Below are 57,671 nucleotides of genomic sequence, written 5' to 3'. Positions count from 1 at the left end.
AAATGAAAGAAGCGTTTCTGCTGCTGAAATGGACCAATATCTCCATCAACTTATTAATCGGGATATTTTTCAGTTTGAAGAGGCATAAGACTACACCTTTTCAATTATGCAATCAAATTGACCACAAAATAGGAATATGATATATTTTCGGTAGAATGCTATATAAGTATGACATCAAATAAAATGGCATATAATAAAAGAAGAGATGCGATAACATCTCTTCCCTAACTGCTACCGTATGAGTGGTAGTTATTATAAGCTATTTCTTTTTACGAAACCCACCCTTCTGCTTCCTACGGCGCGGAGTGGGTTTTTTGTTGTCCTTATCTAGAAGTTGCTTCCGCAAAAAATACGCTGAAACTTCGCGCACAGTCGCTTTGACAAACTCTTTTACAAGTTCAAACAAAACCTCCATATTATCACCTCCTTTCCTTCCAAATAGAAAGAAGGGATAACCACCCACCCTCACAATACGCAATTGAGTTTATTTTATCAAATAATTGTAAAGATATTATGTAAACAAAACAAATGAAATTTTACATAGAAAAAAAGCCCTTCTAAACTGGGCTTTTTTTATACATACTATTACTTCCCAATTATGCGGAAAAGAAAAAACCGTCGATAAATTTACGTTTTAAATATTCAGAATTAATATTAAAATATAAAATGGGGATAGGGGTATGGAATTATAAAATTTATACATAACGAGGGAATAGAAATGAAACTACAATTAAAAGCAGATTTAGGGCTACTACTAGTTACATTCTTTTGGGGTGCATCTATCTTACTTACAAAAGTTGGACTCGAAGGCATAGAAGAATACAATTTAATCGCATTACGATTTATTATTGCCTTTCTTTTATCAGGTTTAATATTTTACAAACATGTATTCAAAATCAATTTTAAAACGGTAAAATATGCATTTATACTCGCTTCTGTTTTATTTATCGTTTACATTTTCGCAACTTTCGGTACAAAGTATACAAGCGTTTCTAATGCCGGTTTTTTACTATGTCTCACAGTCATTTTTATTCCAATATTATCAGCTATATTTTTAAAACACATTCCTGAAAAGAAAGTTATAGTAGGAATTATTTTAACGATAATAGGAATCGGCTTATTAACATTAACGAGCGAATTCAAAATTGGTAACGGCGATATATTTTGTATACTGTCTGCCTTATTTTATGCCATTCACGTCATCATTACTGGCAGCGTAACAAAACATGTGAACTCCATTGCACTTGGAGTCATACAACTCGGTTTCGTCGGTCTATTTAGTCTTATATTTTCATTCATTATAGAAACGCCAAAACTGCCTAGCACAACCAACTCATGGCTAATCATCTTAGCCTTAAGCATATTCTGCACAGCAGTCGCATTCATCGTGCAAGTGATCGCCCAGCAATACACGACGCCTACACATACAGGCCTTATCTTTTCATTAGAACCTGTTTTTTCAGCAGGCTTTGCTTTCGTTTTCACAGGTGAAACACTTACCGGAAAAGGATACTTAGGAGCGACGCTTATATTAGTAAGTGTGTTGATTGCTGAGATGGATTTTAAGAGTTTGCTGAAGGTAAATTACAAGAAAAATATGGAATAAATATTTTACCAAAATAAATAACTACACATCCACATTAAGAGGATTCGTTTGTATTATTCTCTTAATCTAAGTGTACTTCTAAGTGAATATCTGTCCCTCAGAAGAATATTCAGGTGACTGAAGCGTACTGTGCTATGCCTTTTATTCAGCGACAGGAATTTTATTTCCTGTTGCTGATATTAGTTTAGAATAAAGTTTGATTAATAATAATGCCCCCCCTATTTTTTAGAAAACAATTCTAATTCATCAAAAGCTGATAATTAATAATAATTTATAGTCCAATACATCCCACTTACGTAAACAAAAAAACGTCAGATCTACAGGAGAAATTTTCAAAGATTATCACCCTTAGTTTAACAGTAACTTTTATCAACAAACGGATGCATTAGTAAATAGGATATGTGGCTGAAATGCTTTATACAATTGATGGACATGGTATGTGAATATTTTCTTACTATTGGAGGGATTTCCTAATGGTTGATGAAATACAACAACTTATTCAAGAACATAGACAATTTTTCCATCATGATCATACAAGAAGTCTTCAATTTCGGCTTAAACAGTTAGAAAAGCTAAAAAATTCTATTCAAAAATATGAAAGTCAAGTGCTGAGCGCATTATATCAAGATTTACACAAAAGCGAGTTTGAAGCATACGCTGCAGAAGTTGGTTTCGCATTTAACAGTATCAATTTTATAATGAAATATCTAAAACAGTGGATGAAACCTCAAAAAGTAAAAACCCCTATTCATTTTGCACCATCCAAAAGCTACATAATAAAAGAGCCATATGGTACCGTGCTAATTATTGGGCCTTTTAATTATCCATTTCAATCATTAATTGAACCTCTCATTGGGGCAATTGCAGCAGGAAATTGTGTAGTTCTCAAGCCTTCAGAAAATGCACCAAATGTTTCAGCTGTAATGAACAAAATAATAAGTGAAACGTTTGATAAGCAATACATTCGTGTAATTGAAGGAGGCAGTGAAATAACTTCTTTATTGATTCATGCACCTTTTGACCACATCTTTTTTACTGGTAGCGTTCAAGTTGGAAAAATTGTCATGGAGGCTGCGGCGAAAAATCTTGTACCAGTAACATTAGAACTTGGTGGAAAAGGCCCCGCTATTGTCGATGAAACCGCTAACCTCGATATAGCAGCCAAGCGCATTATCTGGGGAAAATTCATAAATGCTGGCCAATCCTGTATTGCACCTGATTATGTTATTGCACACAAATCTATCAAAGTAAAACTGATTTCGAAAATGAAAGAAATCATTACAAACTTTTATGGATCAGATGTATTAAAAAGCAATGATTATGGTCGAATTGTTAATGAGAGACAATTCGATAGACTTCTTTCTATATTAGAGCAAGACAAAAATTATATAGTATTTGGTGGAAATTCATCTAGAAGCCATTTATATATTGAACCAACACTTCTTGAAGTAAAATCATGGGATGATGCAGCTATGAAAGAAGAAATTTTCGGGCCAATTTTACCAATTATGGATTACAATGATTTAGATGAAGTCATTCATACGATTAACACCCAACCCAAACCGTTAGCTTTGTATGTGTTTACTGAAAACAAAAATGTTGAAAAGCAGGTATTAGGACGAATTTCTTTTGGAGGAGGATGCGTCAACGATACAATGTCACATATGGCTAATCTCCACTTACCTTTTGGCGGAGTAGGAACTGCAGGATTTGGCTCCTATCATGGGAAACATAGTTTTGATGCTTTTACACATCGTAAAAGCATTTTAAAGAAAAGCTCAAGGATAGATTTAGGGTTTTTATTTCCACCGTATAGGAACAAAATTAATATTTTGCGAAAGATTTTTAAGTAATACGATTTGTTAAACATTCATGTTGATATTAAAGAAGGAATAATAAAGGGAATTCAGTAGAATGGACTCCCTTTACCTTGTAATAACCTAATCTATTTTTAGCGATGGTTCTCCCTGCTTTAAACAGGATAGGGATAGGGATACGAGTTAACAATGTTCTAGCTTATACAAATATGAATGAAGTGCTTTATTTTATCTTTGCACCAGAACCGCTAAAGAAAATGAAAATAATATACAAATTTTCCGTCTTAAGATCTGTATTTCCTCCAATTATTAAACGAACAATCTTCCCTTTCTCTTTTCCTTTCATAATTGAAGCCGCTTCTACTCCGTTCTTCAAAACACAAGCTTCTCCCTCCCACTAATTCACCCTCTCCACAAACCGCCCAAACTCCTTCAAAAATCTCAGCTTAAAACTCCCCACAGGTCCATTCCGATGCTTCGCCACATGAATCTCCGTCATCTCTTTCTGCATCGTTTCCTTATCGTAATAATCTTCGCGATACATAAGCATAATAACATCCGCATCTTGCTCAATTTGTCCCGTCTCTCTTAAATCGGATAAAAGCGGGCGCTTATCTTGACGCGACTCTACAGAACGAGATAATTGCGACAACGCCATTACACAAACATTTAAATCACGCGCTAACAACTTGAGCTTACGTGAAATTTCACTGATCTCCTGAAATCGATTGCCCTTATGCTTTGGATCTCCCGTAATAAGCTGCAAATAATCTACAATTACTAAAAGCTTCTTATCACCATGCTTCCGCTTTAACTTACGAGTTTGCATCCAAATATCTTGCACCGTAACACCTGCATGATCATAAATCTCAAGTGGTAACTCACCAATCTCCGCAAACGCCTTACTCACCTTTTCCCAGTCTTCCATCGCAAAACGGTGCTTCGGATTTTTCAGCCTACCACCTGACACTTCACCTACGCAAGAAGCCATTCTTTTTAACAATTGCTTACTACTCATCTCTAACGAAAACAATCCAACCGCCGCTCCAGACTTCGCCGCATGCAGTCCAACATTTAACGCAAACGCAGTCTTTCCCATAGAAGGGCGCGCACCAAGGACAATGAAATCACCTTCCTGCAATCCGCACGTCATTTTATTTAGCGATATATAACCAGTCTCAATACCAGTATTCTCTTTCGTATCTTGATGAAGCTCTTCATACAAACCAACTAACGCATCCTTCAAATCAAACTCACATACGCAGTCCTTTTCCTCTAACTCACAAAGTGCCGTAATCGTCTCACCAATAATTTTCTCATTCTTCTCCGCAATAAGACGCTCTCCCATCTTGTGCCCGAGAACACCCGCCTGATACATTTTCCAGGCACTTCGAACAAGCCCCTCATAATAAGAGAAGTTACTAGTCGCAGGCACACCATCCATTAATCCTATAAAATACTCCATTCCCCCGATCCCCTTCAAAAAATTCGGATCTACTCTAGAAATGAACGTCACAAGATCAATCGGTTGCCCCTCCTCTTCCATTTTTCGCATTAACTGAAATATAGACTTGTGCACGGGCATAGAAAAATAGTGCTCCGTCAAACGGCACTCCTTCATAAGCTCTCCATCAAGTAATAGAGAACCTAGCACCGTCTTTTCCGCCTCTACATTTTGAATACTCATGGCCGCCACCCGCGTTCCGCTAAAAAGCGCTGCAACTCTTCCTCTGACGGCGTATTCTTCTCCCACTCCTCACACTTCGCCAAAAAATTCTCCGTCTCTCCGCTACTAACAGACGACTCCTTCTTCCTAAACTTAGCCGTATCCGCCTCAACCTCAGACACTTTCGTAAATCCTTTCCCGTGCCATCCCCTCAAAATCCCCTTCACATAAGCCATCTTCCGATTTTTATTCTCATACGAAATTTGAAGAGCCTTCAGCACAAGCTCCTCTGACAAATCATTCATCCACGCATTCAATTCCTCTACCGTATACGGAGACAAACTACCAAAATGTTGTTCATAAAACGTGAACACCTTACTTCCCGTTTCTTCCTCTATATCCTCTTCTTTCTCTTCTTTCTCTGCCTCCTCGCAAACTGGATCAACATCATCCATAGTCATATCACTAGGCATACCGAAATGCGCTAATAGCATCGGAACATTCAGCTCCTCCTCTACGCACTTCTGCAAAAACATATGTACAAACTCCGTATTCTTCACACCCTTCAGCTCACGGAGCACACACTTCTCCACATTTGTATTCGTCACAGGATTATAACGAAGCCAATTTAAAATGAATAACTCCCGCGTCTCCGCATCATAAAGGATCTTTCCATAATCAATGAAGCGCTGCAAGAGCTTATCAACAGTCTCCCGGTTATAACCCGTCTCCATCTCAGCTAACCGCTTCGGAAAAGGAAAAATCCCACACTGCGTCGTCTTCGAACAAGTTAACAAATAAATATAAAAATACCGCTCCTCCGGCGTCAAATCCAAAACAAAATCATCCTGCCAAAAATTCACCTGCACATTACGATACACCGCCATCCTAATTCCTCCTGTCTCCATTCAAAAATGAAAAATCCCTCTTTGTACTATATATAGGAAGGAGGGCCAGGTTTTTGGCGTGTTATTTCAAATTTTTTTTGACTCCTACTACGGTGTTTGTTGGTGTTTTTGTTTTTGTTGTGTTTTTTCTTAGTGATTTATTACTTGGTAGGGGCTTGTAAGGGGGTTTTGAGGGGTTAGTTATCGGTTACTTTGATTAGGAAGACTCGATCTGAGAAGCCACCTCTTTCTTTTGCTTTCTTTTTGCGGATGTTGTTGATTTCTTCTAGTGTTGTGCCTTCGTGTTTGGCTAGGGGGTTTATTAGTTTTAGGAGGTTGGATGGTTCTTCTAGTTTATGTTCTTTTGTGTCTGCTTCTAGGTATTCGGTTAATTCTTCTTGTGTTTTCTTGCAGATTTCTTTTATGTATTCATCTTGGGGTAGGATTCTTGTTGTGGGTGTTTTTCTGTTGTTTTTTATTATTTGGGGGATTTTGTTTCTGATTAGTTTGTTGTAGGTTGGCATGGAGGTTTCCTCCGTTTGGTTTTTCTTCTATATATTCTTTTTTATCTAGTATTCTAGTTGTAAATGTCTTTCCGTTATTCTCGATAATTTCGGGGATACGGTCTCTTACTAATTTGTTGTAGATTGGCATTTGAATTCCTCCATAGTTAATATTGTAATTCTTTGATTATATTATACAAGATTTAGTACTTTTCTTTCTATTTGCATACAATAACTATTTAAACAATACATTATACTCCAATAAATAAGGCCATACCAAAAGCATTCTCCAATGCCATTTTGATATAGCCTTATCTTATCCACTAATACTACTATCCTGTTAATCATTTTTGGACTATACAAACATTAAAAATTTATTCTACCTACAAAACATTACCATCCTTTATATAATCATAAAGCTTATTATCCACCGATTTCTCCATAATCATATTCATCGTAACAACAGGTAGTTCTTTCCCATTTTTATCTTGCATTTCAGTTTGTTCTACACTCGTTTTATCGGGTCTCGCTTTTCCTAAATAGTAAAAGTCGCTTCCCTCATCATCATCTTTCTTCACAAAAATATGAACATCAATATTATTTTCTTTAGCATCAATAATTGTCTGAACTTCCTTTGACTTTAATGTTCTATTACTTCTTGTATACCATTTAAGAACATCTTGATTTAGGAATTCATCACCATAGTTCACACTCGATTCTACCTCATCGTTTTTATGATATGTGACAAATATTGGGCAAGTAGAGTATTTAGTTTTATAGCCATACATAGTTGAAGTCTCATCAATGTGCCAATTTAAAAGTTTACATGCATCTTTTCTTGAGTATTTTTTATATATAGTAAGGTTACTATCACACTCATAGTTTTTGTTCTTTTCTTTCGCACTTTTAATGATGTCCATTACCATGTACTTGAAGTATTCATTCTGTTCTAAACTTTCTCGGATTAGATCATTAAACATGTACGTATTATCTTCTTGCAATGCGAGAATTGGCTTTTCACCATATTTTTTCTGGTTATTCTGTGTGAAAAACGATAATTCAAAAACCCGCTGCACAGAAGTAATCGTATCATCATCTGTTAAGCAATTAGATTTTTCAAGTTGTTTTACATACTCATCTTTATCAACTTTTTCTTGCTTTAGTAATAAGTTTAACAAGACAATTTCATTTTTACGTTTTCCATTTAATACTTCCAATGAGAACATTGTTAAAACTTTATTTTCGTACTCTGTTAATGCAGGGACATCTTCTTTCATTTTCAATAGAAACTGATAGTAGTTTGAATATCCTTCTACAAGTACAACTGGATCAATAGAATGGTTTACGATAAAGTCATATAGATATGGAATTCTGCCTATTCTATTTTTTAACTCAGCAAAAGCTTCCTTTAATACTTTCATTGCTGTTAAATTACTGTTATTAATCGCTTTAAAGATCTGCTTTTTTGCAATCTCTTCAAAGTTAACCGTTGAAATACCTTTAATATAACTTGTGTCGTTTGTATATCTACGTATATTATCTTTATTTTGCGATCTATCTCCTGAAAGAGCAATCGGAATTAAATAGTTATTTTTATAGTTTCCAATAAAATCAATAATCGTAACAAAATCTTTTGAATCATGTTTTCGAAGTCCACGCCCCAGTTGCTGTATAAAGATAATGCTTGATTGAGTTTGTCTTAACATGACAACTTGATTGACACTTGGAATATCAATTCCTTCATTAAAAATATCCACTGTTAAAATATAATCAAGTATGCCATTTTCTAATTGGTTCACACGCAGTTCTCTTTCCTGTTGGGAATGATCACCGGTTAATGCAAATGTGCGAAAACCTTTGTTATTTAGAGCATGTGATAATTGTTCTGCCTCATCTTTTCGACTGCAAAACATTAGTCCAGTTATTTTCTCACCAGAAAAACCATAATATTTTATTTTTTCAACTATATGATTTATACGTTCTTCCGTAACAAGTTTAGATAAAACCGTAGTGTCATCTATCTTTTCACCATTATATTCAAAATCAGTTACTCCAAAATAATGGAAGGGGCAAAGCATATCTTCTTCAAGCGCTTCTTGCAAACGAATTTCATAAGCAATATTGTAATCAAATAGCTCATAAATATTAAAATTGTCTGTACGTTCAGGTGTAGCGGTCATTCCCATTAAAAATTTTGGTTTAAAATAATCAATAACTCTATGATAAGAACTAGCACCAGCTTTATGAACCTCATCTATTAAAATATAATCGAATAGCCCAGGATCAAATTGCTGTAAATTTTCCTCTTTTGAAATGGTTTGGATCGTCGCAAATAAATATTTAGCATTCATTTGCTTATTTGATCCTGATAAAATCCCAAAATCCTCATCTACTCCACCAAGAACTTTTTGAAAATCTGATTTCGCTTTATTTAATATTTGCTCTCGATGAACAATAAATAGCATCCGTTTAGGTGCAAAATTTCTGACATCAAATGCTGAAAGATATGTCTTCCCCGTTCCTGTTGCAGAGATAACTAATCCTTTTTCTTTTCCAGCTTCTCTAATAGCTTGTATTTCTTTTAACGCAGCTTGTTGCATTTTATTTGGAGTAATTTTCAAAGCTTCTTCAATTGAATTATGATATTGACCAGGTAATTCTATAACTCGATCTAGTAACTTATTTTCTGCAACTTGTTCATATATTGTTTCGTAATTTTCAATCAACTCTTCAGTTAATACTTGAGAATGCTCCCAAACTTCTTCAAATTGATTCTTAAAATGCTGTACTATCTCTCCATCTTCATGCGATGTTAACTTAACGTTCCATTCATAGTTTACCTTCAAAGCATGTGCAGTCAGATTTGAACTACCAACAATTAATGAACAATGCGTTTTGTTATCAAATATGTATCCCTTTGAATGAAAACCAGATAATTTTGTTAATCTTACTTCTACATTTTCAAGTTTCATTAACTCTCTAAACACTTTTGGTGTATTAAAATTTAAGAATGTAGATGTTAATATACGTCCTTTAACCCCTTTTTGTTTAAGATCAAGGAAATGTGATTTTAAAGTCGCCAGTCCACTTTCTGTAATAAAAGCCACTGAGAAAATAAAGGCTGTACTATTTTCAAGCTCCTCTAACAATGAGCTTAAAACATTTTCATTTTTTTTCGTATTGTTTACTAATAATTTCGGCTTATATATTCCGGGATGATTATGTTTTTGATCAATAAACCCTTTATATAAAGACCCCTCTAATTTTTGAATAAAGTTCTCCATATGATCACCATTTATGACAAATTTTTATATTAATTGTATTACTCACTGATTTAAAGTGCAAATTTATTACAATATAAAAAACTATCCGCATAAAACGAATAGTTTTTTCAAATTACTTTACAATCGATTCTTTTGATAATTTCTCAATAGTTGGGATATCCGCAGGTGCCCACTCTAAAGCTGATAGTTCATTTGGATATAACCATTTAATTGCTACGTGTTCAGTTAAAACCGGACTTCCTTTAACAAGTTTACAATAAAAAGTTTTCAAATGAACAATACCAAAATCATACTCATAGGCTGTATAATCAATTTGTTCACCAATCTGCACGCTACAATGCATTTCTTCATCAATTTCACGCTTTAACGCCTCTTGAGGTGTTTCTCCCTCTTCTATTTTCCCACCTGGAAATTCCCACATAAGAGGTAACGATTTAGATGGTCCTCTTTGCGCACATAAAATTTTCCCATCTTGGACAATTACTGCTCCAACAACATAAATATTTTTCTTCATTATGTCCTCCTTAAATCTCACAGAAACTCTATAATTTACGTTTCCACACCTTATAGACTGAAAAATGCCTTTTATATCTTTTAACGACTAATATATTTTTAAACAGTAAGACAGATTTTATCTATTCCTATCTAGTGCCTTTAATGTAATTAGCCTAACACTCTCATCTCTTTTATATTATATAGAAGTAACAACAAAAATAAAGCATGATTGAACACTTCCTTTTTAAGCCTCTTTTTTCATCATCTCTTCATACCTAAAATTACTCTCCTCCAAAAACTCCCTCGTCTCCACACTATCCCTATAATAAGAATTCCACCCCCGCTCCCTCAAAATCTCCTTCCAACTCTCACTCTCAACCATCTTCTTAATAACACCATCCCAATAAGCAACCTCTTCCTCCGTCATATCTTTTGGTCCCATAATTCCTTTCCAGTGCTGGAATATGACGTCGATTCCTTGTTCTTTCCAAGTTGGGATTTCTGGTAGTCGGTCTAGGCGTTTTGGTGCGGATACGGCTAGTATTTTTATTTTGCCGGCTTTGTATTGTTTTTCGGCTTCGGATAGGGTCATGGTTGCGCCGCCTATTTGTTTGTTCGTTAGGGCGTTTATGATTTTTTCTTTGTTTTCGTAGACGAAGAATTGTAGTTCGGCTGGGTTTATGCCGAAGGCTTTGCTTACTTGTACGAATGATAGGTGATCGTCGTTTCCTAAGCCTGGGGCAACGCCGAGTTTGAAGTTTTTCTTGTCTTGTTTTAGTTGTTCCATTAGTTCGTTTGCGTTATCTATGGTGCTGTCTTTTGATACAACAACGACTTCCCAGTCCGATGCGAGTGTTGCGAGTGGTGTGAAGTCTTTATATGTTAGTTTACTGTGGCCTAGTAGGTTGTTCGTTATGAGTAAGCTTGAGTTAATCGCCAGTACGTGACCACCTTTTTGTTTCGTATATTTCCATCCGACGTCACCGCTGCCACCTACTTTGTTTGTGACAGTGATTGGTTTTGTGAAGATTTTTTCTTCCGTCAGTGTTTTTTGCATCGCTCGCGCTGTTAAGTCCCATCCTGCTCCTTGAACGTTCGGCGCAACGATTTCTACTTTGTCTATGTTCACTTTATTTGTGTGCGCTTTTTCTACGGAACAACCAGCTATTACTCCTGTCATGATCCATATACATAGTAATAATCGTTTTTTCATAGTCCTCTTCCTATTCGATATTTTCGTTCTGGTCGCCCGATAATGCCGTATGTGTACTCTACTGTGCATTCGTTTGTCGCTACTAAGTATTCTAAATATCTTCTTGCGGTTGTTCTGGAAGCCCCCATTTGTTCTCCCATTTCTTCTATTGTAATGCCCTCTTCAAATCCTTTTATAATTCCTTTCACTTTTTGCAGTGTTAACGGATCCACACCTGTCGGTAAGTTTTTTATGTCTTGTGTTTGCGAAATGCCGAAGAAATTATCGATGAGTGCTTGATTTACTTCACTGTTACTATGTAATAGTTGCTTCTTTCTTTTATAGTCTTCAATTGTGCGAACAAATTTTTCTAACGTGACTGGTTTAATAAGATAGTTACTTACACCATTTCGAATTGCTTTTTCTAACATATAGTTTTCATTCGCCGCTGTTACCATAATGACGTCAACGTTTGGAAAGTCAGCATGAATTTGTGGTAATAAGTCAGTTCCAATTCCATCTGGTAAGTAATTATCTAATAGAAGTAAATCGATTTCTTCCCTTTGTAGTAGTTCTATCGTTTCTTTCGCGTTCAATGCTTTTCCAATCACTTTTACGTCTTTTATTTTTGATAAAAACTCTTCTTGAATTTGCGCGACGCGGAAATCATCTTCTGCAATTGCAACCTTCAACATATGCCCATCCCCCTGTTTGTCATATACTTTCTCTCAATGTTTTCGGAAGGTAAATTGTAAAAATAGCTCCTCCATTTTTCTCGTTTTGAATTTCAATTGTTCCCTCTAGTAGATCTACCATTTCTTTCACGTTTGCTAATCCGTAACCACGATCGTTTCCTTTCGTTGAAAATCCTTTTTGAAAAATGGTACTTATTTTTTCTACTGGTACTCCTATTCCACTATCTATCACTTCAAACACAATATCGTGCCCAATATCTGTAACAAAGAAGGACACATTCTTTTCCTCTTGTGTACTCACCGCATCAAATGCATTGTCGATTATGTTTCCAAGAATCGTAATAAGGTGCGAAACTTTTATATGGTCTGGTAACGGATGAAGCGCACTATCTCCTTCAATATGAAAATCAATTTTCTTCTCAGATGCTGTTCCGATTTTTCCTAATAAAATAGCTTGTACTTTTGCATCATGAATTTGATGGAATAAAATATGGTTTTGGCTTTGATGAATATTAGATTCTTGCTGAATAAATTCAATGGCTTCTTTGTAATGTCCTAACTGAAGTAATCCTGACAAAACGAAAAGTTTATTTGTAAATTCATGTGTTTGAGCACGTAAGTCCTCAGAATACTTTCTTACCTCAGATATCGTATTCACTAAGTTTTGCAGTTCTGTTTTATCTCTAAAACTACATACAACGCCTACCGTACTATTATTTTCGAGTATCGGCGTCATGTTTAAAATAAACACTTTATCTTGAAACGCGATTTCTTGATCGTTTTCTAGCACTCTTTCCATATTAAAATTCGGTAAAACTTTTGAAATGTGCTGCTGCATATAATCACCATTTACATGTAGCATTTCTTCTGCCGATGTGTTCATCATAGTGATAAAGCCGTTTTGATCAATAGCGATGATCCCTTCTTTTATAGATAGTAGTATCGCGCTTCGTTCCCGGTATAGCGCTGCAATTTCATTCGGCTCTAAACCGAGTGTATCTTTCCGAATGCTACGTGCTAAAAGAATACCACCAACAATTCCAGCTAATAATACAGCTAAGGAAAAGAGTATAATTTCTTTCGTTCTGCTCAGTATGTTAGATTCAATACCTTTTATTAAAAACTCTACTGTCACAACACCTACAACTTGATCGTAGTCTCCGTTATGAACAATAATGGGCGCCTTCGCCATTAAAGCAGGACCACTTTCCCCATTTCCTTCGAGCGTATAATAGCCACCAAAAGTGAGTGCTTCATAGTTATATGGATTGTTACTCTTTGTACCAATTAACTCCGAATTAGAATGGGAATACATCACCCCAAAGCGATCTTCTATAATGACATAATCTGCACCAGCTTGCTCACGAACTTGTTCCGCAATGGATTGAATGGTACTTTTATGCTCGTTATATTGAAAAGCATCTTTTATAGCAGGCATAAAAGAAAGAGATTTAGCCGTTTGCAGTGCTAACTGCTCCACTTGGCGCTTCGTATCAACGGACTGAATGTAAACAAATATTCCTGCTAATAGGAGAACAACAAATAAAATTAACGCGATAATTAAGCTTACTATTTTCGTTTGTAATGACACTTTGTGTGATTTCTTCATGCTTCATATCCTTTGATAAAATATTCAAAACTATCAATCTCCTTTTTCTATTATTATGACAAAACTAATAATGAAGCAACTATAAAAACTCTCCATGTACATAAAGTACAAAAAGAATAAAATTGTCATAATATTGAGATTTTATTCTGTAGACAGTACAATTCAACTACAATGAACGCGCTTTCATATATACCTTTTATTTCTAAGCAAGAGGAGGAATGATTATGGCTCAAGCAAAATCTAATCGAGTCGCCGGCAATATTTTCAAAGGTTCTGTCGGCAATTTAATTGAATGGTACGACTGGTACGTTTACTCTGCTTTCGCTGTTTACTTCTCAGCAGAGTTCTTTCCTAAAGGCGATCCAACGAGTCAATTATTGAACACAGCAGCTATTTTCGCAGTTGGATTTTTAATGCGCCCTATCGGCAGTTTACTAATGGGACGATATGCAGATCGGCACGGACGCCGGGCAGCATTAACTCTTTCCATTACGGTTATGGCCGGTGGTTCTTTAATTATCGCCTGTACACCGAGTTACGAAAGCATCGGTATTATGGCGCCGATCATCTTAGTTCTTGCTCGTTTACTACAAGGATTATCACTCGGCGGAGAGTATGGGACTTCCGCAACGTATTTATCTGAAATGGCTAGTAGTGGCCGCCGCGGTTTTTATTCAAGTTTTCAATATGTAACGCTCGTTGCTGGACAAATGGTTGCGTTAGGCGTTCAAATTGTTCTTCAACAATTACTAAGCGAACCAGATATGAAAGCTTGGGGATGGCGCATTCCGTTCATTATTGGAGCGATGGGTGCAGTAGCTGTATTATGGCTTCGCCGCACGATGGATGAGTCGGAGCAATTCTCAAACATAAAATCGCAAAAACGCGAAAGCGCAGGAACCGTTCGCGCTCTTATGAAACATCCGAAAGCAGTATTAACAGTAGTCGGCCTAACACTAGGAGGCACTGTTGCATTTTATACGTACACAACATATTTACAAAAGTTCATGGTAAACACAGTCGGCCTTCCGAAAGAAGTTGTAAGCTGGATTAACTTTGTCGCACTACTTATATTCGTCGTACTTCAACCGATTGCAGGACTACTATCCGATAAAATCGGACGCCGTCCACTATTAATGGCATTCGGTATTCTCGGAACATTACTAACAGCGCCGATCTTCTTCTTTATGGAAAAAACGACAGAACCAATCGTAGCATTCTTACTTATGATGGTCGGCCTCATTATCGTTACTGGTTACACTTCCATTAACGCAATTGTAAAAGCCGAACTCTTCCCAACTGAAATTCGCGCACTAGGCGTAGGTTTACCGTATGCACTAACAGTTGCCATATTCGGCGGAACAGCCGAGTTCATCGCATTATGGCTAAAGAGTATCGGAATGGAATCACTATTCTACTTCTACGTAGCTGGATGTATCGCAATCAGCTTTATTACGTATTGGCGTATGGATGAGTCATCGAAGACTTCGCAGATTGAGGCGGAGCTTGGTGGCGGGGATAAATTAGTTAATAATAAGTCTAGTTAAAATTATGTATTCTATGTTCTTCGTTTATCTGAACTCGATTTGCTTTATTTAAAAAAGCATAATTCATTCATATATAATTTAAAAACCTCTACTTATATGTAGAGGTTTTTGTATGACGAAAAAACACGTAGTTCCATTGTTATTTTACAAATCCAAAATTCTCCCTCCTCTTAAAGTGGAACAAATTTATTAATTAGAGTGTCTAATAAGTGTATTTCTAATATGAGTTGTCCCGATTGGATACAACATATCCCGTTTGACATCTATTTTTATGTATTACAAAAAAATGAAAGGACTTATTATCCCAAAAAGTGAAAAATATGCATCGTAATACTACAGTTATGTATTATAAGTTTAATACTTTCACAGGTGAACCATTACAAGTGGAAACAAAAAAGAAACAACTCAAACCGTGACTTATCAATCATATAAAGTGAAACTTTAATCAGCCCTCACCAATCGGGCTGCCCGTTAATGCGGGATAAACGTTTTGGATGTTATTTAACCTGTGAGATTTTAGCTGCAGTAGTATTGTTCCCCTATGCCATCTTTAATTGCATTGGTATTTAGAATACCTAGACAAAATCCATATATTCTTGAAAGAGGTTGAAAATTTATGTTCATTTTAAACAAGTTCTTAAACATTTTACATTACAAAAAGATTGTACCTGTAGTATTACTTTCATGTGTATCACTTATAGGCTGTTCCAATAGTAACACTCAATCTGAATCACCTAAACAAACGAATCAAGCTAATCAAATTAAACAAGAAAATACAGGTAATCAATCTTTTGCTAAACTTGAAAAAGAATATGATGCTAAGCTTGGTATTTATGCACTGGACACAGGTACGAATCAAACTGTTGCTTATCATTCAGATAATCGTTTTGCATTTGCATCTACATCTAAATCATTAGCTGTGGGCGCTCTTTTACGCAAGAACTCATTAGAAGCTCTTGATCAAAGGATTACGTATACTCATGAAGATCTTTCTAATTATAATCCAATTACTGAAAAGCATGTTGATACAGGCATGACGTTAAAAGAACTTGCAGATGCTTCAGTTCGATATAGTGACAGCACAGCACATAATTTGATTCTTAAACAGTTAGGAGGGCCCTCTGCATTTGAAAAAATCTTGAGAGAAATGGGAGATACTGTTACTACCTCAGAACGATTTGAACCTGAATTAAATGAAGTGCATCCAGGAGAAACACATGATACCAGTACACCAGAAGCGATAGCTAAGACACTTCAATCATTTACATTAGGAACTGCACTTCCAATAGAAAAACGTGAACTATTAGTAGATTGGATGAAGAGAAATACAACTGGAGATAAATTGATTCGTGCGGGCGTACCAAAAGGATGGGAAGTAGCTGATAAAACAGGCGCAGGATCTTACGGAACAAGAAATGATATCGCAATTATTTGGCCACCAAATAAAAAACCGATTGTTCTTGCTATACTTTCTAATCATGATAAAGAGGATGCTAAATACGATGATAAACTTATTGCAGACGCAACCAAAGTCGTATTAAATACCTTAAAAGCTACGGAATAAAGGATAATAGGTTAAAAGTTTTCTATTTTAGGCGGGCGTTTTTATCAACTAAAAATTTAATAGTATCCCAAAAACGAAATGTAGTGCTAACTTGTAATAAAAAGCTCATTTTTACGTTCTGGGGTGGTTCTATTTTCTTAAGGTGATGGCGATTTGGTGCTATCCCTAAAACATCTGGACTTTAATAGCCAACTAAAAAATGCAAACAAAAAGACCTTTAATCAGTCGTTTTGTTTGCATTTCCTTTTTCTAAAACCACAGAAAAGATAAGTGCTATAGTTAACACCATAATAAATCTTACTTCACTTCCATCACTTACAAAAAATGAATACAAAGTATACATTAAAATTAATATTCCATAAATAATTTTGTGCAATGTACTCCCTCCTTTTTGCCGTATATATTTTAGTATAAAAGTTTGATTCAAGTCCTATATCCAAATGAAAATCACCTGTTATATACACAAAATACTTTTCTCTTGTTAATTTATCTATTTTCACTATATTTATCTATTTTCTTTTTATAACTCAAACTTCTTCGAATCGTACTTTTCTAGAGTTTGCTGCAATTCATTTTGTTCATATGGAATATGTTGATCTGTCTGTACATCTTCAACATTTTCTCCACCTGTTAATAATTTCCTGTACTTAAAAGAGTGCCCTGTTAATACTGTTGTAATCATTTTTTGCCCTCCTTTTGTTTGCTTACTTGTATCATAAAACAAGTATCTGAAGTTGATATGTAGTTTACCTAGAGTGTATGTAAATTTAAAAAATCTCTAATAAAATGTTTATGTTGTAACGTTACTACCAAAATTAGTGCTTCCAACACCATGATTTGAAGAGACAGTAACCCATATTCTAGCTTGAATTCCCGCTACAGTTCTATATTGAGTAAAACCAGTTGATTCCTATAATATAAAAAGAGCATCACTTTTTGGATGCTCTTCGTTATAACTATATATTATTTAATTTCCTTCTTTTGCTGGTACCATTTTTCCTTCTTGAGAGTCTGTACCCTCTGTTCTTTCAACAGTTTTTGCATGTTCTAGTTTTTCAGGGGCTCCCATTTCAAATCCAGGTTGAGAATCTGTACCTTCTTTTGTTGGTACCATTTTTCCTTCTTGAGAACCTGTACCTTCTGTTCTTTCAACAGTTTTTGCGTCTCCTTTAGGAGTTGCTGGCACTGCATCTTTAGGTAAATCAAAGTTTTGTGAGAAAGACGTTGTTCCATCTGCACTCTGTGTAATTACTTGATTTGAACTATTTTCATTTGACTTTAAATTGTCCATTTTCGCATCATCTGCACCTACTGCACCTCCCGCTACCAATCCTGTACTTAAAAGTGCTCCTGCTAATAATGTTTTAATCATTTTTCATTACCTCCTGTTTATTTGTAATATTCATCAAAAAAGTATCTAGAGTTAATGTTTTAGTCATTATCTTTATCTACTTGCTTTTTGATTACATTTAGCATAAGACAAGAATCTATAGTTGATATGGAACGTATCTGGAGATTATGTAAAGAAAAATAGATGATCAATTGTATATTCTAATGGATGCTTAGACAAGATTGAAACTTTATATGATTTTGAACAATTGAGTTCCCCTTTGTTTTTGGGTGTGAGGTTTTTAGCTGGAGTGGAGTGAGGGACTAATCTTTTCTAATTTGAAAGCAAACTTTTTATTATTAGTTTACTTTCATATTTTCAACTCTTTATTTTTCTATAATAAAAATAAAAGAGTAATCGCAAAGACTACTCTTGTTTCTTTTCCTTCTCTTCTTTCTCAATTTCAGATACTGATTTTTCAGGATTTTTTATAAGTTTTCCTAATTTCCCAGAACGCGTAAATTTGTCTTCAAAGTTTTCAGTTGTACTTATACTAGCTATAAAATCTAATTCTTTATTATGATTTATATAGCCTTTTATATGAGGAACTCCCATTGGACTTATCTTATTTTCTGTAAATGTAATAGATTTTACATCTTTAATATTATAGTGAATATACTTTTCTACTCGGTCTTTTTGTTAATTCCAAAATTTACCTTCTTTTTCTTTTTGTTTTAAGTATTCAATAGTAAAATACCCTCCTGCTATGAGCATCACAGCAGATACAACTAAAATCATTACTTTCTTCATTGGAAATTCTCCTTATAAAAAACACTTACCAATGCATTTTTCTTAGAATGGGATACAAAAAAAGAGTAGTTCAAAGACTACTCTTGTCTTTTTTCTTTCTCTTCTTTTTCAATTTTGGATACAGACTTTGCTGGTTTTTTTTATTAGTTTTCCAAGTTCTCCAGAACGTGTGAAATCATCTTCGAAATTTTCTGTAGTACTTATACTAGCTATAAAATCTAATTCTTCATTATGATTTATATGGCCTTCTAAATAAGGAACGCCCATTGGACTTACATCTTTTTTTGTAAACGTAATAGATTTTACATCTTCAATATTATAACGAATATACTTTTCTACTCGTGCTTCCTGTACTTTCCAAAATTGTTCTTCTTTTTCTTTTTGTTTTAAGTATTCCATTGTAAAATACCCTCCTGCTATGAGCACCACAACAGATACAACCAAAATCATTACTTTCTTCATTAGAAATTCCCCTTATAAAAAACTTACCATTGCATTCTTCTTAAAATGGGATAGAGAAGAGAAGAAAAGAGTAGTGCAAAGACTACTCTTGTTTCTTTTCCTTCTCTTCTTTTTCAATTTCAGATACCGACTTTTCAGGGTCTTTTATAAGTTTTCCAAGTTCTCCAGAACGTGTGAAATCATCTTCAAAATTTTCTGTAGTACTAATATAAGCTATAAAATCCAATTCTTCATTATTATTTATATAACCTTTTAATCTGGGAACACCCATTGGACTTACACTGTGTTCTTTAAATGTAATCGATTTTACATCTTGAATATTGTAATGAATATACTTTTCTACTCGTGCCTCTTGTGCCTTCCAAAACTTTTCTTCTTTTTCTTTTTGTTTTAAGTATTCCATAGTAAAATATCCTCCTGCTATAATACAAATAATGGATAAAATAATTACCAATTTCTTTTTCATTTAAAATCCCCTTGTATTTGAATATAGTTAAAATATACCATTAATCTCATAAGCTATTTTAAATTGAGAAGGTCTTATACTATCATCCGAATATATAGGCTCTATTCTTACTTTCACCGTTTTTCCATCCGCTAAAGCTTGCGACCACTTTTGTTCAAGACTATACCATTTACCTCCAGAACGATTTATTTGTGAATTCATTGCCACCAAATTATCAATATCACCAGATCCCTCAAACATACTTGCGATTAAATGACCTCCATCATCATCTTTTAATCTATCATTTCTTCCATTCGGTCCATTTTGTCCAGCTTTTCGTTGTGCATAAGGATTTCTTTTAGCATCTCCTATTTTTAATTCTCCTTCTACACTAGTAATTCGCCTCTCACTATCAGTTTTATAAGTATGACCTGATGGTGATTTATACTCTACATCTGGTGCAAGTACTTTTCTGCGTTTAACTCTTTCATAATGAGCTCCATATTCTACTTTAGCGGATAAAAGCGTATCCTTTGCTTGATTAAACTCAGGTATATTAAACCTGGATTGTCCACCACTTCCACCAGCAAAAGCAAATTGGTCTTTCAATGATATTTGATTCGAAACGGAAGAGATACCTTCTAGACTTTTGCTAGATTCGCGCCTTCACCGAGTGTAGTTATTTTCCCTACTCAGCCTATCCCTTTATCCCCAATCCATCCTATCCCAACTTCCATAAAAATACTTGTTCCCCATTTTGCACGACTTTCTGCATCACCATGCCAAAAATCATTCACAAATGAATCAGAAAAAGTATTACACGTAGTAGATGCTGTCTCTAGGGGATGGCCTATAGCATACTTAATATTTTTTTTTGTTACTGTATCATCTAGTGAATTGAATCCTTCTACAATCCCTCCGATAACTTGCCCAGAACCAACGTATATACCGTCCCAAACTTTTCGAAGCATAGATTTTTCAGGGGGGTATCATACATTGTACCTTCTTAGATATTATCATCTGATAAATTGCTATTTACAAAATTGTCCGCTTCGTGTGCCTTAGCTTCTGTCATTTTTTGAATGGAAGTCGTCCAGTCCATATTCAACCCCTGTGTACTAAATGTACCACTTACGGGACTAAACCCTTTCCCACTTTGAACTTCCGCAAGACCTGCAGCAATACTAGTTGCTAATTGAAGTGCTGTACTATAGTTATTACTAGAGGTCTGATTGAATTGATACAAATGATCCAGCTTTTCTTGCAGTTTTTGCCTCATAACAATAAAAAGATTTACCATGGCATCCATACCTGGCATTGGCATAGCTTGATTAACAGCTTCCATACTTGTTTCAATTACATCTGCCTGAGCTACCTGTGATTGAAATTAATAAAAAACTGAAATAACATTAAGAACTTGCAGATTTACAATATTAAATATCTACCAATATGATTTATTCTATTGATAGATATTTAATTAATTTTACACTTCAGCTAAGGCTTACAAGTATCTCGTATGACTTATCTCAAAATCCTTATCGATGTTAAAGTTATTCATTTTTAAGACTAGAAACAAATTAATATTGTAAATTCACATTTTAGGGGTACTACTCCAACCTTCAAATAAAGAATATATTTATGATTAAAACTAATTATATTTTTTTACCTTTAAAGGAATAGATATAAAATACAAATCTATAGCATAAATAGTAATCAAAATACCTTTACCTTCATCAGCAAACTTTGATTGATGAAACTGTTCTGAAACTTTTCTTTTTCCCCATTTTTTAGGAAACCATTGAAATCCTGAAAACATATAATTAATCTACCTTTTCACTAAAATTTTGATAGTTTATTTCTTAGCTCTAACTCTTCAACTGTTTCAAAACCTTTAAAAAATAAACTAGCAATTTGATTATGATTAAAAAATACATTGTATTCTTTAGACAAATTTCCGTGAGGATATGGACAAGACACGTAATCCCACATTCTTTTAACAGAACAATAGAACCATTTGGTAAAAACTTTTCTTTAGATAATTGCGTAATTTCCCGTCCTTCCTTTATCTAAATGTAATTCTATATTCATGATGTTGTTTCTCCCTTCTCTTTTCCATAGTCTTTACTGACTAGAAGAGGACCGCAACCACAATACTTAAAATTCAATAAACCTCTTTAAAAGGTTGTATGTGTTCTACCCCCATCTTCTATATGCTTCCTTAAATAATAGTACCTATGGAGTTCCATAATGAAATGAAACAAAATAAACGAAAGCATGGAGTATACACACATTAATACAATTGCTACCATCTTTTGTGTTGCAAAACCAAGACTGATATTAGCAACGAGTTGACCCAATCCTATAAAAGCAACTACTCCGAAACCAGAGTTTTTTTTCGATGATTTTGATTTTTTGATTGGTTCCTGAAGTTTTTTAATATGATTTTTATAATAATAATTCAAAGCAAAAATATACAAACCAACCGAAAAAATAAAGTAGATGGGAGTTTGTAATCCTAACATTCCATATGCAAACTTTTGGGTTATAACTAATAATCCTACTGAACATACGATGCCAAATACCCCACGAAATAGAGTATATTGTAATTGCCGCTTCCTAGGATTTATAACAATCCATATTGCCCATAAATTTAAAAAAGCAACTGGTGGAACTATTATGTACATATATCGGTTGAACAGGATTCGCAAAAGCAGGTAAAAGCACAAATATATCTGCTATCCCAATCACAAGAGTAATTATAGTCGATCTTATATCATTTGCAGCATAAAGAGCCATATAGTATTCAAAAGCTTTTTTATTAAAATCTGTATTTTTTTTCATGTTAATTAAACCACCCTGCTACTGTTGACCAAGTTTTTTTCGCACCCGTGTTCACCATATCCTTAATACTATCATCTTCACCCTCACCATCTAAATCAACATCTCATTTTACACCTTCTGTGAAATATTATTCGCTTCTCGAAAAAAAGATCAACCCATTAATAAGATCTAGACTTATCAAAAATTTAAAAAAGCCAAAGATTTTGCTGGTATCGAATCTATTGGGACTCACACCATGCGCAAAACCTTCGGCTATTGGTTCTATAAACAAACTAAAGCTGTAGCCATGTTGCAAGAAATTTCAAATCACAGCACACCACAAATCACACTAAAATACATTGGTATCAACAAAGAAGAAAAAGATAATATTCTTGATACATTTTTTATTAAAATTTATCGAAAATCAACATAGATTTCCTTTTCCATACTGATCACACATCTTTTGTAGATTAATAATATTAATATGTCCAAGTTTAGTAGATTACTTGCAAGAATTTCGCACCAAAACCACCTTAAATCCGTATGCCACAATTATCATAAAACAAGTTAAACAGCAACGTAATCAAAAGTTATTCGAAGCATCTAGAGCAGCATATGAAATTGGCAGAAAGGCAGATATTTAGATAGAAAAGAATTTTTTTCATAAAAAAGACATACTAAATTATAGCATGTCATCTTTTAAAGATTTCTCCCAAGACGTTTAAAGTATTCTTACTAAAAGGATATTTATAAACAAAAGCTTTATTTACATTTCTAATAACTTTTCACGTAAAACTAATTCTTCATCTGTCATGTATCCTTTATGCATTTCTTCTGTGATTTTATCGTAGTTAAAACACAACACATTCTCATTACCTATAAATCCAATAGGGTAAAGAACACCTACATAATCAAATTCACGTTTATCTTCTGAAATAGCCATTCTGCCAATAATCATAACGCTTTGTTCCATATCTTCTAGCTTAACTACTGTTCCAATTGGTAATAGTTTCATTGATACTTTTGCCTCCTAAATATTAAATGAATTTCGCGAATTATAAATCTACTGTTTTTTCTTATTGTCTATACGTTTATAGATATACTCTACTGTAAAGTATGCAATAACATTGCAAATTAGTAGCACACCTATAAGTAAAAGTTTATCTTCTAACCGTATAGTAGAAGAAGCCCCAATTAACAACATAAACATAATACATACAGTAAAAGTCAGAATTCTATTTATTGTACGCATATCTTAATTACTCCAGTCTTATATTAATCCCGTTTTTTTGTAAATTTATCATAAAATTTCTCTTGCGCCCACCGTCCGAATTTTAAAAAACATATTAAACCTGCTCCCAAAAGAATGAGAACGATAGTTCCTAATAATTTTTCCCACCAATTGTTGAATGGAGTAATCATTAACCCTATAATAGATACGGATATTACGACATAAACTAAAATATATAATGGTTTATACGATGGTGTTTTCATATCATTTTTTCTCCTCAGGTTTTTCAAATTTAAAACTACTTCCCATAGTAAACCCCTCTAAAACAGGAACTGTTATACCAGTTTCTTTTCCAACGCTACCTTTCAAACCTATTGCACCCAATCACAAATCACCTTTAATTTCCAGGTCTGCATCTCCAATAATTGGTAACCGATCTAGAAAATGTAGCATACTTACTTCTACTTCATACTTAAGTGTAGAAGCTTCCGATGCTGCCTTTAAGGAGTAATCGTCAATACCTGCTATAACTTCTAATGAGCAAAATATATATTGGTTAATTTCACCAAACGCATTGTAATATATTATTCCGAACTTTTAAACACTTTATCTTTCTATTGAATATTCTACTTTTACTTGCTTTACAAGATTTTATGCAAAAAAGACCACCAAAAGGCAGTCTCAAAACTCAATCCTATTCCCCATCCCGCACTCCACCGCTTTCTCATACAAATACTTCGCAGCGATAATATCTACTACTGCCAAACCAACTGATTTGAAAATAGTAATCTCTTCATCATTTTCGCGTCCAGCTTTTTCCCTGCTTATAATTTGTCCAAGTTCGGCATGGAGATTGCTAGTTTTATCAGAATTTGAAGGTCACCTGTTTCTAAATCACATTCAATTAAGCAATCCTACAAATGCCTCTTCTTCCTCATCTATAAAACCTACAAATATAATTTCTTCAATAGCATCATGATTAAATACAAATGTATAATCAGGATCAATATATCCTTCTGGATAAAAACAGCCTATGTAGTCATACATAACCGGTTCTTCAACCATAAGTAGTTGTTTTCTCCCGTAAATTACAACCTTTTTTGTCCCTCCTTTTAACAGAACAATAGAGCCATTTGGTAACAGCTTTTCTTTAGAAAATTGCATAATTCTCCGCCCTTTCTTATACGGCTGATATATTTTTCAAAGATTATTTAAATAGCGCAGAATCTCACTTGCACCATCCTGTCGTTTTCGATTAAGTATTATTTATCCCTATCACCCAAAATAGAAAAAAGATATCTCTGCTATCTAAATGTAATTCCACATTCATGAGATTAACTCTCCCTCCTATTTTTTCTATCCTTTAACCAACTAGAAGAAGAATGCGATTATATACTTGAAATGCAACAAATCCTCTTTAAAAGCCTATACGTATTTTCCCTCCATCTTCTATATGCTTCCGTAAATAATAATACTTATGGAGTTCTATAATCATATAAAACAAAACAAACGAAAACACTGTGCATGCAGACATAAATACAATTGCCCCCATCTGTTGTGTTGCAATGCTAAGAATTATATTAGCAATTAACTGCCCCGATCCCGCTGCAATAGCTGCTACTTTTACACCACCAGTTCCTTTCGATGATTTTGATTTTTTTCTTGGTTCCTGAAGTTTTTCAATATGATTTTTATAAAAATAATACAAAGCAAAACCATACAAACCAAATGAAAGAATAAAATAGATGGGAGTTTGTAATTGTAACACTTCATAAGCATATTTTTGAGTTATAACCAATAATCCGACTGAACATATGGCGCCATATACTCCTCGAAATAGGGTGTATTGTAATTGTCGTTTCCGAGGATTGATAGCAATCCATATCGCCCACAAATTTAAAAAAACAACTGGAGGAGTTACTATATATACATAGAGTAATCGAAAAGGATTCGCAAAAGCGGGCAACAGAATAAATATGTCCGCTCCCACAAGAACAAGGGCAATTATTTGGAATCTTATTTCATTTACAGGATAAAGAGCCATATAATGTGCAAAAGCTTTCTTATTAAAATCTATAATTTTTTTCATATTAATTAAACCACCCCGCTACTGTTGACCAAGTTTTTTTCGCACCCGTTTTCACCATATCTTTAATACTATCATCTTCACCATCACCATCTAAATCAACATCCCATTTCACACCTTCTGTAAAATATGTTAGTCCTACTGAAACAGCAAATCCAGCTGCCGCAACCGCCAGAACTGGTGCTGCTGGGAGGGCAGCAACTGTAAGAGCCGTTGCCCCTACGGTTACTGCTCCTCCTACAACAACATTACCAATAATATCCCCGGCGATTTTATCATTTGATTCATTATTTTTGATATTCTCACTTGTATCCGTATATGAGTCTATAGCCACACTAAACCATCCAAGTTTATCCTTTAAAGCCATTTTAGACGCACTTAGCGCACTTCCATTTTTTATAAGAGCATCTATTTCTTTTATCGTCTTGCTAGCAGTTCCATTTTTCATTTTTGCCGCGACATCATCTACATAATAAATCTTATAATCCCTATACTTTCCATTAATTTTTTTATTGCCCTTAAAACCGGAATATTCTCTTACAAGGACGCGTTGTGCTCTTCTGTCCAAATCGTATGTTACCTTATAACCATTAATTACTTTATGAGCTGTATTCCCTACTACAACTGCACCTGTAAGTGTTCCGAATGTATTCCCCGCTCCATCCAATGGTGCATTCCAATTGAATCCAGTCATACCTAAAAATGACTCTTTTTTGTCTACTTCACCAGATTCAGAATCCTTATTTAACCTTTCAACTTCACGAGCTTTATCTTCTGTAATTGTTTGAATAGGCCCCGTCCAATCCATATTCAATCCTTGTGTACTAAATGTACCGCTGACAACACTAAACCCTTTCCCACTCTGAACTTCCGCAAGACCTGCAGCAATACTAGTTGCTAATTGAAGTGCTGTACTATAGTTATTACTAGAGGTCTGATTGAATTGATACAAATGATCCAGCTTTTCTTGCAGTTTTTGCCTCATAACAATAAAAAGATTTACCATAGCATCCATACCCGGCATTGGCATAGCTTGATTGACAGCTTCCATACTTGTTTTCATTCGGTCAATTTCCCGAATTTGTTCTAATATCTCTTGTTCAATTACATCTGTGGAAGCGACTTGTGATTGAAATTGACTTGGAAAAGCACCATTCTGACGGATTAATTCTTCACACAAATAAATGATTCCTTGTGCCAAAGGTCGAAAAGTTTGTACAAAAAATGCTTTTGCACTGCTATATGTTTGCCCCTGTAACACAGTATCAGTTGCAAAAGCATCAATCGACTGAATTGCTTGTTCCATACCTTGAATGGTGGCCGTACATACAGCATTCATACTTTGAGTTTGGTTTTGTACTTCTCCCAAATACATATTTAAACTCATGAATTAGCCTCCTTTACTAATTGTTGTTGCTGATATGAAAGATCATTTTCTAAATCACTAAGATCTCGTTTCTCTTTAAACAATGTTTCTTTTTGGCTTTCCAATTCAAATGTAAGTTTTCGTTCGATGTATTGTGCTTCTTGACGAATATCCATAAAAAACAATGACATTTCTCTATCTTTATGCCAAGTTCCTAAAATACGATCAAACAAACGATGGTTTTGATTCTTCCATACATGAAAATCTTCTTCTACTTTTTCCTGTTTTTGAATCGCAGATTGATTTCGGTCTTGTTCTTCAAATACACTTCGTAACTTTTGATTTACTTGATTAATTTGTTTTTCAATATGTTGACTCATCTTTTTCCTCCTACTATTTTACTTTACGTAGGTTGTCACATTAGCGAAAAGTGTTGTGAAGTTCATTATCCATTCTCTCAAATTCATTAGATACCGAATGAATATTATCAACCGCTTGTTGAAAGGCAGCGGAAAATTGTTTCGTCAAGTCTAAAACTTGCTGATTCGCTTCTTGTGCTTTGAAGTTAACAGATAATGTTGTACGCGTCGCTTTTGTTATGGAACGACTTGTTGCACTTTGAATCCTATCAGAGGCTGATCCCATTTTCGTAGCAATTTGCGTTGCTGTTTGTAAATTACTTTGAAATTGTCCCATTCTTTCAAACCCTTTCTATAAGTTTTCCAAATGCATCAAAGAAATCTCATTAAATATATATCCCTATCAATATCACTCGCTCTAGGCATGCAATCAAATGAGCCATACAATATAAGCTGTATGGCTCATTTAAAATGCTTGTTATATAGAGTATGACAATTTTTATTTCAAACCGAAATTACGTGATAATTCTTCATCATGAGAAGCAACAGCCTCTGCAGTTTTATTAAGCTGCATATTAATCTCTTGTAATAGCTGTGCAAAGTTTTGTACCTTTGGCTTTAATTCATTGAACTGTTGGTCAAAACCTTCAAAAGCACGACCTTCCCATTCTCCTCTTAATTCATTTTGTAAGTTTTGTAGTTGACTTAAAATGTCCTCAATTTGATTTGCACCTTGTCCATATCGAGCCGCTTTTGATTTAAGCTCCTCTGGTGACATACGAATTTGTCCAGCCATTTTCATTTCCCCTTTAATATATAATGAGCAAAATATTTATTGGTTAATTTTACTAAACATATTATAATGTATTATTTTGAACTTTTAAATATTTTATCTTTCTATTGAATATTAGAATATTAATATTCTACTTTTTCTTGCTTTACAATATTTTATGCAAACAAGGCCAACAAAAGGCAGTCCCTCATAACGAAATTCTGTGTTAACTTGTAACAAAAAAAGGAGCCATCTCCTCTTAATAAATAAACACTATTTAATTTGTTCCTTATACTCATGGTTAACAAGTACATACCATTTTCCTGTATCAAATTTTTCTTTATTAATTACGTAAACTTTATTTTCTTTCTTTACATCTCCTGGTTTTAATTCCTTAGTAATAGTAGAGGTCTCGCCTTTTTCAACCCCATAACTACTAGCTGCCCACACATCACTTTGGTAAGCATTATCATTTTCATCCACTAAATCCACTGATGGTAAAGCGGCTAATTTCATCGATTCGTTTGTGATATTTTTCCCTTCTACTTCTACAACAATAAAGACATGTCCATTTTCAGGTTTTTGGAATCCTATACTTTCTTTACCAACCTTATCTCTTTCTACAACTCTTTTTACAGTTACATCAAATTTAGGTGTATGAAAATCCTTGTTTACAGCATACTCTTTTTCTTTTTCTTTTTCTTTTTCTTTTTCTTTTTCTTTTGATTTTTCTTTTGTTTGTTCTGTATTTTTCTGCTTTGCATTCTCTTTCGTTTTCGCCTCATCAGTTGTTTGCACTTTCTTTTCCTCTTGTTTAGAATTGGTTTCTTTAGATTCTGAAGAAGTTTTGTCGGATGTATTGCCGCAACCAGATAAATTAAATACTAAAGCACCACCTAAAATACATGTAGTAAATTTTTTCAACATCTCTTTTTATCCCCCAATAACACGATATGTAAATTCCTTACTTATCATAGCAAAAAATACAATCTTAAATTGTTGCATATTGTCGAATAATTAAGAATAATCAATTGTTTTTATTGCATATAAAAAAACATGATCTTGATGTAGTATCAAGATCATGTTTTACGTTGATGTTATTTATAAAATACTTTATCCACATTATAGTTCGCTTGAAATTCGTTAATCATATATATTTCGTGAATTTCTCTTTCCATCAGATCTTCTACAATACATACATCAATACGATACACTTCATTACGATGATTTTTAATACGTTGTTTCACTTTACGTGCTTTCCCAACAAAAAGAAGTTCGTCATTAAAATTATAGTTAAAAATAAGGAGAATTATATGATAGGAGATGCAAATATAGACAGTCGCTGACCATTAATCTACAACCAATCCCACTCTTTACAAAAATATATCAACGATTATTCAATTATATCGATCGTAACTCCGAATATATCAACGTTTCGACACAACATATCGATTTACCGACAAATTTCGCGCGCACTATCTCCTAAACTATCAACCAATCCCACACCACGTCCACCTACAAAAGAAAAAAGCACTAGGTCCCCCAATGCTTTTCCTCAAATCTAAAACAAATGACAAGCCACCTCATGCCCCTTCGCAATCTCGACCATCTTCGGTACTTCTTGCGCGCATTTTTCAGTGGCGAATTTGCAGCGCGTTCTGAATTTGCAGCCGGATGGTGAATTGAGCGGGCTTGGAACTTCACCCTCTAGGATGATTCGTTCTTTTCCTGCGTTTGTTGGGTCTGGTTCTGGCATGGATGAGAGTAGTGCTTGTGTGTATGGATGTGCCGGTTTTGTGTATAGGTCTTCGCTGTCGGCAATTTCTACTATGTTTCCTAAGTACATGACTCCGATTCGGTCTGATATGTGTCTTACCATAGATAGGTCATGTGCGATGAATAAGTATGTGACGCCTGTTTCTTCTTGGATATCTTGCAGCATGTTTACGACTTGTGCTTGGACTGAGACATCGAGTGCTGAGATTGGTTCGTCACATAGGATGAAGTCTGGTTTTACAGATAGTGCGCGCGCGATGCTAATTCGCTGTCTTTGGCCTCCGCTAAATTCGTGCGGGTAGCGATATAGGTGTTCTTCTTTTAGGCCAACTTTTTTGAGTAGGTCTAGAATGATTTCTTTTCTTTCTTCGGCTGTGTAAGAGCCGTGAATGTTCATCGGTTCGCTAATAATTTGGAACACATTCATTGCCGGGTTTAATGATGCGTATGGATCTTGGAAAATGATTTGCATTCGTTTTCGATATTCTTTTAGTTCACTTTCCTTTAAGCTTGCGATATCTTTTCCATCGAATAAAACGTTGCCTGAAGTAACATCGTGTAAACGAATGATACTTCTTCCTGTCGTTGATTTTCCGCAGCCAGATTCTCCTACTAATCCGAATGTTTCACCCTTTTTAATTGTGAAGCTAAGGTCATCGACTGCTTTTAATTGCTCTGTTTTTCTGCCGAATAGTCCTTTTTTAATAGGAAAATACTTTTTTAAATTCCGTACTTCAATTAAGTTTTCTTCACTCATGGGAATCACCTACTTTTTCATCGTTTAGCCAGCACATAGAGCGTCTTTCGTTTCCGATTTCAAAATATGGCGGACGTTCTTTTTCACAAATGTCCATCTTATGCGGACAACGCTCTGCGAATGGGCAACCTTTCGGCGGATGTAGTAAGTTTGGCGTTACACCTTGAATTGGCGCGAGTCTTTCTTTTACACCGTTCGATATTTTCGGCAAGGAATTTAATAACCCTTTCGTATATGGATGGTTCGGCGATTGGAAAATATGAAGTACAGGTCCTTCTTCCATAATAAGCCCGCCGTACATTACAATCACTCGCGTACAGTTTTGCGCGACGATTCCAAGGTCATGCGTGATGAGCAATAACGACATATTCGTTTCGTTTTTTAAGTTTTTCATTAAGTCTAGTATTTGCGCTTGTATCGTTACATCAAGTGCTGTCGTCGGTTCGTCCGCAATGAGAAGGTCTGGGTTACAAGACATCGCCATTGCGATCATAACTCGCTGCTTCATACCGCCGCTTAGCTCATGCGGATATTGTTTTACCCTTTCTTCCGGTGAAGAAAGACCGACTTGTTTTAACAAGTTAACCGCGATGCGCTCTGCTTCTTTCTTTTTCACTTTTTGATGCCTTATGATTACTTCTGTCATTTGCTTTTCAATTTTCACAACTGGGTTTAATGCCGACATCGGATCTTGGGAGATAAGTGAAATTTGATTTCCTCTAATAGAGCGTAATTCTTTTTCTGATTTAGAAAGTACGTTTTCATTTTGAAAAAGAATCTCTCCTTCTTTCACTTTCCCCGGAGACGTAACGAGAGCCATAACGGATTTTGCCATAACGCTCTTTCCGCTTCCCGATTCGCCAACAATCCCGACGACTTCACCTTTTTTCAAACTAAATGAAACGCCGCGAACAGCTTCTACTTCGCCGCCCTCTATGAAAAAAGAAGTCTTTAAATTTTTTACTTCTAATAGTTTTTCAGACACGCTTTTCACTCCCCCTCACTTAAAGCATTAGTTCTCATGATGAGCCCCTTTTGGTGCGAAAGCTTTTTTCAACGCTTCACCGATCACGTTAAAACTTAGTACTGTTAATAGAATAAGGAACCCTGGAAAGAGTGTTAAATACCAAGCTTCACCGATATATCCTTGCGCATTATTTAGCATGCTACCCCAAGAAGAATCTGGTTCTCTAATACCTAATCCTAAGAAGCTAAGTGATGATTCCATTAAAATCGATGTCGCAATAGTTAATGTCGCGGCGATTATAATGGTTGATAAAATGTTAGGAATGATATGTCTTACAATAATCATGAGTGATTTTTGTCCTGATACTTTTGCGTATAAAACGTACTCTCGCTCTTTTACAGATAACGTTTCTGCCCTTACGATACGGGCGGTGTCCATCCATGTTAGTAATCCGATAATAAGAACTAACGTCGTAATTCCTGGTTTTAAATACGCATTTAATAGTAGCATTAAAAAGAATGATGGAATTGACATAAGTACTTCAACAACTCGCATTAAAAAGTTGTCTAACTTTCCGCCAAAATATCCGCTAATTGTTCCAACTGCAGTGCCGATTGTAATAGAAACAACCATCGCAAGGAAACCGACCGCAAGTGAAACGCGTCCGCCATATAACGCCCTCGTTAAGTAATCCCTTCCATAATCATCCGTTCCGAAAGGATGACTTAAACTCGGTTCTTGTAAACGATCTGGAATCGACATTTTACTAGGATCGTATGGCGATACGAATGCAAAAATTGATGCGATCGTTAAAACCGAAAGTATAATAACTCCCATTACTACAAACTTATTTTTTGTAAAACTACTTTTTATCGTTTGAAATCTCCTATTATTCATTCCAAATCACCCCCTCATGCGAATGCGCGGATCTACTACGCCATATAAAATATCAGCAATTAAGTTACCGAGAATTAACATGAATGATGATAGTAATGTAATTGCCATGATAATCGGATAATCAAATCTAAAAATAGCATTTACCCCAAGTGAACCAAGTCCTGGCCATGAGAATACCGTCTCCGTAATAAACGCTCCGCCTACTAAACTTGGAATCGATAATCCGAAAATTGTAATGATCGGTATTAATACATTTCGAAGCACGTGATTAAATAACACTGTTTTCTTTGAAGCGCCGTACGCATATTGAATTTGTACATATTCTTCTTCTAATTGCTGAATCGTACTTGAACGAATATATCTCATATAAACAGATACGTTTTGGAACGCTAGCACCATGCAAGGTAAAATGCCGTGTTGCACAATATCCCAGACAGAATCTTTACCTACGGTGCGCATACCCATACTCGGAAGTAGGTTCAATTTTAAAGAGAATAAGTAGACTAATAGTAGTGCAAACCAGAAAACCGGCATAGAAATACCAACGTATGAAATAAAGTTTATAATGCGGTCAAAGTATGAATTCTTTTTCACACCTGTAAATAATCCAAGTGGTATTGCGATTACGAATGAGACGAGTAAAGATGATCCCATTAACCCAATTGTTGCAGGTAATCTTTCTGTGATAAGCTCCAAAACAGGACGATGATTTTGAAGTGAGTAACCAAAGTTTCCTGTTACAATGTTTTTCAACCATAAAAAATACTGCACGTAAATGGGTTGATCTAGTCCTAAACTTTTGCGAATACGCTCCACGTCAATTGGACTCATATTCGGCGTGACAAAGTTTCGAACCGGATCCCCTGGCGCTAATTTTATTAATAGAAAAGAAATAATAGAAATAACAAATAAAAGTGGAATTGCATTTAAAAGCCTCTTTGCAATTACTTTATACACAAACTTCCCCCCTCAGGATAAAGCGAAACTTTAATCAGCCTGCACCAATTAGGCTTTAACGGACAATCCGACGACTCCCGCCCTACTTCCTCGCATTCATCGAGTTTTGAGGCGGGAGTCTTACTGCCCGTTAAAGCGGGATAAAGAAGCTGATTTCCACCAGCTTCTTTACTGTTTCTTATTTCACTTCATAAATCTTAGATAGATCTTCAAACATTGTGACAGGAATTGCTTTCGCTTCTTTTAATCCATCAAACTTTTTATCTACTGCAATAACTGCTTTCGGATACGCGATTGGTAGATAAGGTACGTCTTCTCTAGCTGTCTCTTGAATTTTATGGTATAGCTCTGCGCGTTTTGTTTTATCTGTCTCAACTGCAGCTTCTTCCCATAACTTATCGAAATCAGCGTTTTTATATCGTGCATAATTGTATTCAGCATTGCTTAAGAATAAGCTCTTATATGAATCTGGCTCAGGTCCCATTATGTAACCACCAAATGTAATGTCATATTCTTTATTCTCTTTATCTAAGCCTTTTTCACTTGCCGCACTAGCATCTAATGCATTTAGTTCAACTTCTAAGCCAACTTCTTTTAATTTTTGTTGTGTATAAAGCGCTAAGCTTTCCATGATTTTATTATTCGTCACATACATCACGCGTACTTTTTCTTTATCTTTTACGCCTGCTTTTGCTAATAAATCTTTCGCTTCTTTTTTATCATACTTATAGTCTTTAATATCTTTCGCATAATACATAGCGTCTGGCGTTAAGATTGAATTTGCTGGTTCTGCAAATTCACCTGAAACGAATGCTGAGTTAATCATTTCTTTCTTATCTAACGCATGCGCAATTGCTTGACGCACTTCTTTTTTCTTCATAAGATCAGTATTCATGTTATAAGATAAGTAGAATAATCTACCTTCAGGGAATGTCACCATTGAGAAGTTCCCTGTGCTATCCAATTTCTTAAAGTCTTGCGGTTCAATCATCTTCATGTTGATTTGACCATTTTGCAGTGAAACATTTGCTGTATTACGGTCTTTTACAACGCGGTATACGATAGAGTCTAACTTAGCTTTCCCACCTACATAATCATCAAATCGATCTAATGCAACATACTCATCTGATTTATACTCTTTAAACTTAAACGGCCCTGATCCTACAGGCTGTAAGTTTTTCTTACTCTTCGCTAAATCTGCTTCCCCTTCAAATACATGTTTCGGAATTGGGAAGAAATCATTCATCACACCTTCGAAAGATGCGCTTACTTGTGGTAAAACGAATTGAGTCGTTAACTCATCTACCTTTTTCACCTCAAGCGGCTTTCCTTTAAAAATAAAGTTTTCACGACTTGAGCTATTTTGCTTCTCATCCAAAATAGATTGGAATGTAAATGCTATATCGTCTGATGTAATTTTCTTACCATCATGCCATTTCAAATTATCTTTTAATTTCAATGTCCACGTTAATTGATCTTCTGAAGGCGTAAAGCTCTCAGCAAGAACAAACTTTTTCTTACCGTCTTCCATATGATACAGCGGCGCATATAAAGCTTGCTGCACAGTTAATGACACACGATCATTCGCATAAAGCGGATTCATCGTATCTGGATTATCGCTAACACCAATCGTTAATGCCCCTCCATCTTTCGGATTCCCTGACTTACTAGTGCCCGCTTGCTTCGAAGAATCTTTTTCCCCAGAACAAGCCGCTAATGCAATAAGTAGTATTAGGACAAATGGTAATGCAAATAACTTCCGTTTCATCTTTCGGCCCCCTCGAACTGTTTATACCCATAAGAAAACTCGGAATTAATCCCGAGTTTTCTTATAAGTTTTAAATTACCACTACCCGTATGTATTGTCAAACTTTTTTGTAAATGTTAAAAGTTTTAAATCTATTAATAGAAACGACTATCTCCCTCCAAAAAAAAGACCACCAAAAGGCAGCCTCAAAACTCAATCCTATTCCCTATCCCACGCTCCACCGCTTTCTCATACAAATACTTCGCAACGATAATATCTACTACGGCCAAGCCAACTGATTTGAAAATAGTAATCTCTTCCTCATTCTCTCTACCAGCTTTTTCACCGCTTATAATTTGACCAAGTTCGGCGTGTATGTCGCTAGCTTTAAATAAACCTTCTTTTATTGGCACTTGAAGATCGCCCGTTTCTTCTAATGCTGCTTCTTTTGATTCGACTACTACTTTGTTTGCGTTCGCGATGGCGTGAGATGGTAGTTCTTGCATGCTCGGTCTGAATGAACCGACAGCGTTTATGTGGACACCTTTTTGTAGTTTTTCTGAGAAGACTGGTGTGGATGCATTTGTTGTTGTGACGATGATGTCTGCTTCGTTTATCGCTTCATTTGGATTTCTATAAACGTAAGCAGGTTTGCCGAATGTCGTTTGTATATGTTGCGCGAATGCATACGCTTTTTCTTCCGTTCGATTGTATAAAATGACCTTTTCGATATTTCTAACCGCGAATACTGCTTCTGCAATTCCTTTCGCCTGTTCACCGGTTCCAATAATACATAAAGTTTTTGCGTTATGACGAGCTAAATGTTTTGTTGCTACTCCTGATAAGGCACCTGTTCGGATCATCGTTAAGTACGATCCTTCTAAAAGTGCGAGTGGTTCTCCCGTTTGAAAGTCTGATAGCATTACAATCCCGTTTATCGTTTTCTTTCCTATCTTTTTGTTCTGCGGGGCGACTGTTACTACTTTTAAGCCGAGTGCCTCAAGTCCTTCCGCTACTGAAGGCATAATTAATGCCGTATTTTGTTCGCTTGCAAATGGTAATGAAGTACGTATTGGTGTGATCGTTCTTTCTGCGGAAAATTCTTGTAAAGCAAGCGCCGCGTATGCAATGACTTCGTTCATATTTACTAAATTTCTTTGTTCTTCTGCGCTTATAACTAGCATATTTGTTCACCCTTTTCTAAATTCTTTTCTTCACTAGATGTGATATTTTCATTCACGACCTGCGCTCCTACTAAATCACCCGTAATATTTACAACTGTGTGACCCATATCGACGAGCGGAGACACCGCCGCAATAATCGGGATAATTGTTAGCGGAAGCCCTAGTGTAGAAAGTAAAATGGTCGCGGTAATAACGTCCGCACCTTTTACTCCAGCGCAGCCCGCCGCAAGGACGATCCCTAAAAATACAGTTTGCATAATAAGCCCAAATGTAATCGGAATACCATATACGTTTAATGCGAAAACCGCTAATACACCAAGCGCTGCTGATAGTCCGTTCATATTAACAGTAGCTCCAAGTGGAATGGTGAAACCAGCTACCGATTCAGGTATGCGAAGTCTTTTTTGCGCTACTTCCATCGTTACCGGAAGAGTTGCGCTACTTGATGTCGTACTAGCAGCTACGAGCATAGCTGGACTCACTTGTTTGTAAAAATGAATTGGGCTTATCTTTCCGAAAACTTTCAGTACAATTGGGTACATAATGAACAGAATGAGTAACAATGATAAATAATCAGCTACTACATAACTAACGACCGCCGTAAGCATGTCTGCTCCAAATGTACCAACTACATGAGCAATTAACGCCATAATTCCGTACGGAGCGAATCCAATAACGATTTCCGCAATTTTAATCATTATTTTTGATCCTTCATGAACTAATTTACGAGTTCCTTTCGCTTGATCACCAAGAAGAATAAGTGCTATGCCGACAAAAATAGCAAAGATAATAATTTGAAGCATACTAGTTTCTGAAGCTGCTTGAATGACGTTAGAAGGAAACCATTGCACAATATTATCTACAAAACTAAACTTCTCTTCTTTAAAGTTCTGTCCATTCGCAAGAAGACCTTCTACACCTTTACCCGGATTGATAATAAAAGCAATTACTACGCCGATACTTGTCGCTAATACAGCAGTCATTGCGTAGTAAATGAAAATTCTTCCGCCAATTGCCCTTAACATTTTCGGATTTTCAAGCCCGGCAATACCTGAGACGATACTTAAAAAGGTTAAAGGAACGATAATCATTTGTAATAAACGAATAAATATATCCCCAATCGGTTTTAAAACAGCTACTTTCGGTCCAAATGCTACTCCTAAAGCAATACCGATTAATGCTCCTATCAAAATTCTCACAGGTAAATTTTGTTTTCGCCACCACTTCATCCAAAGGTACCCCCCCTAAAAAAACATTAAGCTAACAAAAACCCCCGATTCAAATCATCTCTCGGATCTAATACAAACTGATGAAATCCTGTAATAAATGCCTGCCCGGTTACTTTCGGAACGATTGCTTCATATTGAGCTACCTCTGTTACAGATAATACTTCTCCCACAAAATGACCATCTGTGATACATTCGTGGATAAAAGTTTCTCCCTTTTGTAAGGCACCTTTTTCAAAAAGAGTTGCGAGTCTCGCAGAAGTTCCTGTGCCGCAAGGAGAACGGTCTACTTGGCCGTCAGCAAAGATTGTCACATTTCGCAAAGTAGCGTCTTTCCCTTTCGGTTCATCTGAGAAAATAACGCCGTATATTCCTTTTAAACCTTCTTCCAGTGGATGTTTCACTTCCATTTGGCTCTCAATATAGTGTTTAATTTTTCCTCCCCACACTTGAATAGCAGATAAATCTTTGAAATCAATTTTCAAACCAAATTCTTTACTATCTACTACCGCATAAAACGCTCCACCAAACGCGATATCTACTTGAAATTCATAGTTATCTATTTTGATAGGAACGTCTTTTTTATATACAAACGAAGGAACATTTTCAAATGATACTGACTCTACTTCACTCCCGTTAAACTTTGCGTACGCAATAACTTCCCCGGCAGGGCTATCAATAATGAATTTTTGCTTTTCACCAGTCACTTCAAACATACCTGTTTCAATTCCTACTGTAATAACAGCAATAATGCCGTGGCCGCACATCGTACTCCAGCCTTCATTATGCATAAATAAAACACCAAAATCAGCGTGAGCACTTGCAGGCGGTGTAACGATACAACCATACATCCCGTGATGCCCTCTCGGTTCATACATAAGAATTTCACGAAGGTGATCCAAATGTTCCATACAGTATGCGCGTCTTTCTAGTTGCGTTTCTCCCTTTATCTCTGGCACGCCACCCGTAATAATTCGAAGCGGTTCCCCAGCTACGTGAGCATCAATTGTTGTGTATATTTTGCTAACCTTCATTTCTATCTCTCCTTCATATCTTTATACCATTTCCATTGCAAGTATCATGCCAACGTGCAGAGCGTTGATTTGTTTACATTTTTCAGAAAAAGGTGTATTCTTTTGGCAACAAATCTGTATACCACTGTCTACTTTTTTACAAATCCCCTACTCATTATTACGGGATAAATTCTTTTGGAGGCCATGTTATGAAACAATTCGATAACTTTGCAGTTCCAACGTTGCACACACTCCTCTCTTACGTGGAAGAAGCGATTTCTATCGTAAATACGAAGGGCGTTATGTTGTACTGGAATGAGGCAGCAGAAAAAATGTATGACATTAAGAAAGAAGATATTATCGGTAGAAATGTGCAAGAGTTTTTTTCAAAGGAAGATATTATGAATTTAAAAGTTCTTGAGAGCGGGCAACCGGTTCGAGATATTTATCATCTTCCTCGGCCAGATAAGCATGTCTTAATTAGTACGACTCCTATTTATGACGAAAGTAATGAATTAATTGGATCTATGTCTGTAGAACGAGATATTACTGCAACGATTAAGTTAAATGAAAAACTATCCTCTACTTCTGAAGAATTACAGCAATTAAAGCAAATGATTCAGCATCAACAAGATGACCCCTTCAGCACGATTAAAGGAAGTAACGCAACACTTCAGCACATAATCCATAACATGAAAAAGGTAGCGAAAACTGATGCAACGATTTTAATTACAGGAGAAAGCGGCGTTGGAAAGGAACTCTTTGCCCAGGCTATTCATGAAGCGAGCCTGAGAAACAAGCAACCTTTTATCCCTATTAATTGCGGCGCTATTCCTGCCGCTCTATTTGAAAGTGAATTATTTGGTTATGAATCTGGTGCATATACTGGAGCCGCTAAGGGCGGAAAAGCAGGAAAGTTAGAATTAGCAAATGGCGGTACTTTATTTTTAGATGAAGTAGGCGAGCTCCCGCTTGATATGCAAGTAAAGCTACTTCGCGCTTTACAAGAAAAAGAGATTTACCGAATTGGCGGACAAGCACCGAAAAAAATAAACGTAAGAATTGTTGCCGCAACGAATCGTATTTTAGAAGACATGGTGCTCAGCGGAACGTTTCGATCTGATTTGTTTTATAGACTAAATGTTTTCACAGCGCACATCCCGCCGCTGCGAGAGCGAACAGACGATATTTCCTTTTTAACTCATCATTTCTTAAAGGCATTTTCTTTTAAATATAACAAGCCCGCTCCATTCGTTCATCAAGAAGCGATGAATAGGCTACATACATATTTTTGGCCGGGTAATATTCGCGAACTGCGCAATATAATAGAAAGATTAATTGTCCTTCATGACGGGAAAGAAATACGGGAAGCAAATATTTTGCAACTATTGCCTTCGCAAAAATCTGTCTCTCATACAGAGCGCTCACTCACTGACGAGAAAAAGAACTTAGAGAAAACTAGAATTATACAAACTCTCGAAGACACATACGGAAACAAAAGTATCGCTGCAAAAAAGTTAGGCATGTCCCGGGCTAATTTATATAAGAAACTGAAGAAGTACGGGATTACTTACGAAGTAGAGCATTAATCAGTGTGGGGACCTACAACCAACCCCACACTCTACAAAAATATATCAGCGATTATCCAATTATATCGACCGCAACTCCGAATATATCGGCGATTCGACACAACTTATCGACTTACCGACAAATTTCGCGCTTCTACGTTTAATATCCACCAACCAATCCTACACCCGGACATCCGGCCCCACACTCACCAAACCTCAAAACAAAAAAATCCCCCGAAAACCCTGGGGGATCCATCAAACCCTCACCGCCACCACATCCAGCACTTGCTTAGCAATTTCCTCACCAATCTTTATACTTGCCGTTGCAGCTGGAGATGGTGCATTACAAATATGTAGAGAATTGATGCCAGGAATAATGCAAAAGTCATCAACCATATTTCCGTTTGATAAAATAGCTTGTGCCCTTACCCCTGCATGTGTTGGCACGATATCTTTCTCTGTTAGTTCTGGTATGAGGCGCTGTAAGCTTTTTAAAAATGATTGTTTACTAAATGAGCGCACCATCTCTTTTATGCCTTCTTTCATATTTGGCATCGCCATTTTCCAAAAGCCTGTGTATGTCATTGTTTCCATGAAGTCTTTCATATTAAAGTCCGTTTTCGTGTAACCTTCGCGCTTGAAGCTTACTACTGCGTTTGGTCCTGCATGTACGTCTCCGTTTATCATTCTTGTAAAATGAACACCTAAAAACGGGAATTCTGGGTTTGGAACTGGATAAATTAAATGTTTGACGAGATGGCGTTTTTCTGGGACAAGTTCGTAATATTCACCACGAAACGGAACAATTTTCATATCAGTTAATATGCCTGTCTTTTTCGCAATGCGATCGCTATGTAAGCCTGCGCAGTTAATGAGAAATTTCGTTTTAAATGTGCCTTTGTTTGTCTCAATTGTTACGGCATCTTTCTTTTCCGTAATACGCTCTGCGGCTGTTCCTAAGTGTACTTCACCGCCGCTTTCTTGAATTAAGCGAGCAAATGCATAACTGACTCCTTTATAATCAGCAATCCCGCAAGAAGGAACACGGATAGCCCCTAGTCCCTTTACATGAGGTTCAATTTCAGCTAATTCTTCCTTATCTATTTTTGAAATGTGTAAATCGTTTTGTAAGCCTCTCTCATATAAGTTATGTAAAAGAGGAAGTTCTTCTCTTTCTGTAGCGACAATTACTTTTCCGCACATGTCATAAGCGATGTCATTTTCTTTACAAAATTGAACCATAGCTGCATTTCCTTCTTTGGCAAACTTCGCTTTATAACTCCCTGGTTTATAATAAATGCCAGAATGAATTACTCCGCTATTATGTCCAGTTTGATGGTGTGCAAGTTCCTTTTCTTTTTCAATGATCGCGACTTTCGCACGAGGGAATTTTTTCGTTAAAGCCATTCCAGTTGATAGACCAACAATTCCTCCGCCAATAATTATAAAGTCATACACTCTAATTCCCCCTTAATCGTATAAAGTGAAACTTTAATCAGTGGGGTTTCGTCCATCCCCACTGATTATTAGTCTTCACCAATTGGGCGTTTACAGGCAGTTAATCTTCCACCTAACTTCTTTGCTTCAGCCGAATTTTAAGGTGGGAGTTTTACTGCCCGGCAAATAGCGGGATAAAAGGCAGGTCTATTCAAAAGACCTGCCGTACATATTATTTAGAAAAACAACCGCGCTGACGCATGAGTTCTCTATATAAATCTTTATTTTTCTCAAATGCAGCTCTTCCGTGCATCCAAAATAAATTGTTTAAAAGAACTAAGTCACCAACTGGTAATTTTAATGCATGTGTTGCCCGTGAGTTTTCAACTGAATAGGATAAGTCTTTCAAATAGTTTGCTTGTTCCATATTATCTGGATAAGCGAACTGGTCAATAAAGCAAATACATGGTGCGTTATTTATATCAAAAAACGTTTCACGATAGACGATTTCTTGCGCATTTTTACTTGGTGGTGCTTTATACGTAATTTTAACAGATGCGAGTGAATGGTTTCTAAATTTTTGAAGATCTTCCCAATCGTCTAAATGTAGTAAACGAGATTCTCCTCCTACTGCATTTTGCTCTTCCATTTTCATCATAAGAAGCCAATCTGTCGGTTCATCAACGAATGTACCATCCGTATGAAGTGTAAACAATCGGTACGCTTGACGAAGGTAAGAATCACTACTATCCGTATCTTTCACATTAAATCTTGCATAATACGTTCCTGTCATTGCATCGAAGTTTGGTGCCCCAATTAAATGTGTTATTGCTGTTGCAAATTTCACGTAATCTGCTGGATCTGCCGTTTCACCTTGCACCCCAATTGTAAATCCGCCCGTTTCACGGTCATGAATAATGCCGCGAATGTTATCCATAAATGATTGCCCAAAAATCTTTCTCATTCCATCAGCAAGATTAAACCGCGAATACGGAATGTATTGTAATGACTGCTCTGAATGCTCTTTTACCTCTTCAAAAAACTGCTTAAGCAATTGCTGATTTAACATAATATGATATAAACGTTTATGCTCCGGATGAGGAATAATTTCATAACCCTCATATTTTTTTGCAAACTTCATCTTCGTACTTTGTTCTGTAATAATCGACATTTCAATTCCTCCCTAAATGAAATATGAAGAACGTATTGACGCTTTTTACAGACAGTTATCCTTATCTTCTTATGCCGAGATTTGGTCTTACTGCCCTAACAGCAAAAAGCCAGTCATACGCACCACGACAGAAAATCGTAGAAACGTACAACTGGCTTATCATTACGAGTGTCTTTAATCTCTTAAAGTACAATAATAATAGACAGTTCATATGAAAACATGTGTAAACAGGAAAACAAGATCGAATTTAGAGAAGGCTGATTTCTCGAATGGATCTTATTAATTAAATAATAATTCTAAATATTCTAACTGTCAATTCGTTTTTTATTATTTCCTCGACATACTTTACACATTTTATAAATCCCCTTTTTTCGCTTCTTGTTTTACAACTTGAATTTCTTTTCACGTATTCATCTTACTTACTCCCAAATAAAATAAGCCAGTCGCATCTCTTTAAAGGAAATACAACTGGCTCTCATTTATCGTTATAAACTAGACATTGATTATAAATTTGTTTCCTCGTACTCTTCCACAGGCTTTTCATCATTTAAATAACTTACATATTGGCGATGCAAATCTTTGACCGCACTGACGATAGCATTTTGCGCTTTTCCTTGATAATGATCTGTAATATCTTGCACAATTTCTTCAATACCATCTCGTAAACTATGTCCTCTTAAAATTTGGGCGACGAAGCCTCTCCCGTGCTCTGTTGCAAGCGTACATGACGCTTCAATAATGACATGATATTTATGATCTGCTTCAATTGTAATTGTTAACGTTTCGTACATACTGCGAACCGCCATCCCTTTCGGAAGTCTCGAATGTCCAGCCATAAAAAAAGTTCCTTTGCGCATATTTCACCCTCCGTTACTATGTTAAAAGCCAGAAAAGCATCGTATACAGCTGCATTGAATTTTATTTACTCCCCTTATCCTTCTAGCTCGTACTCCTGCTAAAGAAGCTCAAGTGGAAAGAAGCTACTCTCTTCATTTTCAAATATAAATCCGGGCTTACAGCGAGGCTACTCACTGCCATCCGATACTAAATTAATCATAATGTAAATAAACTGAATATTCAATATTAATTTGATAAGAAAGTTCCAAATCCCCCCAACATATACTGTTCAAAAGAAAAAAGGAAGTGGTCTCATGTATTACGGAACAAAAGGCTGGTACGTAGCTGAGCTTAAAAAATTAGGTGTCCGCTATCATGAAGGACGAAAACTAGAAAGTTACCGCGGACACGTATTGCGCAATTTATTAATCGCACAACAAGAGAAAACGAAAGAAGAGCAATCTAATATCGATTGATTCTCGAAATATATTAGCGGTTCAACATAGTATATCGACTTATCGACAAATCATCTCCCCATTCCACCAACCAATCACACATTCATACAAACCAAAAAGGCCACCCTAACAGGTGACCTTTTTTCTTATTCACAAACAAGAATTTGTCTAGAAAATGATCCTTTTCTTGTGATACAGCGGTCTGTAATTTCAAATCCCGCTTCATGAATCATGTCGTCCATTGTTTCCATCGTGACAACGACTACTTTTTTTGCGATACGGCGCGCACTTGAAAGAATCGAGAGTTGATCTTCTGGTGTTGCGTGCGTAAATAGGTCGTATGGCATATCGATAATTGCGACGTCGTAGTTCTCAGTAATTTCTTCAATTGGGCCTTTTGTTACTGTTCCTTCAAACCCGAAATGTGCGATGTTTTTTCTCGTTCCAAGAACTACAAGTGGATTTATATCTCTACCAACGATGTTAATCCCCATAGAAAGTGCTTCTACTACTACTGTTCCAATGCCACAGCACGGGTCAATTGCTCGTACTCCATCTGGGTTTGGTACAGCGATATTTGCGACAGCTCTAGCAACACGTGTGCTCAGTGATGTCGAATAGCTATGCGGTTTTTTTATGTGATGATACCAAACTGGATCACTTTCTACATAGTGCCCGAAGTACCAACGTCCTCCAAGAGGAACAATCCCGAATACGCGCTCTGGATTACGAACGTCTGCTTCTCCTTCAATATGCATACCGAGGTCTCGTTCAATAAGGCGTCTTTCCCCATATTCAATTTTATTTTCTTTACCAAGATCATTGATTTTAACGAAGATAACTTTGAATGTCGCTCCCGCTAAATCAATTTGTTCCACTTGTTCTAAAATGCTTTCTAAGTCGTCCCCTTCATACATAACCTCAACGCGCTCTTTAATAAACGGACTTCTACTCGGAGCAATCTTGACTTCACTTTTCAAAATATTAACGTGAGACTCCATCCCAAAGAACGAGCGCATTTCCAAGTAACATAAAGCACGCTCCTCTTCGCGAAACGCATACGTATATATACATGCAGGTGTTTTACTATGATTACTCAATCTATTATCATCCTTTATCGTTTAAAATTGTTATGATCACAATTACTCGAATATTTTTGTATATAAAATTAAATGATATCATATGCCGGAAATAAAGAGAAACCTTTCTAAATCCTTTCGCAAATAAAAGAGACTGCCTATTGGCAATCTCTTTATGTTTAATAACAGAAAGAAGATACATTCTGAGCTTGTTCTTCCTAGTAATCTAGCATACCACCATAAGTTGCTTCTCCTAATGTATCATTTGAAATTGTCCTTAACATATACATTCCCTTCCTCCAAAGGAAGCTTTTTCTGATCAACCCGCTTCGCTTTTCCCGTTTCAAGATCGGTTTGGAAAGTTGAAAAATACCACATTCCTTCTCCATTATCATAATTCCCAATAAGAAACTTCCCTTTATCTAAAGCTTTAAAACAAGTTCCTGTAATACCAAAATCATCTTCATCAATTTTCACTTCGAGCACTTTCCCTTTATGAATGTAAAAAGCTTTCACTGTTGAAAAATTAGAAGACTCACGTTGCAGTGCTATGAAAAAATCTGGTGTACCTTTACTTACAAATCCATTTTTTCTAGACGTATTAAATACAAACTCTCCAATTTTCGCCTCTTGCAAATATAATGTCGCGCTTGTAGATTGTAAGGCAAGCTGATATTCACCTTTATATATTTGATCCCCTTCTTGTGCACCAACCCAAGGTTCTTTTTGCGTTTCATGTTGTTCATTATTCGAAAAAACATGCAAAGTATACGCTTCTCCCTCAGTAGAATTCATTAAAACCGTGTAGCGACTTTGCACTTGTGGATTTATTTGTGACCCTTGTATTTTTCTACTCTCTTTTTTATTCCCCTGGGTATCCTCTACCTTCGTCACTACTTTTTCATCTGAACCTCCTTGAGCACATCCACTTAACATTAAGCTTACAACGATACTCCCCATCAATAATTTCTTCATCTTGCCCCCCTAAATGAAAAGCTGATTAAAAATAATATTTTTAATCAGCCCACTTTATTTTCTATGAAATTAGTCTTCAATTAAATTAGACATTACATACGCATATACTAATGATTCTGTATGTGCAATGGAACTCTCATGCGTACGTTCAAAAGCGTGAGAAGAATCAATACCGGCTCCAATTAATGCATGTTTCACATCAAATCCAGCGCGAATCGCAGCTGATGCGTCAGATCCGTAGTACGGGTAAATATCTACTTTATATTCAATATTGTTCGCTTTCGCAAGCCCAACTAAATGTTTACGTAATGCATAATGGTATGGACCACTAGAATCTTTTGCGCAAATAGATACTGTATATTCATCAGATGTTTGTCCATCACCTAACGCTCCCATATCAACTGCTAAATATTCAACAGTTTCTTCTGGAATGTTAGAGTTTCCACCGTATCCAATCTCTTCATTATTAGAAATTAAGAAATGCGTCGTATATGGTAATGTTACATTTTCATCTTGCAATCTTTTAATTAATTTTAATAGAATTGCTACGCTTACTTTATCATCTAAATGACGTGATTTTATGTATCCACTGTCTGTAATTTGAACACGCGGATCGAATGAAACGAAGTCTCCTACTTCAATTCCTAATTCGCGTACTTCATCAGCTGAAAAGACACGCTCATCAATACGAACCTCAATATTTTTCTCATCGCGTTTCGCTTCACCTGCATCTTTATATACGTGTACAGATGTTTGATGCATTAAAATCGTTCCTGTATACGCCTTACCGCTTGACGTTTCAATTTCGCAATATTCCCCTTCTACAGAGTTCCAGCGAAATCCGCCAATCATAGATAAACGAAGACGACCGTCAGATTTAATTTCTTTTACCATCGCACCTAACGTATCAACATGAGCAGTTAATAAACGATGTTGATCATCATTTTTCCCTTTTACCGTTAAAATAAGAGCGCCTTTATTATTACGCTTCGTCTCTACGTTCCACTCACTCACATAGTTTTCAATGAAATTAATAATTTTCGCCGTATTTCCCGACGGACTCGGAATAGAGACAAGCTCCTTAATAAGTTCCATCGTTTCTTTCGTATGATGTGCCATTGTCGTTTCCTCCTCATTTTCTCTATTATTCAGTATACAAAATTTGCTATGAAACCTCTACTTATATAGTCTAATTTTCTAAATTATAGTAAAATTCTCTTTAGTATGTAAAAGGGAGCTACAAAATATGAATATATCAAAAAAATATATACACATTGCACTCATTTGGTTTTTAGCATCATTACTTTGTTTACAAGTTTCTTATGCCGTTCATACTACTACTTCTATTACAATCGGCTGGGGATTAACGGCTATCTTCTTCATTATTAGCTTCATTGCAGCAAAAAAGCATAGCGTTAGTGAGTAACGCTATGCTTTCCCTATAAAACTATTCTTCTGAAACATCTAATAAATAAATCCCTCTTTCAAATCCACCGTGCTCTTCTTTTTTTTTCTTACGAAGGCGTTCTACGTCTTCAATTGTTGCTCCTTCTGCACGCGCTAATGACATAATCACTTCCAGTGCATCCGCAAGAGAATCTAACGCATGTTCACGCTCTTTCATAGAAGCAAATTCACGAACTTCTTCCGTGCCAATTTTTGCTAAAGCTTGTATGTATGCTTGGCCTGTTAATTTTTGTGCTGTATATGTTTTTCCAGACATTAATATTTTCTCTGGAACACGGTCTCTTACTAACTTGTTATAAGTTGACATCATTCATCCTCCTATGTTCAATAACACCCGAGCTCTGCTTTATAGAAAAACCACTCTTTTTTCACACACGCACTTAACATATCAATTCCTGATCCGTGCGCCCTTACATGCGGAAAGAAATAGTGCTCTGATTTTTCTTCTTCATTACCATATAAAGTTTGGTACTCATCTGGAATCGCTTCTTTTTTCACATCTTTTTCTTTCGTCACCCCGCCAGAAAACGCAACACTTGGATGCCCTTCAAAAAATAATGCAGTTCGTACAGTCATAGATGGTGTACTGTGCAAAGCATAATATACAAACAAAATTATACCGGTAATACCTATAATTTTTTTCATGTATGACTCCTAAAAAAAAGTGCTAACACAATTATACTAAAATGTGTTAGCACTTTCTCCCTTTTATCCCGAATTAACGGGCTAATAATCAGTAGGAAGTGAGCAAAATCCCTCACTAATTAAAGTTTTACTTTATTCCCCTTTAAATGCTGGTAGACGTTTTTCTAAAAACGCAGCAATGCCTTCTTTATGGTCAGCTGTTTGTCTCATCGCATATTGACCGCGTTTTTCAAGCTGAAGCGTCTGTTCTAAATTAGAGCGATTGACTTCACATAAAATTTGCTTCGTTTGAATCATCGCCTTAATCGGCTTTTGTGACCATTCATTAATTTTTTGTTTCACAGCCGTTTGGAAGTTCTCGCTGATTACTTCATCAATTAAGCCGATATCTAACGCTTCTGTTGCTGATAATTTCTTGCCTTCCCAAATAATTTGCTTCGTCATATTTTCACCGACGCGCTTTTGTAGGAAGAAATGACCGCCACCATCTGGAATTAAAGCGATTCCAATAAAGTTCATCGCAATAACTGACGATATATCTGCCATCACATAATCAGCAGTTAATGCAATACTTAATCCAAGACCAGCAGTGGGTCCATGAATTGCACTAATCACAAGCTTCGGCATCGTATATAAAGTTACAACGACTTCAGAAATGGTATTCATAATACCGTCAAACTTGCTTTCATCATTACTTGAAAGCATCGATTTAATATCCCCACCCGCAGAAAAACCACGGCCGTTCCCGCATAGCACAACAATATGCGCAGAACTCTCCGCTACTTCTTTCAACTTTTGTAATAGCTCTTTTAACGTTGGCTCATCTAATGCATTTAACACTTCTGGGCGATTGACCATCACCGTTGCTACGCTTCCTTCATATTTCACAACCACAGATTCTGTTTTACTCGTTACTTCCATCATATACCCCTCTTTTCTATATAAAGATTATACTTATATAATTATAGAAAACAGGTAAAAAATCCTTCTTTTTTCTTAATTTTCTGTCTAATAATCTCGCAATTTGTATATATCCTGTATAAAACATACCATTTCGTTAAAAAATATAGCAATCAAAGTCGTTTTATCCATACCTTTCATCTATCTATCATTACAATGAAATAATGTCTTCTTGCATGTACTGCTTAAAAACAAATATTGAAATTCATTCGCCTTACTATAAAGTGAAGGCTTTTACGGTCCGCAGAGCTTCCACCTAACTTCTTTGCTCCAGCTGAATTTTGAGGTGGGAGTTTTACTGCGCGGTAAATAGCCCGATAAAAAGGTATTTATCCCCTCACTCGGGTGCTGAAATAAAAGAATGAAGAAATGGAGGAACATATGGTTAATAAGTTGAAACAGACGGATAACTACTTCCCACATTTCCTACTGCTATTCATTGTGTTTCAACCAATTTTAGATTTACTAACATCTTTTTCAATCTATGTATTACACATGAGCGCAACAGTCGGAATCGTAGTCCGTTTCGCCTTTATGCTTCTTGCATCAGGGTATCTACTTCTTCATCACAAACAACAAGGTGCGAAAAAATACATTCTCTACTTATGCTTACTTGGAACTGTACTCACAATCGGCCTTGTTAATAATTTAATGGTCAAATCTCCAGTTTCTTTCGGAGAAGAAGTGAAATTCATTTTAAAAAGTGTATATCCAATGGTACTACTGTTTGGGTATATTATCGCTCTTAAAGAGTTAAAAAATAACGAATATGCGTTTCATAAAATCATTATCTATTTCTTATATGCAACGTTAATTTTGAGTATCTCAATTATTGTGGCAATGTTGACTAGTACAGATTTCCCAAGTTATCCGAACTCAAAGATCGGTTCAAGGGGATGGTTCTTTGCTGGAAATGAGTTAAGTTCCATTTTCGCCATTACGTTCCCCATCGTTGTCTTGTACTCAATTCATAAAACAACTTCTTTCTCGAAAATCTATTACTGGATTCCAACTGTACTTGCGATGTATGCAAGCATTATGATTGGAACGAAAGTAGGCTATGGTGCCATTGTTATTACACTTGGTATCGCTCTTTTTTTCTTATTCATTGAATATATTATTCATCGTAAAAAAGAAGGAAAAGGATTCACATATCTTGTAAATACAATTGTTGTTGCTATCGTATTAGGAGGTATACTCATACTTACACCATATACTCCTATCGCCAAAAACATGAGCATCCATTTACAAATATATAAATATAAAAATCCAGTACAAGAAGGAGAGGTAACGAAAGAAGAACGTGAGCAGGGTGAACTAACAGACTCTGAAATGAAGAGTTTAATTTACAGTGATCGTGACAAGTTTTTAAACGTATACAAACAATACTATAAAGACGCACCACTATCTCAAAAACTATTTGGAATGGGCTACGCTGGTAACTATACAACTACACCTAAATTAGTCGAAATGGATTTCTACGACCTATTCTTTGCGTTCGGCATTGTTGGATTCCTTATGTATTTGCTGCCGCTTCTTTATTTCGGTATTAAAATATTCATTCACATCATCACTAACTTCAAAAAACTATTAAATGTAAAACATATGCTACTAGCTAACACACTCGTCTTATCGCTCGGCATCGGCTTTATGTCTGGTCACGTATTAACAGCACCAGCCGTAAGTATTTTCTTCGTTGTTATACTTGCTTATATGATTGTTGATTTGGGAATTGAATAACAAAAAGAAGGTACTCTGAAAAGTCCGTTATACTGGATTTTCGAGCACCTTCTTTTTATTTCATTCGTGTTTTACATACTCTAAATTTTCTTTTGCGATATTTTTATTATACCGTCTAAACACCTAAAAACTTCAATTTCTCTTTCTGTTCGTCGTTCGCCATTACTACAATTGTTTTTTCAATACTTGGATGTACTTGTTCAAGCGTTACACTCGCTCCAGCTTTATTTGACTGCTCAACAAAATTTAATAATGCCATCGCTCCTGACACATCCATATAGCGCACATCTTTCATACGTAAAACAATCGGTGACTTCACATCTTGTAAAGTAGTAAAAATACGATCTACTGATAGGAAAGAGAGCGGTCCTTGAATCGTATACGTTGCTTCTCTTTCTTTTACAATCGAAGTTTTACGTTCTTTACATTTCACAATGTATAGGATGAAGGAAAGAATAATCCCGAATGCAACAGCGATCATTAAATCAAACTTTACTGTGACAATCATCGTTACGAGCATAACAATAACATCACCTTTTGGCGCTACATGCATTTTCTTCATGCTTTCCCAGTCGAACATTCCAATACCCGTTAAAATTAAAATACCTGATAATACAGCAAGTGGAATGTATTGTACGACTGAACCGAGTCCCATAATGAAAATAAACAATATAACACTATGCATACTTGCCGAAAGCGCCGTTTTACCGCCACTTCTTATATTAACGATAGATCGTACAGTCGCACCTGCACCTGCTAATCCGCCGAACAATCCGCTCATCATATTACCGATACCTTGTCCGACAAGTTCTTTATTACTTTTATGACGTGTACCTGTCACATTATCCATTACGACTGACGTTAATAAAGAGTCAATCGAACCTAATAAAGCAATACTAAGCGCTGGTAAAATAAGTTCTGCTAATCCTGTTCCACTTAAAGATGGAATATGAAGCGTAGGCATCGCTTCTGGAATCGTTCCAATCTTTTCAATTACTTTATTTAGTGAAAGATTTCCGATAATCGGTACCTTCACTGTAAGCCCTTCTAACAATGAAGAAAATAAAGGCAACAACGCAGTCACACCGACTAACGCAACTAAACTAGATGGAATGGCCTTAATCCATTTTCCAGAAACAATCATTACAATGATCGTTAATACTACGAGCAGAAAACTATTTTGCACGTGTTTTATTTCACCTAAAATAATAATCAGTGCAATACCGTTCATAAATCCTGAAACGACAGGATACGGAATATATCGAACGTAAGAGCCTAGCTTACATACCCCGAATAAAATTTGAAAAAGTCCCGCCATCATAAATGCTATAAAACTCGCCTCTAACCCGTGAGTCGCAATAACTCCTGTCGCGATAACCGTAATCGGTCCAGTTGGCCCAGTAACCTGCCCAGGTGTACCACCAAATAACGCCGCAAATAAACCTGCAAAAATGGCACCATACAATCCGACCAGTGCACCTTCAGACGTTCCCGTTGCCGCAATACCAAACGCAATGGCAAGTGGCAACGCAACAATCGCAACCGTAAATCCTGCTAAACATTCCTTTGCAATTTTTTGAAACATAAAATAACCACCTTCGTATAAAGTGAAACTTTAATCAGTGGGGGTTTTGTTCATCCCCCACTGATTATTAGCCCACACCAATCGGGCGTTTACGGGCAGCAGGGCTTCCACCTAACTTCCTCGCATTCGCCGAAATTTGAGGTGGGAGTCTTACTGCCCGTTAATGCGGGATAAAGTCCACGTTCCATTGTACACCTAAAAAGATTTATTCGTTAGCGTACTTTTTACAGTCTCGTGAAGTAAACGTATTCAATGAAAAGTTTCCCCCTTACCTTTGGAAACAATTGCAACTATGCTATAATGAACAAATTAAATCTTTTACTATATACTTGGAGGCACTATGCTAACTTTTGAAGAAAAATTATCGATCATTGAATCTTTCCCTGAATTAGAAAGAAAGAACGTATCATTAAAACGCGTAAACTTTCACTTTGAAGAAAGTCGTTTAGATAAAAAGAACGTTGTATATCATTTACACCCAAATGGAAACGGATTTGTATATGCAAGCGGTATTAAAGGTTACAAAACGGACGATAAAGGTATGATTAACATCCGTGAATTTTCAGCGGAAGAATTACGTTCAGTAATTGAGCAATCAATTGAACTATTATCACAAGAAGAAGTAGTAATCCCTGCAGAACCTGCGAAAGAAGAAGAATGGCATAACGAAGATGGTCATATTCTTACTCTTATATCAGAGGATGACATGTGGAACGTTTACGCTGGCGTAAACTTAGACGGTACATTCAACTCTTATCCAGAAGCAGCGGAATACCTTGATGAAGAAGGTTTTTCACGTAAATAATAAAAATGCCTTTCCAAATTGGAAAGGCATTTTTATTATTTTTTCGTACCTTTTAACGACTCTCTCAGCACAAATTTCTGCAGTTTCCCACTCGCATTACGAGGAAGTTCATCCACAAATAAATAATGACGTGGGCGTTTATAATCTGCTAATTCATCACTTTCTTTACAATACTTTTCTAAATCAGCTTCTGTGATCGCTTCATCTTTCTTTACAATAACGGCTACAACACGTTCTCCCCATAATTCATCAGGTTCACCAAGCACTGCAACATCTAATATACCAGGGTGACTATGGAGGTAATCTTCAATTTCACGAGGATAAATATTTACACCACCGCTAATTACCATATCATCCACGCGATCTGCAACGAATAAATAGCCATCTTTATCAAAGTAACCTAAGTCACCTGAATGATACCATCCTTTATACAGCGATTTTGTGTTTGCTTCTTCACGATTATGATAGCCAGCCATCATAGTCGGACCGCGCAAAATAATTTCTCCCACTTCATAAGGAGGTAATACATCATTTGGCTCTGCAGGTGCATCTTCGTTCGGCTTTACAATACGAATTTCATGGCTAAAACATGGCGTCCCTGCTGAACCAGCTTTCGTAATTTGATCCTCTTCCACGAGAAACGCAACAACTGGCCCCATTTCTGTCATTCCGTATATTTGGACGAGATCAATATAAAGACGTTCTTTACATTCCTTCACTAAAGCCGGTGCCATTGCTGCTCCGCCATATATACCAATTTTCATCGAAGTTAAATCATATTGGGATAAATCTTTTTGCAGCAACATATTCCACATCGTCGGTGCTGCAAAGAACGTTGTAATCTTCTCTTCTTGAATCGTATGTAATACTGTTTCAGTATCAAAGTGATGCAAAATAACATTCTTTCCGCCAACTTGAATGCGCGGTATAATCCCAGCATTCAACTCACCACAATGATATAAAGGTGCTACTACAAGCCCGACACTATCCCTGTTATATTTTAAGAAATACGTACAAATCATACTATGCTCAGTCATTTCACGATGACGATGCAATACGCCTTTCGGATGCCCTGTCGTACCGCTCGTATAAAGCATAGAGCAATAATCCATTTCATCAATTTCAATATCTACTTTCTCAGAAGATGCTGCATTTACTTTTTCATGGTAGGAGCTTGCATAGGAAGGTTTATCGTCTTCTACATACCAAAAGGATGTATTTGGAAAATCTCTTTCAATCATAGCAACAGTTGACTCAACTGCTTTTTCAAAGACAACTACTTTCGAGGATGCGTCCTGAAGAATATAAGATACTTCTTTCGCTTTTAAGCGGAAATTAATTGGATTAAAGATTGCACCAATTTTTGCACAAGCTAAGTAAACGTTTACAAATTCACGACAGTTATATAAGTAAACAGATACACAATCTCCCTTTCTTACTCCCTCTTCTAATAGAGCGTGCGCCGTTTTATTTATTTGTTCATCCCACTGTTTATACGTCCATCGAATATTTTTTTCTGGTTCCACTAACGCCTCTTTATTCGGATACTTACCAACAGATAAATCAAAAATTCTCCCTATCGTCATGTACATGCCAACAATTTCCCCCTTTTCTCTTTCATAAATCTATCATTTCGTCTATAAGTAGACATTGTCCTCTATAAAATTGACTAATTTTTCTGATTATTATCGACATAGTTTTACAAATGAAGGTATGTTTTGATTCACTTCTCAGTAAATAAAATTATATCGGCGGTTTTTTGAATATATCGACCGTAATTTGAAATATATCAGCGATTTTTAAAATATATCGACCGCAACTCAATATATATCAGCGATTTTTCGAATATATCGACTTACCGACAAAAACTGACAAAATAAAATGAAACTTTAATCGGGTTTTTACAGGCAGCCTGCCCCCCGCAAATAGCGGGATAAAAAAGAGACTGTTCCAAATCGGAACAGTCCTCCTATGCTTACACAAACAGCTCTTCTAAAATTTTCAGTTTATCTTCTGTATATTTTACAAAGCCATCGTTATATGATTTTGGATCTTTCGGATTCGCGAAATGCGTAATTGCGCCCGTCTTCGGATGAACAAACTTACTTGAAGCACCACAGCCAAGTCCGATAATCGATTGTACTTCTTCCATAATAACAATGTTGTAAATACTTTCTTGCTTAGGCATTGCATAACCAACGTTCTCTAAGTTACCTAAAATATTCTTTTGACGATATAGGTAATATGGTACGTAATTATGCTTTTGCGTCCACTCTTCTGCTTCGTGCATCATCGCTGTAATTTCTTCACGACCTGCTACTTTATATTTACGTTTGTTTTGCGTCATTTCAGAAGCACGTTTAAATGATAACGTATGAACTGTTAATGATTCTGGCATTAACTTTTCTGTTTCATCTAACGTATGCTTGAAGATATCTAGCCCTTCACCAGGAAGACCAATAATTAAGTCCATATTAATATTGTTCATTCCCATTTCACGAGCTAAGTGATACTTCTCAATTGTTTCTTCTACAGTATGATGACGTCCAATTGCTTTTAGTGTCTCTTGATGGTATGACTGCGGATTAATACTAATACGGTCAATGTTCCATTTATTTAACACTTCTAGTTTTGCTGGCGTAATTGTATCTGGGCGACCTGCCTCAACTGTTACTTCACGCACATTTTTCACATCTGGGAACGCTTCATACATTTCTTCATACAGCATATCCATCTCTTCTGCTGTAATACTTGTCGGTGTACCGCCGCCGTAATAAATCGTCGTAACTGTTACACCTTTTTCTTTTAAAAACTTACCAATTTCACGAACTTCATAATGTAAACCACCTAAGAATGAATCAACAGAGCCTTGGCGTCCGTTAATTGCATACGCCGGGAATGTACAATATGCACATTTTGTTGGGCAGAATGGAATACCGATATAAATACTTACTTCCTCTTTCAAACGGTATAAATCCGGAACTACCGCTAATTGGCAATCCACAATACGCTGAAGAAGTTCAATTTTCTCTTCATGAATTAAATAGCTTTCACGAAGTTCTTGGTGTGCTTCTTCTTTTGACATACCACTTTGAAGCATTTTATGAAGAAGTTTCGTCGGACGAACTCCAGTTAAAATGCCCCAGCTTTGTTCAAGACCAGTTAACTGCTGAAGAACAGAAAGATATACATAAGAAACAACGTGCTTCACTTGCTTCATACGCTCTTTTTCATCTGTAAAAGCAGATAAATCTTTCGCGAATGTTTCTTCATACACATTTCCAGTAGCAACATCTGTTAAGCGAGCTGATGCTTTCACATTCTCTTCAATGTGTATATCAACGATAAGATTTGCTTCCTCTTGTTCAAATCCAATCGTACTATCTTCAAAAAATAAGCCGCCAATATTTTGTAGCGGACGTAAAAAACGATCATCTTGTAACGTTTTAATTGAAATTAACAACATTATCACCTTTTCATTTGCAAACTCTCTTTAGTTTACTTGAAGGGCGTTTGCAGGTCAATACAGAAGGTTTTACCTTATTCCTTCTATTAATAACTTAAAGGCATAAGAGATAATATTTCTCTTATGCCTTTTATACATCTATTAACTATTTTTAGTCATAAATCTTAAACGTATTCCTAATAACACAAGAACAAAACCAACGAATGGAAGATAGTTCATATCATGTCCTGTGGCTGGAAGTTGTTGATTATTAGAAGAACCTTGCCCTTTTTCGGGTAAGTTAGGCTTCTCTGTTCCTTCACCTGGCGTTTCTGTTCCTCCACCTGGTGTTTCCGTTCCTCCACCTGGTGTTTCTGTTCCTCCACCTGGTGTTTCTGTTCCTCCACCTGGTGTTTCTGTTCCTCCACCTGG

55 protein-coding genes and 9 pseudogenes (1 of these 64 running past the window's edge) are annotated in these 57,671 nt (G+C 36.0%); 11 read left to right on the top strand and 53 right to left on the bottom strand.

Features of this window, described 5'->3' with window-relative positions; genetic code table 11:
- Window positions 1–88: the end of a TetR/AcrR family transcriptional regulator gene (locus JDS98_RS27315; protein WP_199634530.1), read on the top strand. The gene continues 488 nt to the left of window position 1, outside the view; the window shows 88 of its 576 coding nt (coding positions 489–576); its start codon lies off the left edge, out of view; the stop codon is at window positions 86–88.
- A 171-nt stretch (window positions 89–259) separates the two neighbouring features.
- Here JDS98_RS27315 and JDS98_RS27310 read toward each other — a convergent pair whose 3' ends face one another.
- Window positions 260–415 (bottom strand): hypothetical protein, encoded by a 156-nt coding sequence (locus tag JDS98_RS27310; protein WP_199634529.1) that lies wholly within the window; start codon window positions 413–415, stop codon window positions 260–262.
- Between the two features lie 303 nt (window positions 416–718).
- On the opposite strand from JDS98_RS27310, the gene JDS98_RS27305 reads away from it, so the two are divergent.
- Together JDS98_RS27305 and JDS98_RS27300 are read left to right on the top strand one after the other, a co-directional pair.
- The gene (locus JDS98_RS27305; RefSeq protein WP_000776051.1) at window positions 719–1,606 is read left to right on the top strand and encodes a DMT family transporter; all 888 of its coding nucleotides are present in this window, start codon (window positions 719–721) and stop codon (window positions 1,604–1,606) included.
- A 473-nt stretch (window positions 1,607–2,079) separates the two neighbouring features.
- Window positions 2,080–3,459, top strand: coding sequence for an aldehyde dehydrogenase (locus JDS98_RS27300; RefSeq protein ID WP_070172799.1), 1,380 nt, complete (start codon window positions 2,080–2,082; stop codon window positions 3,457–3,459).
- Between the two features lie 187 nt (window positions 3,460–3,646).
- Here JDS98_RS27300 and JDS98_RS27295 read toward each other — a convergent pair whose 3' ends face one another.
- The 10 genes and pseudogenes from JDS98_RS27295 to JDS98_RS27255 form a co-directional block, all read right to left on the bottom strand.
- Window positions 3,647–3,799, bottom strand: coding sequence for a hypothetical protein (locus tag JDS98_RS27295; RefSeq protein ID WP_000788475.1), 153 nt, complete (start codon window positions 3,797–3,799; stop codon window positions 3,647–3,649).
- Window positions 3,800–3,820: 21 nt separating this feature from the next.
- Window positions 3,821–5,110: a replicative DNA helicase gene (dnaB, locus tag JDS98_RS27290; protein WP_199632925.1), complete on the bottom strand. Its 1,290-nt coding sequence runs from the start codon at window positions 5,108–5,110 to the stop codon at window positions 3,821–3,823.
- On the bottom strand, window positions 5,107–5,976 hold the full coding sequence (locus JDS98_RS27285; protein ID WP_199632926.1) for a DnaD domain-containing protein: 870 nt from the start codon (window positions 5,974–5,976) through the stop codon (window positions 5,107–5,109). Before JDS98_RS27285 ends, dnaB begins: the two co-directional genes overlap by 4 nt.
- Before the next feature lie 197 nt (window positions 5,977–6,173).
- Window positions 6,174–6,500: a nucleoside triphosphate pyrophosphohydrolase gene (locus JDS98_RS27280; protein WP_097959706.1), complete on the bottom strand. Its 327-nt coding sequence runs from the start codon at window positions 6,498–6,500 to the stop codon at window positions 6,174–6,176.
- Window positions 6,501–6,522: 22 nt separating this feature from the next.
- Window positions 6,523–6,630: pseudogene (locus JDS98_RS30400) on the bottom strand (nucleoside triphosphate pyrophosphohydrolase); the annotation flags it as partial.
- Between the two features lie 232 nt (window positions 6,631–6,862).
- Entirely contained in the window at window positions 6,863–9,763 is a 2,901-nt protein-coding gene (locus JDS98_RS27275; RefSeq protein WP_098911705.1) for a DEAD/DEAH box helicase, read from the bottom strand.
- A gap of 112 nt (window positions 9,764–9,875) precedes the next feature.
- Window positions 9,876–10,277, bottom strand: a complete 402-nt coding sequence (locus tag JDS98_RS27270; protein ID WP_098138423.1) for a (deoxy)nucleoside triphosphate pyrophosphohydrolase — start codon at window positions 10,275–10,277, stop codon at window positions 9,876–9,878.
- A gap of 225 nt (window positions 10,278–10,502) precedes the next feature.
- The gene (locus JDS98_RS27265; protein WP_199634528.1) at window positions 10,503–11,471 is read right to left on the bottom strand and encodes a tripartite tricarboxylate transporter substrate binding protein; all 969 of its coding nucleotides are present in this window, start codon (window positions 11,469–11,471) and stop codon (window positions 10,503–10,505) included.
- Window positions 11,468–12,145 carry a response regulator gene (locus JDS98_RS27260; RefSeq protein WP_199634527.1) on the bottom strand — a complete coding sequence of 226 codons (678 nt, stop codon included), beginning with the start codon at window positions 12,143–12,145 and terminating at the stop codon, window positions 11,468–11,470. The genes JDS98_RS27265 and JDS98_RS27260 overlap by 4 nt, the downstream gene beginning before the upstream one ends.
- Before the next feature lie 19 nt (window positions 12,146–12,164).
- Entirely contained in the window at window positions 12,165–13,754 is a 1,590-nt protein-coding gene (locus JDS98_RS27255; RefSeq protein WP_199634526.1) for an ATP-binding protein, read from the bottom strand.
- Between the two features lie 224 nt (window positions 13,755–13,978).
- Here JDS98_RS27255 and JDS98_RS27250 point away from each other — a divergent pair, with 224 nt between their 5' ends.
- Together JDS98_RS27250 and blaIII are read left to right on the top strand one after the other, a co-directional pair.
- On the top strand, window positions 13,979–15,301 hold the full coding sequence (locus JDS98_RS27250) for an MFS transporter (protein ID WP_000035840.1): 1,323 nt from the start codon (window positions 13,979–13,981) through the stop codon (window positions 15,299–15,301).
- A 616-nt stretch (window positions 15,302–15,917) separates the two neighbouring features.
- The gene (blaIII, locus tag JDS98_RS27245) at window positions 15,918–16,865 is read left to right on the top strand and encodes a class A beta-lactamase BlaIII (protein ID WP_199634525.1); all 948 of its coding nucleotides are present in this window, start codon (window positions 15,918–15,920) and stop codon (window positions 16,863–16,865) included.
- Between the two features lie 217 nt (window positions 16,866–17,082).
- Here the strand turns inward: blaIII and JDS98_RS27240 are convergent, their stop codons facing one another.
- The 10 genes and pseudogenes from JDS98_RS27240 to JDS98_RS27195 all read right to left on the bottom strand — a co-directional run bounded on the left by JDS98_RS27240 (window position 17,083) and on the right by JDS98_RS27195 (window position 22,753).
- Window positions 17,083–17,241: a hypothetical protein gene (locus JDS98_RS27240; protein WP_176548846.1), complete on the bottom strand. Its 159-nt coding sequence runs from the start codon at window positions 17,239–17,241 to the stop codon at window positions 17,083–17,085.
- 144 nt (window positions 17,242–17,385) lie between these two features.
- Window positions 17,386–17,547 (bottom strand): hypothetical protein, encoded by a 162-nt coding sequence (locus JDS98_RS27235; RefSeq protein ID WP_176549959.1) that lies wholly within the window; start codon window positions 17,545–17,547, stop codon window positions 17,386–17,388.
- A 285-nt stretch (window positions 17,548–17,832) separates the two neighbouring features.
- Entirely contained in the window at window positions 17,833–18,237 is a 405-nt protein-coding gene (locus JDS98_RS27230) for a hypothetical protein (RefSeq protein ID WP_000598095.1), read from the bottom strand.
- A gap of 384 nt (window positions 18,238–18,621) precedes the next feature.
- Window positions 18,622–19,005 (bottom strand): annotated as a pseudogene (locus JDS98_RS27225) (DUF1433 domain-containing protein).
- Between the two features lie 77 nt (window positions 19,006–19,082).
- Window positions 19,083–19,467: pseudogene (locus tag JDS98_RS27220) on the bottom strand (DUF1433 domain-containing protein).
- Window positions 19,468–19,549: 82 nt separating this feature from the next.
- Window positions 19,550–19,933, bottom strand: a complete 384-nt coding sequence (locus JDS98_RS27215) for a DUF1433 domain-containing protein (RefSeq protein ID WP_000728334.1) — start codon at window positions 19,931–19,933, stop codon at window positions 19,550–19,552.
- A gap of 27 nt (window positions 19,934–19,960) precedes the next feature.
- A pseudogene (locus JDS98_RS27210) lies at window positions 19,961–21,257 on the bottom strand (DNA/RNA non-specific endonuclease).
- A gap of 303 nt (window positions 21,258–21,560) precedes the next feature.
- Window positions 21,561–21,728 (bottom strand): hypothetical protein, encoded by a 168-nt coding sequence (locus tag JDS98_RS27205; protein ID WP_000490950.1) that lies wholly within the window; start codon window positions 21,726–21,728, stop codon window positions 21,561–21,563.
- A 20-nt stretch (window positions 21,729–21,748) separates the two neighbouring features.
- A pseudogene (locus tag JDS98_RS27200) lies at window positions 21,749–21,904 on the bottom strand (DUF4176 domain-containing protein); the annotation flags it as partial.
- 182 nt (window positions 21,905–22,086) lie between these two features.
- A pseudogene (locus JDS98_RS27195) lies at window positions 22,087–22,753 on the bottom strand (hypothetical protein).
- Between the two features lie 127 nt (window positions 22,754–22,880).
- Between JDS98_RS27195 and JDS98_RS27190 the strand changes: the two are divergent.
- Window positions 22,881–23,165, top strand: a pseudogene (locus JDS98_RS27190) (tyrosine-type recombinase/integrase); the annotation flags it as partial.
- A gap of 333 nt (window positions 23,166–23,498) precedes the next feature.
- Here JDS98_RS27190 and JDS98_RS27185 read toward each other — a convergent pair.
- From JDS98_RS27185 to JDS98_RS27090, 19 genes and pseudogenes are all read right to left on the bottom strand, one after another.
- Complete coding sequence (locus JDS98_RS27185) at window positions 23,499–23,747, bottom strand: DUF4176 domain-containing protein (RefSeq protein ID WP_000771621.1); 249 nt, start codon at window positions 23,745–23,747, stop codon at window positions 23,499–23,501.
- Between the two features lie 260 nt (window positions 23,748–24,007).
- Entirely contained in the window at window positions 24,008–24,226 is a 219-nt protein-coding gene (locus JDS98_RS27180; RefSeq protein WP_098911700.1) for a hypothetical protein, read from the bottom strand.
- A 418-nt stretch (window positions 24,227–24,644) separates the two neighbouring features.
- Window positions 24,645–24,827, bottom strand: a pseudogene (locus tag JDS98_RS27170) (ornithine cyclodeaminase family protein); the annotation flags it as partial.
- 36 nt (window positions 24,828–24,863) lie between these two features.
- A complete protein-coding gene (locus tag JDS98_RS27165; RefSeq protein WP_001160636.1) occupies window positions 24,864–25,127 on the bottom strand; it encodes a DUF4176 domain-containing protein in 264 nt (87 codons plus the stop codon).
- Between the two features lie 253 nt (window positions 25,128–25,380).
- Window positions 25,381–26,052 (bottom strand): hypothetical protein, encoded by a 672-nt coding sequence (locus JDS98_RS27160; RefSeq protein WP_098821582.1) that lies wholly within the window; start codon window positions 26,050–26,052, stop codon window positions 25,381–25,383.
- Between the two features lies 1 nt (window position 26,053).
- Window positions 26,054–27,436, bottom strand: a complete 1,383-nt coding sequence (locus JDS98_RS27155) for a T7SS effector LXG polymorphic toxin (RefSeq protein ID WP_000056072.1) — start codon at window positions 27,434–27,436, stop codon at window positions 26,054–26,056.
- Window positions 27,433–27,795: a DUF3958 family protein gene (locus tag JDS98_RS27150; RefSeq protein ID WP_000077666.1), complete on the bottom strand. Its 363-nt coding sequence runs from the start codon at window positions 27,793–27,795 to the stop codon at window positions 27,433–27,435. The genes JDS98_RS27155 and JDS98_RS27150 overlap by 4 nt, the downstream gene beginning before the upstream one ends.
- Window positions 27,796–27,835: 40 nt before the next feature.
- Window positions 27,836–28,111, bottom strand: coding sequence for a TIGR04197 family type VII secretion effector (locus JDS98_RS27145; protein WP_000529667.1), 276 nt, complete (start codon window positions 28,109–28,111; stop codon window positions 27,836–27,838).
- 162 nt (window positions 28,112–28,273) lie between these two features.
- Window positions 28,274–28,570 carry a WXG100 family type VII secretion target gene (locus JDS98_RS27140; protein WP_000918588.1) on the bottom strand — a complete coding sequence of 99 codons (297 nt, stop codon included), beginning with the start codon at window positions 28,568–28,570 and terminating at the stop codon, window positions 28,274–28,276.
- Window positions 28,571–28,819: 249 nt separating this feature from the next.
- Window positions 28,820–29,473 (bottom strand): DUF4352 domain-containing protein, encoded by a 654-nt coding sequence (locus tag JDS98_RS27135; protein WP_199634524.1) that lies wholly within the window; start codon window positions 29,471–29,473, stop codon window positions 28,820–28,822.
- 170 nt (window positions 29,474–29,643) lie between these two features.
- Window positions 29,644–29,838 (bottom strand): annotated as a pseudogene (locus JDS98_RS27130) (GIY-YIG nuclease family protein); the annotation flags it as partial.
- A 269-nt stretch (window positions 29,839–30,107) separates the two neighbouring features.
- Window positions 30,108–31,079 carry an ABC transporter ATP-binding protein gene (locus JDS98_RS27125; RefSeq protein WP_199634523.1) on the bottom strand — a complete coding sequence of 324 codons (972 nt, stop codon included), beginning with the start codon at window positions 31,077–31,079 and terminating at the stop codon, window positions 30,108–30,110.
- Complete coding sequence (locus JDS98_RS27120) at window positions 31,072–32,064, bottom strand: ABC transporter ATP-binding protein (RefSeq protein WP_199634522.1); 993 nt, start codon at window positions 32,062–32,064, stop codon at window positions 31,072–31,074. Before JDS98_RS27120 ends, JDS98_RS27125 begins: the two co-directional genes overlap by 8 nt.
- A gap of 27 nt (window positions 32,065–32,091) precedes the next feature.
- Window positions 32,092–32,943, bottom strand: coding sequence for an ABC transporter permease (locus JDS98_RS27115; RefSeq protein WP_085450121.1), 852 nt, complete (start codon window positions 32,941–32,943; stop codon window positions 32,092–32,094).
- A 6-nt stretch (window positions 32,944–32,949) separates the two neighbouring features.
- The gene (locus JDS98_RS27110; RefSeq protein WP_098138433.1) at window positions 32,950–33,900 is read right to left on the bottom strand and encodes an ABC transporter permease; all 951 of its coding nucleotides are present in this window, start codon (window positions 33,898–33,900) and stop codon (window positions 32,950–32,952) included.
- 178 nt (window positions 33,901–34,078) lie between these two features.
- Window positions 34,079–35,668, bottom strand: coding sequence for an ABC transporter substrate-binding protein (locus tag JDS98_RS27105; RefSeq protein WP_199634521.1), 1,590 nt, complete (start codon window positions 35,666–35,668; stop codon window positions 34,079–34,081).
- Between the two features lie 185 nt (window positions 35,669–35,853).
- Window positions 35,854–36,831, bottom strand: coding sequence for an ornithine cyclodeaminase family protein (locus JDS98_RS27100; RefSeq protein WP_199634520.1), 978 nt, complete (start codon window positions 36,829–36,831; stop codon window positions 35,854–35,856).
- Window positions 36,825–38,060 carry a dicarboxylate/amino acid:cation symporter gene (locus JDS98_RS27095; RefSeq protein WP_087970964.1) on the bottom strand — a complete coding sequence of 412 codons (1,236 nt, stop codon included), beginning with the start codon at window positions 38,058–38,060 and terminating at the stop codon, window positions 36,825–36,827. The genes JDS98_RS27100 and JDS98_RS27095 overlap by 7 nt, the downstream gene beginning before the upstream one ends.
- A gap of 26 nt (window positions 38,061–38,086) precedes the next feature.
- Window positions 38,087–39,091, bottom strand: coding sequence for a proline racemase family protein (locus JDS98_RS27090; RefSeq protein WP_087970965.1), 1,005 nt, complete (start codon window positions 39,089–39,091; stop codon window positions 38,087–38,089).
- Between the two features lie 188 nt (window positions 39,092–39,279).
- On the opposite strand from JDS98_RS27090, the gene JDS98_RS27085 reads away from it, so the two are divergent.
- Window positions 39,280–40,659, top strand: coding sequence for a sigma-54 interaction domain-containing protein (locus JDS98_RS27085; RefSeq protein WP_098977197.1), 1,380 nt, complete (start codon window positions 39,280–39,282; stop codon window positions 40,657–40,659).
- A 234-nt stretch (window positions 40,660–40,893) separates the two neighbouring features.
- Here JDS98_RS27085 and lhgO read toward each other — a convergent pair whose 3' ends face one another.
- The 3 genes from lhgO to JDS98_RS27070 all read right to left on the bottom strand — a co-directional run bounded on the left by lhgO (window position 40,894) and on the right by JDS98_RS27070 (window position 44,103).
- Entirely contained in the window at window positions 40,894–42,096 is a 1,203-nt protein-coding gene (gene lhgO, locus JDS98_RS27080; protein ID WP_199634519.1) for an L-2-hydroxyglutarate oxidase, read from the bottom strand.
- Between the two features lie 211 nt (window positions 42,097–42,307).
- Complete coding sequence (gene glaH / locus JDS98_RS27075; RefSeq protein WP_061529542.1) at window positions 42,308–43,246, bottom strand: glutarate dioxygenase GlaH; 939 nt, start codon at window positions 43,244–43,246, stop codon at window positions 42,308–42,310.
- Between the two features lie 503 nt (window positions 43,247–43,749).
- Entirely contained in the window at window positions 43,750–44,103 is a 354-nt protein-coding gene (locus JDS98_RS27070) for a DUF3870 domain-containing protein (protein WP_001225458.1), read from the bottom strand.
- 225 nt (window positions 44,104–44,328) lie between these two features.
- On the opposite strand from JDS98_RS27070, the gene JDS98_RS27065 reads away from it, so the two are divergent.
- On the top strand, window positions 44,329–44,559 hold the full coding sequence (locus JDS98_RS27065; protein ID WP_173781714.1) for a YflJ family protein: 231 nt from the start codon (window positions 44,329–44,331) through the stop codon (window positions 44,557–44,559).
- 125 nt (window positions 44,560–44,684) lie between these two features.
- Here the strand turns inward: JDS98_RS27065 and JDS98_RS27060 are convergent, their stop codons facing one another.
- The 3 genes from JDS98_RS27060 to JDS98_RS27050 all read right to left on the bottom strand — a co-directional run bounded on the left by JDS98_RS27060 (window position 44,685) and on the right by JDS98_RS27050 (window position 47,711).
- The gene (locus JDS98_RS27060; RefSeq protein WP_000064982.1) at window positions 44,685–45,638 is read right to left on the bottom strand and encodes a TRM11 family SAM-dependent methyltransferase; all 954 of its coding nucleotides are present in this window, start codon (window positions 45,636–45,638) and stop codon (window positions 44,685–44,687) included.
- Window positions 45,639–45,878: 240 nt separating this feature from the next.
- Window positions 45,879–46,592, bottom strand: coding sequence for a hypothetical protein (locus tag JDS98_RS27055; protein WP_087970970.1), 714 nt, complete (start codon window positions 46,590–46,592; stop codon window positions 45,879–45,881).
- Window positions 46,593–46,661: 69 nt separating this feature from the next.
- Complete coding sequence (locus JDS98_RS27050) at window positions 46,662–47,711, bottom strand: M42 family metallopeptidase (RefSeq protein WP_087970971.1); 1,050 nt, start codon at window positions 47,709–47,711, stop codon at window positions 46,662–46,664.
- A 127-nt stretch (window positions 47,712–47,838) separates the two neighbouring features.
- Here JDS98_RS27050 and JDS98_RS27045 point away from each other — a divergent pair, with 127 nt between their 5' ends.
- The gene (locus tag JDS98_RS27045) at window positions 47,839–48,018 is read left to right on the top strand and encodes a hypothetical protein (RefSeq protein ID WP_001027088.1); all 180 of its coding nucleotides are present in this window, start codon (window positions 47,839–47,841) and stop codon (window positions 48,016–48,018) included.
- A 21-nt stretch (window positions 48,019–48,039) separates the two neighbouring features.
- Here JDS98_RS27045 and JDS98_RS27040 read toward each other — a convergent pair whose 3' ends face one another.
- From JDS98_RS27040 to JDS98_RS27030, 3 genes are all read right to left on the bottom strand, one after another.
- Window positions 48,040–48,366 carry a nucleoside triphosphate pyrophosphohydrolase gene (locus JDS98_RS27040; protein WP_052943765.1) on the bottom strand — a complete coding sequence of 109 codons (327 nt, stop codon included), beginning with the start codon at window positions 48,364–48,366 and terminating at the stop codon, window positions 48,040–48,042.
- Window positions 48,367–48,383: 17 nt separating this feature from the next.
- The gene (locus JDS98_RS27035; RefSeq protein ID WP_199634518.1) at window positions 48,384–48,704 is read right to left on the bottom strand and encodes a hypothetical protein; all 321 of its coding nucleotides are present in this window, start codon (window positions 48,702–48,704) and stop codon (window positions 48,384–48,386) included.
- A gap of 132 nt (window positions 48,705–48,836) precedes the next feature.
- Window positions 48,837–49,625 carry an enoyl-CoA hydratase gene (locus JDS98_RS27030; protein WP_000454189.1) on the bottom strand — a complete coding sequence of 263 codons (789 nt, stop codon included), beginning with the start codon at window positions 49,623–49,625 and terminating at the stop codon, window positions 48,837–48,839.
- 420 nt (window positions 49,626–50,045) lie between these two features.
- Here JDS98_RS27030 and JDS98_RS27025 point away from each other — a divergent pair, with 420 nt between their 5' ends.
- Window positions 50,046–51,404 carry an O-antigen ligase family protein gene (locus tag JDS98_RS27025; RefSeq protein ID WP_097959674.1) on the top strand — a complete coding sequence of 453 codons (1,359 nt, stop codon included), beginning with the start codon at window positions 50,046–50,048 and terminating at the stop codon, window positions 51,402–51,404.
- 115 nt (window positions 51,405–51,519) lie between these two features.
- On the opposite strand, the gene JDS98_RS27020 is transcribed toward JDS98_RS27025, so the two are convergent.
- A complete protein-coding gene (locus JDS98_RS27020) occupies window positions 51,520–52,989 on the bottom strand; it encodes a SulP family inorganic anion transporter (protein WP_000486660.1) in 1,470 nt (489 codons plus the stop codon).
- Between the two features lie 340 nt (window positions 52,990–53,329).
- Between JDS98_RS27020 and JDS98_RS27015 the strand changes: the two genes are divergently transcribed.
- A complete protein-coding gene (locus JDS98_RS27015; RefSeq protein WP_000955010.1) occupies window positions 53,330–53,794 on the top strand; it encodes a hypothetical protein in 465 nt (154 codons plus the stop codon).
- Window positions 53,795–53,829: 35 nt separating this feature from the next.
- On the opposite strand, the gene JDS98_RS27010 is transcribed toward JDS98_RS27015, so the two are convergent.
- From JDS98_RS27010 to JDS98_RS27000, 3 genes are all read right to left on the bottom strand, one after another.
- Window positions 53,830–55,386: a fatty acid--CoA ligase gene (locus JDS98_RS27010; protein ID WP_199632076.1), complete on the bottom strand. Its 1,557-nt coding sequence runs from the start codon at window positions 55,384–55,386 to the stop codon at window positions 53,830–53,832.
- Between the two features lie 383 nt (window positions 55,387–55,769).
- The gene (locus JDS98_RS27005) at window positions 55,770–57,260 is read right to left on the bottom strand and encodes a coproporphyrinogen III oxidase (RefSeq protein WP_140158622.1); all 1,491 of its coding nucleotides are present in this window, start codon (window positions 57,258–57,260) and stop codon (window positions 55,770–55,772) included.
- 141 nt (window positions 57,261–57,401) lie between these two features.
- A partial coding sequence (locus JDS98_RS27000; RefSeq protein WP_199634517.1) for an LPXTG cell wall anchor domain-containing protein occupies window positions 57,402–57,671 on the bottom strand: 270 nt, incomplete at its 5' end.

Source organism: Bacillus cereus group sp. N11 (genome assembly GCF_016483605.1).
GTDB lineage: Bacteria > Bacillota > Bacilli > Bacillales > Bacillaceae_G > Bacillus_A > Bacillus_A toyonensis.
The sequence above is the reverse complement of the archived record's forward strand: the minus strand, read 5'-3'. Positions and strand labels throughout refer to the sequence as shown.

What these genes read in the sequence shown, in the direction of transcription:
- JDS98_RS27310 (WP_199634529.1), bottom strand. Translation starts at nt 415, where the DNA reads ATGGAGGTTTTGTTTGAACTTGTAAAAGAGTTTGTCAAAGCGACTGTG.
- JDS98_RS27305 (WP_000776051.1), top strand. Translation starts at nt 719, where the DNA reads ATGAAACTACAATTAAAAGCAGATTTAGGGCTACTACTAGTTACATTC.
- JDS98_RS27300 (WP_070172799.1), top strand. Translation starts at nt 2,080, where the DNA reads ATGGTTGATGAAATACAACAACTTATTCAAGAACATAGACAATTTTTC.
- dnaB (WP_199632925.1), bottom strand. Translation starts at nt 5,110, where the DNA reads ATGAGTATTCAAAATGTAGAGGCGGAAAAGACGGTGCTAGGTTCTCTA.
- JDS98_RS27285 (WP_199632926.1), bottom strand. Translation starts at nt 5,976, where the DNA reads ATGGCGGTGTATCGTAATGTGCAGGTGAATTTTTGGCAGGATGATTTT.
- JDS98_RS27280 (WP_097959706.1), bottom strand. Translation starts at nt 6,500, where the DNA reads ATGCCAACCTACAACAAACTAATCAGAAACAAAATCCCCCAAATAATA.
- JDS98_RS27275 (WP_098911705.1), bottom strand. Translation starts at nt 9,763, where the DNA reads ATGGAGAACTTTATTCAAAAATTAGAGGGGTCTTTATATAAAGGGTTT.
- JDS98_RS27270 (WP_098138423.1), bottom strand. Translation starts at nt 10,277, where the DNA reads ATGAAGAAAAATATTTATGTTGTTGGAGCAGTAATTGTCCAAGATGGG.
- JDS98_RS27265 (WP_199634528.1), bottom strand. Translation starts at nt 11,471, where the DNA reads ATGAAAAAACGATTATTACTATGTATATGGATCATGACAGGAGTAATA.
- JDS98_RS27260 (WP_199634527.1), bottom strand. Translation starts at nt 12,145, where the DNA reads ATGTTGAAGGTTGCAATTGCAGAAGATGATTTCCGCGTCGCGCAAATT.
- JDS98_RS27255 (WP_199634526.1), bottom strand. Translation starts at nt 13,754, where the DNA reads ATGAAGAAATCACACAAAGTGTCATTACAAACGAAAATAGTAAGCTTA.
- JDS98_RS27250 (WP_000035840.1), top strand. Translation starts at nt 13,979, where the DNA reads ATGGCTCAAGCAAAATCTAATCGAGTCGCCGGCAATATTTTCAAAGGT.
- blaIII (WP_199634525.1), top strand. Translation starts at nt 15,918, where the DNA reads ATGTTCATTTTAAACAAGTTCTTAAACATTTTACATTACAAAAAGATT.
- JDS98_RS27235 (WP_176549959.1), bottom strand. Translation starts at nt 17,547, where the DNA reads ATGATTACAACAGTATTAACAGGGCACTCTTTTAAGTACAGGAAATTA.
- JDS98_RS27230 (WP_000598095.1), bottom strand. Translation starts at nt 18,237, where the DNA reads ATGATTAAAACATTATTAGCAGGAGCACTTTTAAGTACAGGATTGGTA.
- JDS98_RS27215 (WP_000728334.1), bottom strand. Translation starts at nt 19,933, where the DNA reads ATGAAAAAGAAATTGGTAATTATTTTATCCATTATTTGTATTATAGCA.
- JDS98_RS27205 (WP_000490950.1), bottom strand. Translation starts at nt 21,728, where the DNA reads ATGTTTTCAGGATTTCAATGGTTTCCTAAAAAATGGGGAAAAAGAAAA.
- JDS98_RS27185 (WP_000771621.1), bottom strand. Translation starts at nt 23,747, where the DNA reads ATGAAACTATTACCAATTGGAACAGTAGTTAAGCTAGAAGATATGGAA.
- JDS98_RS27180 (WP_098911700.1), bottom strand. Translation starts at nt 24,226, where the DNA reads ATGAAAACACCATCGTATAAACCATTATATATTTTAGTTTATGTCGTA.
- JDS98_RS27165 (WP_001160636.1), bottom strand. Translation starts at nt 25,127, where the DNA reads ATGCAATTTTCTAAAGAAAAGCTGTTACCAAATGGCTCTATTGTTCTG.
- JDS98_RS27160 (WP_098821582.1), bottom strand. Translation starts at nt 26,052, where the DNA reads ATGAAAAAAATTATAGATTTTAATAAGAAAGCTTTTGCACATTATATG.
- JDS98_RS27155 (WP_000056072.1), bottom strand. Translation starts at nt 27,436, where the DNA reads ATGAGTTTAAATATGTATTTGGGAGAAGTACAAAACCAAACTCAAAGT.
- JDS98_RS27150 (WP_000077666.1), bottom strand. Translation starts at nt 27,795, where the DNA reads ATGAGTCAACATATTGAAAAACAAATTAATCAAGTAAATCAAAAGTTA.
- JDS98_RS27145 (WP_000529667.1), bottom strand. Translation starts at nt 28,111, where the DNA reads ATGGGACAATTTCAAAGTAATTTACAAACAGCAACGCAAATTGCTACG.
- JDS98_RS27140 (WP_000918588.1), bottom strand. Translation starts at nt 28,570, where the DNA reads ATGGCTGGACAAATTCGTATGTCACCAGAGGAGCTTAAATCAAAAGCG.
- JDS98_RS27135 (WP_199634524.1), bottom strand. Translation starts at nt 29,473, where the DNA reads ATGTTGAAAAAATTTACTACATGTATTTTAGGTGGTGCTTTAGTATTT.
- JDS98_RS27125 (WP_199634523.1), bottom strand. Translation starts at nt 31,079, where the DNA reads ATGAGTGAAGAAAACTTAATTGAAGTACGGAATTTAAAAAAGTATTTT.
- JDS98_RS27115 (WP_085450121.1), bottom strand. Translation starts at nt 32,943, where the DNA reads ATGAATAATAGGAGATTTCAAACGATAAAAAGTAGTTTTACAAAAAAT.
- JDS98_RS27105 (WP_199634521.1), bottom strand. Translation starts at nt 35,668, where the DNA reads ATGAAACGGAAGTTATTTGCATTACCATTTGTCCTAATACTACTTATT.
- JDS98_RS27100 (WP_199634520.1), bottom strand. Translation starts at nt 36,831, where the DNA reads ATGCTAGTTATAAGCGCAGAAGAACAAAGAAATTTAGTAAATATGAAC.
- JDS98_RS27095 (WP_087970964.1), bottom strand. Translation starts at nt 38,060, where the DNA reads ATGAAGTGGTGGCGAAAACAAAATTTACCTGTGAGAATTTTGATAGGA.
- JDS98_RS27090 (WP_087970965.1), bottom strand. Translation starts at nt 39,091, where the DNA reads ATGAAGGTTAGCAAAATATACACAACAATTGATGCTCACGTAGCTGGG.
- JDS98_RS27085 (WP_098977197.1), top strand. Translation starts at nt 39,280, where the DNA reads ATGAAACAATTCGATAACTTTGCAGTTCCAACGTTGCACACACTCCTC.
- glaH (WP_061529542.1), bottom strand. Translation starts at nt 43,246, where the DNA reads ATGTCGATTATTACAGAACAAAGTACGAAGATGAAGTTTGCAAAAAAA.
- JDS98_RS27070 (WP_001225458.1), bottom strand. Translation starts at nt 44,103, where the DNA reads ATGCGCAAAGGAACTTTTTTTATGGCTGGACATTCGAGACTTCCGAAA.
- JDS98_RS27055 (WP_087970970.1), bottom strand. Translation starts at nt 46,592, where the DNA reads ATGAAGAAATTATTGATGGGGAGTATCGTTGTAAGCTTAATGTTAAGT.
- JDS98_RS27050 (WP_087970971.1), bottom strand. Translation starts at nt 47,711, where the DNA reads ATGGCACATCATACGAAAGAAACGATGGAACTTATTAAGGAGCTTGTC.
- JDS98_RS27045 (WP_001027088.1), top strand. Translation starts at nt 47,839, where the DNA reads ATGAATATATCAAAAAAATATATACACATTGCACTCATTTGGTTTTTA.
- JDS98_RS27040 (WP_052943765.1), bottom strand. Translation starts at nt 48,366, where the DNA reads ATGTCAACTTATAACAAGTTAGTAAGAGACCGTGTTCCAGAGAAAATA.
- JDS98_RS27035 (WP_199634518.1), bottom strand. Translation starts at nt 48,704, where the DNA reads ATGAAAAAAATTATAGGTATTACCGGTATAATTTTGTTTGTATATTAT.
- JDS98_RS27030 (WP_000454189.1), bottom strand. Translation starts at nt 49,625, where the DNA reads ATGGAAGTAACGAGTAAAACAGAATCTGTGGTTGTGAAATATGAAGGA.
- JDS98_RS27025 (WP_097959674.1), top strand. Translation starts at nt 50,046, where the DNA reads ATGGTTAATAAGTTGAAACAGACGGATAACTACTTCCCACATTTCCTA.
- JDS98_RS27020 (WP_000486660.1), bottom strand. Translation starts at nt 52,989, where the DNA reads ATGTTTCAAAAAATTGCAAAGGAATGTTTAGCAGGATTTACGGTTGCG.
- JDS98_RS27015 (WP_000955010.1), top strand. Translation starts at nt 53,330, where the DNA reads ATGCTAACTTTTGAAGAAAAATTATCGATCATTGAATCTTTCCCTGAA.
- JDS98_RS27010 (WP_199632076.1), bottom strand. Translation starts at nt 55,386, where the DNA reads ATGTACATGACGATAGGGAGAATTTTTGATTTATCTGTTGGTAAGTAT.
- JDS98_RS27005 (WP_140158622.1), bottom strand. Translation starts at nt 57,260, where the DNA reads ATGTTGTTAATTTCAATTAAAACGTTACAAGATGATCGTTTTTTACGT.